General features: G+C 30.9%; 54 protein-coding genes, 2 tRNA genes, 1 other RNA gene, 1 pseudogene and 1 other annotated feature. Of the genes and pseudogenes, 15 read left to right on the top strand and 43 right to left on the bottom strand.

Annotated elements, in window-relative coordinates; genetic code table 11:
• Window positions 1-275, bottom strand: a pseudogene (locus J3477_RS10760) (collagen-like protein); the annotation flags it as partial.
• 404 nt (window positions 276-679) lie between these two features.
• Window positions 680-1,093, bottom strand: coding sequence for a GNAT family N-acetyltransferase (locus J3477_RS10765; protein ID WP_206869959.1), 414 nt, complete (start codon window positions 1,091-1,093; stop codon window positions 680-682).
• A gap of 180 nt (window positions 1,094-1,273) precedes the next feature.
• Between J3477_RS10765 and J3477_RS10770 the strand changes: the two genes are divergently transcribed.
• The 7 genes from J3477_RS10770 (at window position 1,274) to J3477_RS10800 (ending at window position 6,862) form a co-directional block, all read left to right on the top strand.
• A complete protein-coding gene (locus tag J3477_RS10770; protein WP_206869960.1) occupies window positions 1,274-1,975 on the top strand; it encodes a DUF421 domain-containing protein in 702 nt (233 codons plus the stop codon).
• 207 nt (window positions 1,976-2,182) lie between these two features.
• Window positions 2,183-2,977 (top strand): ABC transporter substrate-binding protein, encoded by a 795-nt coding sequence (locus J3477_RS10775; RefSeq protein ID WP_206869961.1) that lies wholly within the window; start codon window positions 2,183-2,185, stop codon window positions 2,975-2,977.
• A gap of 168 nt (window positions 2,978-3,145) precedes the next feature.
• Window positions 3,146-3,910, top strand: a complete 765-nt coding sequence (locus J3477_RS10780; protein ID WP_206869962.1) for an ABC transporter ATP-binding protein — start codon at window positions 3,146-3,148, stop codon at window positions 3,908-3,910.
• Window positions 3,900-4,697, top strand: a complete 798-nt coding sequence (locus J3477_RS10785; protein ID WP_206869963.1) for an ABC transporter permease — start codon at window positions 3,900-3,902, stop codon at window positions 4,695-4,697. Before J3477_RS10780 ends, J3477_RS10785 begins: the two co-directional genes overlap by 11 nt.
• Before the next feature lie 64 nt (window positions 4,698-4,761).
• Window positions 4,762-5,586: a tetratricopeptide repeat protein gene (locus J3477_RS10790; RefSeq protein WP_206869964.1), complete on the top strand. Its 825-nt coding sequence runs from the start codon at window positions 4,762-4,764 to the stop codon at window positions 5,584-5,586.
• Window positions 5,587-5,783: 197 nt separating this feature from the next.
• On the top strand, window positions 5,784-6,137 hold the full coding sequence (locus J3477_RS10795) for a CidA/LrgA family protein (RefSeq protein WP_206869965.1): 354 nt from the start codon (window positions 5,784-5,786) through the stop codon (window positions 6,135-6,137).
• A gap of 11 nt (window positions 6,138-6,148) precedes the next feature.
• Window positions 6,149-6,862: an LrgB family protein gene (locus tag J3477_RS10800; RefSeq protein WP_206869966.1), complete on the top strand. Its 714-nt coding sequence runs from the start codon at window positions 6,149-6,151 to the stop codon at window positions 6,860-6,862.
• A gap of 111 nt (window positions 6,863-6,973) precedes the next feature.
• Here the strand turns inward: J3477_RS10800 and J3477_RS10805 are convergent, their stop codons facing one another.
• The 13 genes from J3477_RS10805 to J3477_RS10865 form a co-directional block, all read right to left on the bottom strand.
• Window positions 6,974-8,947 (bottom strand): DNA topoisomerase, encoded by a 1,974-nt coding sequence (locus J3477_RS10805; RefSeq protein WP_206869967.1) that lies wholly within the window; start codon window positions 8,945-8,947, stop codon window positions 6,974-6,976.
• 248 nt (window positions 8,948-9,195) lie between these two features.
• Window positions 9,196-10,353, bottom strand: a complete 1,158-nt coding sequence (locus tag J3477_RS10810) for an amidohydrolase (RefSeq protein ID WP_206869968.1) — start codon at window positions 10,351-10,353, stop codon at window positions 9,196-9,198.
• A 275-nt stretch (window positions 10,354-10,628) separates the two neighbouring features.
• On the bottom strand, window positions 10,629-12,356 hold the full coding sequence (locus J3477_RS10815) for an ABC transporter substrate-binding protein (protein ID WP_206869969.1): 1,728 nt from the start codon (window positions 12,354-12,356) through the stop codon (window positions 10,629-10,631).
• A 334-nt stretch (window positions 12,357-12,690) separates the two neighbouring features.
• On the bottom strand, window positions 12,691-13,188 hold the full coding sequence (locus J3477_RS10820) for a TspO/MBR family protein (RefSeq protein ID WP_206869970.1): 498 nt from the start codon (window positions 13,186-13,188) through the stop codon (window positions 12,691-12,693).
• Between the two features lie 332 nt (window positions 13,189-13,520).
• Window positions 13,521-15,545, bottom strand: a complete 2,025-nt coding sequence (locus J3477_RS10825; RefSeq protein WP_206869971.1) for a sensor histidine kinase — start codon at window positions 15,543-15,545, stop codon at window positions 13,521-13,523.
• Window position 15,546: 1 nt separating this feature from the next.
• Window positions 15,547-17,478 carry a sensor histidine kinase gene (locus J3477_RS10830; RefSeq protein ID WP_206869972.1) on the bottom strand — a complete coding sequence of 644 codons (1,932 nt, stop codon included), beginning with the start codon at window positions 17,476-17,478 and terminating at the stop codon, window positions 15,547-15,549.
• 104 nt (window positions 17,479-17,582) lie between these two features.
• A complete protein-coding gene (locus tag J3477_RS10835; RefSeq protein WP_206869973.1) occupies window positions 17,583-18,479 on the bottom strand; it encodes a tetratricopeptide repeat protein in 897 nt (298 codons plus the stop codon).
• 45 nt (window positions 18,480-18,524) lie between these two features.
• Window positions 18,525-19,112 carry a protein kinase gene (locus J3477_RS10840; protein ID WP_206869974.1) on the bottom strand — a complete coding sequence of 196 codons (588 nt, stop codon included), beginning with the start codon at window positions 19,110-19,112 and terminating at the stop codon, window positions 18,525-18,527.
• A gap of 209 nt (window positions 19,113-19,321) precedes the next feature.
• Window positions 19,322-19,406 (bottom strand) — tRNA-Leu (locus J3477_RS10845).
• Window positions 19,407-19,882: 476 nt separating this feature from the next.
• A non-coding RNA gene (gene ssrS / locus J3477_RS10850) (6S RNA) lies at window positions 19,883-20,075 on the bottom strand.
• 278 nt (window positions 20,076-20,353) lie between these two features.
• On the bottom strand, window positions 20,354-20,662 hold the full coding sequence (locus J3477_RS10855) for a spore coat protein (RefSeq protein ID WP_206869975.1): 309 nt from the start codon (window positions 20,660-20,662) through the stop codon (window positions 20,354-20,356).
• A 16-nt stretch (window positions 20,663-20,678) separates the two neighbouring features.
• Window positions 20,679-20,882, bottom strand: coding sequence for a hypothetical protein (locus tag J3477_RS10860; protein WP_206869976.1), 204 nt, complete (start codon window positions 20,880-20,882; stop codon window positions 20,679-20,681).
• Window positions 20,883-21,092: 210 nt separating this feature from the next.
• Complete coding sequence (locus J3477_RS10865) at window positions 21,093-21,284, bottom strand: alpha/beta-type small acid-soluble spore protein (RefSeq protein WP_206869977.1); 192 nt, start codon at window positions 21,282-21,284, stop codon at window positions 21,093-21,095.
• Between the two features lie 337 nt (window positions 21,285-21,621).
• On the opposite strand from J3477_RS10865, the gene J3477_RS10870 reads away from it, so the two are divergent.
• Window positions 21,622-22,026, top strand: a complete 405-nt coding sequence (locus J3477_RS10870; RefSeq protein WP_206869978.1) for a hypothetical protein — start codon at window positions 21,622-21,624, stop codon at window positions 22,024-22,026.
• 163 nt (window positions 22,027-22,189) lie between these two features.
• Entirely contained in the window at window positions 22,190-22,516 is a 327-nt protein-coding gene (locus tag J3477_RS10875) for a hypothetical protein (protein WP_206869979.1), read from the top strand.
• A 207-nt stretch (window positions 22,517-22,723) separates the two neighbouring features.
• Here the strand turns inward: J3477_RS10875 and J3477_RS10880 are convergent.
• The 5 genes from J3477_RS10880 to polA all read right to left on the bottom strand — a co-directional run bounded on the left by J3477_RS10880 (window position 22,724) and on the right by polA (window position 28,291).
• Window positions 22,724-22,805 (bottom strand) — tRNA-Leu (locus J3477_RS10880).
• Window positions 22,806-22,978: 173 nt separating this feature from the next.
• The gene (locus J3477_RS10885) at window positions 22,979-24,091 is read right to left on the bottom strand and encodes a glycosyl hydrolase family 8 (RefSeq protein ID WP_206869980.1); all 1,113 of its coding nucleotides are present in this window, start codon (window positions 24,089-24,091) and stop codon (window positions 22,979-22,981) included.
• Between the two features lie 375 nt (window positions 24,092-24,466).
• Complete coding sequence (locus tag J3477_RS10890; protein WP_206869981.1) at window positions 24,467-25,009, bottom strand: lytic transglycosylase domain-containing protein; 543 nt, start codon at window positions 25,007-25,009, stop codon at window positions 24,467-24,469.
• Window positions 25,010-25,073: 64 nt separating this feature from the next.
• Entirely contained in the window at window positions 25,074-25,673 is a 600-nt protein-coding gene (gene coaE, locus J3477_RS10895; RefSeq protein WP_206869982.1) for a dephospho-CoA kinase, read from the bottom strand.
• An 11-nt stretch (window positions 25,674-25,684) separates the two neighbouring features.
• Entirely contained in the window at window positions 25,685-28,291 is a 2,607-nt protein-coding gene (gene polA, locus J3477_RS10900; RefSeq protein WP_206869983.1) for a DNA polymerase I, read from the bottom strand.
• Window positions 28,292-28,724: 433 nt separating this feature from the next.
• Between polA and J3477_RS10905 the strand changes: the two genes are divergently transcribed.
• On the top strand, window positions 28,725-29,954 hold the full coding sequence (locus J3477_RS10905) for an aminopeptidase (protein ID WP_206869984.1): 1,230 nt from the start codon (window positions 28,725-28,727) through the stop codon (window positions 29,952-29,954).
• Between the two features lie 201 nt (window positions 29,955-30,155).
• On the opposite strand, the gene J3477_RS10910 is transcribed toward J3477_RS10905, so the two are convergent.
• On the bottom strand, window positions 30,156-30,920 hold the full coding sequence (locus tag J3477_RS10910) for a DUF2087 domain-containing protein (RefSeq protein WP_206869985.1): 765 nt from the start codon (window positions 30,918-30,920) through the stop codon (window positions 30,156-30,158).
• A 318-nt stretch (window positions 30,921-31,238) separates the two neighbouring features.
• Here J3477_RS10910 and gloA2 point away from each other — a divergent pair, with 318 nt between their 5' ends.
• Window positions 31,239-31,625, top strand: a complete 387-nt coding sequence (gene gloA2 / locus J3477_RS10915) for an SMU1112c/YaeR family gloxylase I-like metalloprotein (RefSeq protein WP_206869986.1) — start codon at window positions 31,239-31,241, stop codon at window positions 31,623-31,625.
• 71 nt (window positions 31,626-31,696) lie between these two features.
• Here gloA2 and nagZ read toward each other — a convergent pair whose 3' ends face one another.
• The 15 genes from nagZ to trpE form a co-directional block, all read right to left on the bottom strand.
• A complete protein-coding gene (nagZ, locus tag J3477_RS10920) occupies window positions 31,697-32,962 on the bottom strand; it encodes a beta-N-acetylhexosaminidase (protein WP_206869987.1) in 1,266 nt (421 codons plus the stop codon).
• Between the two features lie 14 nt (window positions 32,963-32,976).
• On the bottom strand, window positions 32,977-33,810 hold the full coding sequence (locus J3477_RS10925; RefSeq protein WP_206869988.1) for a prephenate dehydrogenase: 834 nt from the start codon (window positions 33,808-33,810) through the stop codon (window positions 32,977-32,979).
• Window positions 33,811-33,846: 36 nt separating this feature from the next.
• Window positions 33,847-34,674, bottom strand: coding sequence for a shikimate dehydrogenase (gene aroE / locus J3477_RS10930; protein ID WP_206869989.1), 828 nt, complete (start codon window positions 34,672-34,674; stop codon window positions 33,847-33,849).
• 19 nt (window positions 34,675-34,693) lie between these two features.
• Entirely contained in the window at window positions 34,694-35,848 is a 1,155-nt protein-coding gene (locus J3477_RS10935) for a chorismate mutase (protein ID WP_206869990.1), read from the bottom strand.
• On the bottom strand, window positions 35,848-36,930 hold the full coding sequence (aroC, locus tag J3477_RS10940) for a chorismate synthase (protein ID WP_206869991.1): 1,083 nt from the start codon (window positions 36,928-36,930) through the stop codon (window positions 35,848-35,850). Before aroC ends, J3477_RS10935 begins: the two co-directional genes overlap by 1 nt.
• On the bottom strand, window positions 36,911-38,188 hold the full coding sequence (aroA, locus tag J3477_RS10945; protein WP_206869992.1) for a 3-phosphoshikimate 1-carboxyvinyltransferase: 1,278 nt from the start codon (window positions 38,186-38,188) through the stop codon (window positions 36,911-36,913). The genes aroC and aroA overlap by 20 nt, the downstream gene beginning before the upstream one ends.
• Window positions 38,188-39,258 (bottom strand): 3-dehydroquinate synthase, encoded by a 1,071-nt coding sequence (gene aroB, locus J3477_RS10950; protein ID WP_206869993.1) that lies wholly within the window; start codon window positions 39,256-39,258, stop codon window positions 38,188-38,190. Before aroB ends, aroA begins: the two co-directional genes overlap by 1 nt.
• Before the next feature lie 22 nt (window positions 39,259-39,280).
• Entirely contained in the window at window positions 39,281-40,297 is a 1,017-nt protein-coding gene (gene aroF, locus J3477_RS10955) for a 3-deoxy-7-phosphoheptulonate synthase (RefSeq protein WP_206869994.1), read from the bottom strand.
• A 559-nt stretch (window positions 40,298-40,856) separates the two neighbouring features.
• The gene (gene trpA, locus J3477_RS10960) at window positions 40,857-41,618 is read right to left on the bottom strand and encodes a tryptophan synthase subunit alpha (protein WP_206869995.1); all 762 of its coding nucleotides are present in this window, start codon (window positions 41,616-41,618) and stop codon (window positions 40,857-40,859) included.
• Window positions 41,611-42,801 (bottom strand): tryptophan synthase subunit beta, encoded by a 1,191-nt coding sequence (gene trpB / locus J3477_RS10965; RefSeq protein WP_206870726.1) that lies wholly within the window; start codon window positions 42,799-42,801, stop codon window positions 41,611-41,613. The genes trpA and trpB overlap by 8 nt, the downstream gene beginning before the upstream one ends.
• A gap of 10 nt (window positions 42,802-42,811) precedes the next feature.
• Window positions 42,812-43,432 carry a phosphoribosylanthranilate isomerase gene (locus tag J3477_RS10970; protein ID WP_206869996.1) on the bottom strand — a complete coding sequence of 207 codons (621 nt, stop codon included), beginning with the start codon at window positions 43,430-43,432 and terminating at the stop codon, window positions 42,812-42,814.
• A 1-nt stretch (window position 43,433) separates the two neighbouring features.
• Window positions 43,434-44,216, bottom strand: coding sequence for an indole-3-glycerol phosphate synthase TrpC (locus J3477_RS10975; RefSeq protein ID WP_206869997.1), 783 nt, complete (start codon window positions 44,214-44,216; stop codon window positions 43,434-43,436).
• Window positions 44,213-45,232, bottom strand: coding sequence for an anthranilate phosphoribosyltransferase (gene trpD, locus J3477_RS10980; RefSeq protein WP_206869998.1), 1,020 nt, complete (start codon window positions 45,230-45,232; stop codon window positions 44,213-44,215). Before trpD ends, J3477_RS10975 begins: the two co-directional genes overlap by 4 nt.
• Entirely contained in the window at window positions 45,229-45,822 is a 594-nt protein-coding gene (locus J3477_RS10985; RefSeq protein WP_206869999.1) for an anthranilate synthase component II, read from the bottom strand. The genes trpD and J3477_RS10985 overlap by 4 nt, the downstream gene beginning before the upstream one ends.
• Window positions 45,819-47,261: an anthranilate synthase component I gene (trpE, locus tag J3477_RS10990; protein WP_228731268.1), complete on the bottom strand. Its 1,443-nt coding sequence runs from the start codon at window positions 47,259-47,261 to the stop codon at window positions 45,819-45,821. Before trpE ends, J3477_RS10985 begins: the two co-directional genes overlap by 4 nt.
• Before the next feature lie 258 nt (window positions 47,262-47,519).
• Window positions 47,520-47,750, bottom strand: a binding site (T-box leader).
• A 321-nt stretch (window positions 47,751-48,071) separates the two neighbouring features.
• Here trpE and yjeM point away from each other — a divergent pair.
• Complete coding sequence (gene yjeM, locus J3477_RS10995; protein WP_206870000.1) at window positions 48,072-49,568, top strand: glutamate/gamma-aminobutyrate family transporter YjeM; 1,497 nt, start codon at window positions 48,072-48,074, stop codon at window positions 49,566-49,568.
• A 166-nt stretch (window positions 49,569-49,734) separates the two neighbouring features.
• Here the strand turns inward: yjeM and J3477_RS11000 are convergent, their stop codons facing one another.
• Both J3477_RS11000 and J3477_RS11005 read right to left on the bottom strand, forming a co-directional pair.
• Window positions 49,735-50,238, bottom strand: a complete 504-nt coding sequence (locus J3477_RS11000) for a GNAT family N-acetyltransferase (RefSeq protein ID WP_206870001.1) — start codon at window positions 50,236-50,238, stop codon at window positions 49,735-49,737.
• Between the two features lie 46 nt (window positions 50,239-50,284).
• Window positions 50,285-50,536, bottom strand: a complete 252-nt coding sequence (locus J3477_RS11005) for a TfoX/Sxy family protein (protein WP_206870002.1) — start codon at window positions 50,534-50,536, stop codon at window positions 50,285-50,287.
• A gap of 192 nt (window positions 50,537-50,728) precedes the next feature.
• Between J3477_RS11005 and ygiD the strand changes: the two genes are divergently transcribed.
• The gene (ygiD, locus tag J3477_RS11010; protein ID WP_206870003.1) at window positions 50,729-51,505 is read left to right on the top strand and encodes a 4,5-DOPA-extradiol-dioxygenase; all 777 of its coding nucleotides are present in this window, start codon (window positions 50,729-50,731) and stop codon (window positions 51,503-51,505) included.
• Between the two features lie 110 nt (window positions 51,506-51,615).
• Here the strand turns inward: ygiD and J3477_RS11015 are convergent, their stop codons facing one another.
• The gene (locus J3477_RS11015; RefSeq protein WP_206870004.1) at window positions 51,616-51,942 is read right to left on the bottom strand and encodes a hypothetical protein; all 327 of its coding nucleotides are present in this window, start codon (window positions 51,940-51,942) and stop codon (window positions 51,616-51,618) included.
• Between the two features lie 497 nt (window positions 51,943-52,439).
• Between J3477_RS11015 and trhA the strand changes: the two genes are divergently transcribed.
• Window positions 52,440-53,081: a PAQR family membrane homeostasis protein TrhA gene (gene trhA / locus J3477_RS11020; RefSeq protein WP_206870005.1), complete on the top strand. Its 642-nt coding sequence runs from the start codon at window positions 52,440-52,442 to the stop codon at window positions 53,079-53,081.
• A gap of 58 nt (window positions 53,082-53,139) precedes the next feature.
• Here the strand turns inward: trhA and J3477_RS11025 are convergent, their stop codons facing one another.
• Window positions 53,140-53,619, bottom strand: coding sequence for a GNAT family N-acetyltransferase (locus tag J3477_RS11025; protein WP_228731269.1), 480 nt, complete (start codon window positions 53,617-53,619; stop codon window positions 53,140-53,142).
• A gap of 321 nt (window positions 53,620-53,940) precedes the next feature.
• Complete coding sequence (locus J3477_RS11030; protein ID WP_206870006.1) at window positions 53,941-54,717, bottom strand: peptidoglycan-binding protein; 777 nt, start codon at window positions 54,715-54,717, stop codon at window positions 53,941-53,943.
• 291 nt (window positions 54,718-55,008) lie between these two features.
• On the opposite strand from J3477_RS11030, the gene J3477_RS11035 reads away from it, so the two are divergent.
• Window positions 55,009-55,749, top strand: a complete 741-nt coding sequence (locus J3477_RS11035) for a lipid II flippase Amj family protein (protein ID WP_206870007.1) — start codon at window positions 55,009-55,011, stop codon at window positions 55,747-55,749.
• Between the two features lie 97 nt (window positions 55,750-55,846).
• Here the strand turns inward: J3477_RS11035 and J3477_RS11040 are convergent, their stop codons facing one another.
• Both J3477_RS11040 and J3477_RS11045 read right to left on the bottom strand, forming a co-directional pair.
• Window positions 55,847-57,022, bottom strand: coding sequence for an aminotransferase class I/II-fold pyridoxal phosphate-dependent enzyme (locus J3477_RS11040; RefSeq protein ID WP_206870008.1), 1,176 nt, complete (start codon window positions 57,020-57,022; stop codon window positions 55,847-55,849).
• Complete coding sequence (locus J3477_RS11045) at window positions 57,019-57,498, bottom strand: Lrp/AsnC family transcriptional regulator (RefSeq protein ID WP_206870009.1); 480 nt, start codon at window positions 57,496-57,498, stop codon at window positions 57,019-57,021. The genes J3477_RS11040 and J3477_RS11045 overlap by 4 nt, the downstream gene beginning before the upstream one ends.
• Between the last annotated feature and the right edge of the window lie 173 nt (window positions 57,499-57,671).

Consider the following 57,671-nt stretch of genomic DNA (forward strand, 5'->3'; position numbering starts at 1 on the left):
CCTGAAGGTCCTCCAGATGGTCCTGTAGCACCAGTTGGACCTTGTGGTCCAGGAAATCCTCTTGGCCCTCTTGGTCCTGGAGGACCTCCAGATGGCCCTGTTGCGCCTGTCGGTCCTGCTGGCCCTCTTTGTCCCTGTGGTCCTCTTCTTCCGGGAACTCCTGGACATCCTTTCGGTCCAGGAGGACCTTGTGGCCCTGTAGGACCAGTAGGACATTCACAATGAGGTTTCTTTTCGTAACAATTGTAGTTATGATAACTTTCTCTAGTATTCATTTCTGCATCTTTCGCCCCTTTTCTGCATATTTTACCAAGTCTGAATATAATATGATTTATATATATATTCAGTTCTACTTTTCTGATAAAGCGGATTAAAGTTTTATCATTTTTTGTCGCAAATAATCATTTTTTAATATTCAATATCATCTATTTATGTAACAACAGGTCTAGCACGCCCAACTTCTTAAAATTGAGATTGATGTTTGGACTTGTACTAATAAATGGTTGTATTATTTAAGATCAAGCAAAAAATGCATTTAAAATTTACATAATATACCAACATTAGCTCCAAAAGGCAGAAACCTTAATTAATATAAGATTTCTGCCTTTTGGAGTTCTGTATATGTTATATGATAATAATCAATATTTTTAAAATATGACTTCTAATAAATAGAGGTAGCTTACTTTAATGCCTTTTTTACATAATACATATTGAAACCTTCAGGGGAGTTTTCTATAATACTAAAAGTTTCATACCCTAATTTTTTATAAAAATCTAATGTATGTACAGTTTGCAAGTATGCATTAGAAACTCCTCTTTTAATAGCTTCTTTCTCAACTTCAAGTATCATTTGCTTGCCGTAGCCTTTTCCTCTATGTAACCTATCTACCCAAAGAGCATTAATATATAACCAGTTTGAATTATGATTTCCTTGAAGCCCTCCGATGACCTTACCTTCATCATCCTTTATTAAAATGCTAATTGGTATATTCTTCTCTGAGCTTTTTGATAAGGCATACTCTGTTAATCCATTCTCAATTATTTTCATATCCTCGTCTTTTAATTCAGCTTCGATATATAATTTACTATTCACAATAAATCCTCCGCGTTCCCATTTTTCATTTAACCATGAAAATACTTATTTAAGTAATCTTTTGTGATACTATAGCTTAATATAATAGATTATATCATACTTCCTAGATATAATTTATTTCTACAATTGTGGCTATAATAACTTAGAAAATAATTATCAATCAAACCTGGAGGAATTAAAATGCTTATGATTTTATTTCATTTCCTATTTAAGCCTTTAGTAATATTCTTTGTACTTCTTATGCTAGTAAAGGTCACTGGTAAGAAGTCTTTATCTCAAATAACCTACTTTGATTACATATCGGGAATTACCATAGGTGCAATAGCTGGGGCCGCAAGCATTGATAAACATACAGATTTAATTAAAGGTATTATTGTACTTATGATCTGGATTTTCATCCCTATGATTATGTCCTATATAGAATATAGAAGCTTTAGTTTTGAAAGAAAAACCGTTGGAGAGCCTTTATTTCTTATAAAAAATGGAGTTGTGGCTACTTACAATTTGAAGAAAGCAAAATACAGTATAAATGACTTACTTATGCAGCTTAGAAAGAAGGATGTATTTGATCTAACTGAAGTAGAATTTGCAATACTTGAGGTTGATGGAACAGTGAGTGTTCTAAAAAAGGCTCCTTATTCTAAGGTAACTCCTCAGGATCTAAATATAAATCCTCCTTATAAAGGGCTAACCTTGAGTTTAATAATTAATGGAATTATTGTTGATTCAAACTTACACCTTGCAGAAAAAGATAAGGCTTGGTTAGAAGAAGAGATAAAGAAAAATAATATTACTAACATAGAAGATGTACTGTATGCTGGTTATACTTCAGTTGGAAAGTTAGAGCTTGTTACAAAAAACACTTCAAACACTGCAACTTAAAAGGTCCAATAGCTAAAATACTATTTAATTTCGATTCTAATAAAATACAACAGCTTATACAAATAATTACTCCCCCTCAAAATCTTATATATTATATTGAACTTTTATTAATCTACTGATAAAATTAACATTATGCTAAACGGCAGGAACCCTTGAAATCACAGGGTTCCTGCCGTTTGTGTTTCTGCACAGGTTGCAGACAAGACTATGCAGCAAGTATTATCCAAAAGCGTCGATATAGGTTTCAGTGGGCCTGAGCAAGTTGTATACATCTATAATCAAAAGAGAGAGGACTACCCAATTGTATTCGCTCAACTTACTCAAAAAGATGGCTCTTTCTTAGTTGGAAGAACTGAAGACAAAAACTTCACTTGGGAATCTGTGAAAGGTAAAACTATTATAGGTGGTCGTCCTGGCGGTGTTCCTGAAATGGCTTTAGAATATGTTTTAAGAAATCATGGTCTTCAACCTGGTAAAGACGTCAATGTTGTAACAAATATAGCTTACACTGCAACTGGTGGTGCCTTCAAAGGTGGAACTGGCGATTATGTTGCTCTTTTCGAGCCTACAGGTTCTATGCTTGAAAAAGAAAAAGCTGGTAGTATAGTTGCTTCTGTTGGAGCATCAGCTGGAACATTACCTTATACTTGCTTCTATGCAACTAAATCATATATAGAAAAAAATCCTGATATAATAGAGAAATTTACCCGTGCAATAGTAAAAGGTCAGCAATGGGTAGAAAAGAACAGTGACGCTGATGTTGCGAAATCAATCATATCTTTCTTCCCTGGAACAGATCAAGATATACTAACTAATGTTGTTAAAAATTATAGATCTATTGATGCTTTTGCAAAAGTTCCTACAATGAAAGAAGAAGACTATACTAGACTTTTAGACATAATTCAATCTTATCAAGCTAGTTTAGTTCCTTCAAGACCTGCATTTGATAAGATAATTGACAACTCCTTTGGAGAAAAGGCATTAAAAGATTTATCTAAATAGTATTTAATTTTTATTGTCACGGATATTTTATGCTTCAAGATGTATACTACTTCACTCTTTATGTCTTTTCAATATATCCTAAAATCTATAAGATGTATTGAAAAATATATAATATTATGAAGTATGCATCAGTATATCCGTGACAAATTTTTAATAGGTGGTGAAAATATGGCACTTCTTGAAATAAAAGATATCTATATGAATTTTCATACTCCTGAATCAGTTATAGAAGCACTAAATAATATAAATATAACTATAGAAAAAGGTGACTTTGTAAGTGTTATTGGTCCTTCTGGTTGCGGTAAATCAACTCTTCTTAATATAATTTCTGGTTTACTAAAGCCCTCTTCTGGAGAAATATTGTTCAATGGTACTAACTCTCGATCAAATCAAGACATTGTTGGTTATATGTTTCAAAAAGATAATTTATTCGAATGGCTTACACTTTGGGATAATGTTACTCTTGGTTTAAAGATAAAGAAACTCATTAATAAAGAAAATATTGAAAAGGTTGATTTATTATTATCTCAATATGGTTTATCTAAATTCAAAAAAAGCTATCCAAGTCAACTTTCTGGTGGTATGAGGCAAAGAGCTGCGCTGATTAGAACGCTTGCCTTGGAACCAGAAATTTTGTTACTGGATGAACCATTTTCTGCATTAGATTATCAAACAAGATTAAAGGTATGTGATGAAATTTTTCAAATAATTAAGAAAGAAAATAAAACTGCAATAATGGTTACTCACGATATTTCAGAAGCAATATCTACCTCTTCAAAAATAGTAGTACTATCAAAAAGACCTTCTGTAGTAAAGAGAGAACTATTTCTTGATTTTAACGAGAATCTTACTCCTCTTCAAAGACGTGATGAAAAACAATTTAGAGAGTATTTCAATATTACATGGAAGGAGTTAGATCTAAATGATGAATAAAGAACAAGAACATGAATTATATCTAAAGAAAATAAAATTTGCTAAAATAAAACTTGCTGTTGTACGAGTATTAGTTTTAGTCATCTTCTTAGCTCTATGGGAAATTGCAGGAGATTTAAAATGGATAGATCCCTTCCTGACTTCAACCCCCTCTAGAGTTGTAAAATCAATAATGCAATTTTACGGTGAAGGTACTCTTATAAAGCATATACTTGTTACCTGCTACGAAACCATTTTAGGTTTTGTTTTAGGCACAGTTTTAGGTACCATTATAGCTATTGCATTATGGTGGAGTGATTTTGCTTCTAAGGTAATGGAGCCTTACCTTGTAGTCCTTAACGCATTACCTAAAGTAGCACTTGCCCCTATAATAATATTCTGGGTAGGAAATGGTATTACTGCTATTATAGTAGTAGCACTTCTTATTTCAATAGTAGTAACAATAATGAGTGTTTTTTCTGGTTTCCAGGAAGTAGATGAAGAAAAGATAAAATTAATGAAGACTTTTGGTGCAAATAAAGTTCAAATGTTAACCCATTTAATAATGCCTGCATCTATTCCTACAATGATATCTGCTTTAAAAATAAATGTAGGTCTCTCTTGGGTAGGTGTTATCATGGGAGAATTCTTGGTTGCTAAAGATGGTTTAGGCTTCCTAATAGTATACGGTGGTCAAATCTCTCAATTAGATATGGTCATGATGAGTATAATAATTCTTTCAGTTATTGCTTATATAATGTATAAAATTGTATCAATAATAGAAAATATTGTTAGAGTTAAGTATTGATTGTTTGTATTCCCCCATAAAAATAGTATAATTAGCATATTACTATTTTTATGGGGGAATTATTATGGGTGAAAAAGTCAGCAAAAGTTTTCCTAAGGATTTAATCTTAATAGTTATCATATTAGGAATTATGTTCTTTGTAAATCCTGCAATCGGAAGTATTTTGTTTTGGATGTATATCATATACAAAGGCATCACAAACCGTGATATGTTATCTGCTTTTATGGCAAATAGAGCTTACCGTAATTACCAATATTCAAAGGCTATAGATTGGTATAAGAAAGCTGCATTATCAAAGGTATCAAAAGCAAAAATAATTGCTAATTACGTTTTTTTAGAGCTTAAGCATGGAGATGTAAATGAAGCAGATAGAGTCTTTATTAAAATAACCACTGAGAGACAGTTCAAGGAAAAAGATTTTCAAAATATTAAGATGGCTAAAGCATTAATTTATTGGAAGAAGAACGATGTTGACTCTGCTATAAAAACTCTGCAGGATCTATCTGAAACACATAAAACTTCTACGATTTTTGAGACCCTTGGGTACTTTCTAATCAATAAAGGTGATTTGAATAAAGCACTAGAATTTAATGAAACAGCTTTAATTACATATGGCAGTAGTTCAATCATAAAAGCAAATCTAGGTGAAATATACTATTCCCTTGATAACTTTGAAAAAGCTAAAGAATTATTTACTCCTTTAATAGATGATTATGTTAATTTTTCAGAGCCTTATTACTATTCTGGTTTGATTCTTGCAAAAGAAGGAAATAAAGAAGCTGCAACAGAACTTTTAAATAGAGCTTTATCACTAGAGGAATCTTTTTTAAGCAATTTGAATAAAGAAACAATCAAACAAAAGCTTGAAGAAATTTCTAAGGTTTATTAAAAGACAAGATTTCTTGTCTTTTTTTCATTATCAACCTGATTTTCAAAGTATTCAAGAGTAAGTGTCCAAATTGTATCTATAGTTATCTTTAACGGCAAATGAAATTGTTTACTATCTATTATTAAGTCACATTCCGCAGTTTACCTTCCTCTAAAAAAATGCTAAATTATAATAGTGTATTTAAGGAGGTGTAATCCGTGAAATTATTTAGAGAACTACTTATAATTCTAGTAATATTTTTTATAGGGGAATTTATCTCAAAAACCTTTAATCTTCCGGTGCCTGGCAATATAATCGGAATGCTCTTATTATTAGTTTTACTGTTAACAAAAGTTATTAAACTTTCATACATAGAAACCATATCTAACTTTTTTCTAGATCACTTGTCTTTTTTCTTCATTCCAGCTGGAGTGGGCTTACTCACTTCAATGGATGTTCTAAAAAGCTCTTGGGGAAGAATACTGATTGTTTGTATACTAAGTACAATAATTATGATAGCTGTTACTGGTTTCGTAATTCAGCTTGTGACAAAAATTATGAAAACTAATTAAGGAGTGTAATCATGAATATTTTCACTAACAATGCTCTATTTGGTATAGTTATATCTCTTATAGCTTTTGAAATAGGTTTACTTTTATACAAACGTACAAAATTCCCTTTATTTAATCCACTTTTAATAGCTATTGCTTTAGTAATAGGATTTTTACTACTTTTTAAGATTGATTTTAAAACTTATAATCAAGGTGGACAATTTATAAATATGTTTTTAGGACCAGCTACAGTAATTTTAGCTGTGCCACTTTATAAACAAATCAAGCTTCTAAAAGCTTATGGTCTTCCTATATTCATAGGTATATTTGTAGGAAGTGCTGTTGGAATAATAAGCATAATTTTATTATCTTATGCCTTTAAATTAGATCCAGTAATAATAAAATCCTTAGCCCCTAAAGCTGTTACAACTCCTATCGGTATGGAGATAAGCAATGAACTTCATGGCATTGTGCCTATTACAGTAGTTGCCATCGTTATTACAGGAATAATTGGTGCTATGATAGGTCCATTGATATGTAAAATCTTTGGAATAAAGCATAAGGTTGCAGTTGGTGTATCCTTAGGTACTGCCTCTCACGCAGTTGGAACCTCTAAGGCATTAGAAATTGGAGAAACTGAGGGTGCCATGAGCTCACTTTCCATTGGACTAGCAGGACTCATGACAGTTTTCCTAGCACCATTTATCTATAATATTCTTAGCGGCATATTACATTTTTACAAGTAGTTAATTATATACAACTTTAAATTCCTTACTAAAAAATATAAATCCTATGATACTTTCAAAACCTCTATTTAAAATAGAATTACTTTGAATTTATCATAGGATTTATTTACTTTATTTAGTTTCTGCTAAACCATATGTATTTTTAACATCCATTAGTTTTTTATATATTAGATTTATATTACTTTGTTTTTTTACTCTAAATATATTATTTTTTGTATAGTCCTCTAACTTGCCCATGAAATTTGATGGTTCTATCTCTTTTTCATATACCATTTTCAATCCTTTTTCCCAACTTGCAGTAAGTGTTGGATTAAGCAAAGATGGTATGGATGAGCTTATAACTTCATATATCATCTCACCTTTTATTGTTGGTGTAAGTATTTGTGTCTTAGAATTTACCATGAGATAATTAATATTTATTAGCTTTTTTATTATCTCCGCTCTAGTAGCTGAAGTCCCAATACCAGAACCTTTTATCTGTTCCCTTAATTCATCATCTTCTATTAGTTTACCAGCATTCTCCATGGCGATTATCATAGAACCTGACGTATATCTCTTTGGTGGGCTTGTTTCTCCTTCTTTAATAGAATACTGACCAATTTTAAGTTTGCTGCCCTTTCTTAATTCGTTAATCCAAACAAAGGAATTTTCTTCTTCTTCTTTGTTATCACTTTTTAATATTTCTAAGTATCCTTTTTCTATACAAACCTTAATACTTTTAAAAAACTTTTCTCCCAATATATCCGCTGTTATAGAAACCTTAGAATATTTTGCTGGAGGGAAGAATATGCTTAAAAATCTAATAACTACTAGTTCATATATCTCACGTTCAAGCTTACCTAGTGTTCTTATAGCTCCTTCGCCTTCACCAGTTGGGATGATTGCATAGTGATCTGTTATCTTTGAATCATCAACATATTTACTTTTACCAATGTCTTTAGTCCAATTGTTCTTCATTATCTTAACAGCATTATCTGCAATACCTGGATTATATCCAAACTTAGTAAGCTTATTTATTGTCTTTGATATTTCTTTAGCTACTGCTGATGATATAACTCTCGCATCTGTTCTAGGATACGTAAGCATCTTCTTTTCATATAGCTTTTGAACTACACCTAGAGTTTCATCTGGACTTATCTTAAATTTTTTCGTACATTCATTTTGTAGTTCTGCTAAGTTAAATAAAAGCGGTGCATATTTTGTCTCTTTAGTTTTTTTAACTTCATCAATCAAAGCTAACTCTGCTGGTTTCAGCATTTCTACAAGCTCTTCCGCAGTGTTCCTAGCTTTGAATCCACTATCATTATACAAAAGTGGTGATTCATAATACTTAGAGCCCTCTACAGCTTTCCATTCAGCATCAAAACTTTTTTCTTCTTTCGCAAGATCTACGCTTACTTTATAGAAACTAGTTTTTGTAAAGTTTCTTATTTCTCTTTCACGATTTACTACTATACCTAAAACACAGCTCATTACTCTTCCTACTGCAATTACAACTCGTTCCTCCGATAAAACTTCCGAGATCTTTCTACCATACATTAAAGTAAGTAATCTTGAAAAATTTATTCCTAAGAGAAAATCTTCCTTAGCTCTAAGATATGCTGAGGCAGCAAGAGAATCATATTCTTCAAGGGGTTTTGCCTCTTTAATCCCTCTTCTTATCTCTTCCTCAGTTTGTGAATCTATCCATACTCTTTTTTTTGTTTTACTAGGCGCACCAGCCATTTGATCAACTAATCTATATATGTATTCTCCTTCTCTTCCGGAGTCTGTACATACGTAAACTACGTCAACATCGTCTCTATTTAAAAGCGAAGATACAGTATCAAATTGCTTCTTTACATTAGGTATAACATCATATTTGTATTCTTTAGGTAAAAAAGGTAACTCCCCTAGATTCCATCTTTTAAATCTAATATCATATGCTTCTGGATAACACATTGTAACCATATGTCCAACACACCAGGTAAAAATAGAATCCTGGCCTTCTACATATCCGTCACCTTTTCTTCCATTAACTTTTAATAATTTTATAAATTCCATTGCTACAGATGGTTTTTCTGTAACGAATAAAGCTTTTCCCATAATCAAAATCCTTTCTAAGAAAACAACCTATGTTTTTTTAGGAAGTTCAATGTTCTACTAAGTTTTTTATATAGACATTAAAATATATATTTGCCAATTTAAAAATTATAGTTTCTTAAAAAACAAAAAATATAGCCTCCCACTTAAGAGAAGCTATATTAATTATATACTATTTCAACTATAATTTAAACCTTTATTCATATTTACCTTAGATGGGCAAAATTATAATTCAACTTATAATTTTAGTTTTAAAGTTGTTCATCTCTATACACAACCTTACCATCGACAATTGTATATAGAGTAGTTGTAGCAACTTCGAAAGGGCTTCCATCTAATATAACTATATCTGCATCTTTACCAGGTTCCAAACTACCAACCCTATCAGCTATACCTGCTATTTCTGCCGCATTTATAGTAATTGTGCTCAATGCTTCCTCGAAGGTTAGCCCTGCTTTCATCGCAAAAGCTGCACAAAGTGGTAGATGCTCTATTTGTATAACTGGGTGATCAGTTATAATAGCTACCTTTACACCAGCTTTTGTAAGTTCTAAAGGCGTCTTAAAACTTTTATTTGTCAATTCTATCTTTGTACTAAAAGTCATAGTTGGACCAACTAAAGCTGAAACCCCTGAGTTCTTAATTTGATCTACTATCAAATGCCCTTCTGTGCAATGATCCAAAGTTATTGGAACATTAAATTCCTTAGCAATTCTTATAGCTGTTAATATATCATCTGCTCTATGAGCATGTGCCTTAAGAGGAATCTTTCCTTCTATAACAGGCACCAATGCTTCATATTTTAAATTTATTTCAAAAAAGTCCCCTTTTTCTTCAGCCTTTTTCTTCTTTCCAATATAGTTTTTGGTTTCTGTTAGAGTCTGTCTAAGTAAAGCAGCTGTAGCCATCCTTGTCATTGGCGCTTTCCCTTTTGAATTATATACTCTTTTAGGGTTCTCTCCAAAAGCAATCTTCATAGCTACTGGTTCTTTAAGTATCATTTCATCGATACAATTGCCATGAGTTTTCATTGCTAAAAACTGCCCACCTATTACGTTAGCGCTTCCTGGTCCAGTAAGAACAGAAGTTACTCCAGCTTTAACTGCTTTTCTAAAAGCTCCATCTACTGGGTTTACACCGTCTAAAGCTCTTAGATGAGGAGTTATCGGATCAGTCATTTCGTTGATGTCATGACCTTCGAAGCCCATATTTTCTTCTTCTCCTCCAATATGAGTGTGCGCATCAATCATACCTGGTATTACATAACCACCTTTAGCATCAATAACCTCTTCCTCTAAGACAGCTATATTTTCCGCAACCTCTACTATCTTCCCATCCTTTATGAGAATGCTTCCACATTCCAAAGCTTGTCCAGCCATAGTGAAAATCTTACCATTTTTTATTAGCATATTACCAACTCCTTATATAATTTTATTTGAACTTATTTTTCAATAAATAACTATATTAAAGATAAGTGTTTAATCCTCCGAGGCTTTAATAAGCTTAACACTTATTTGCAACAATATTCTTAAACACAGCCTCAAATTATAATATAAATAATCCTTATAGAAAATTTTGTAAAGCATATAATAATATTTTACCATATATTAAAAATAATTAAACGTTAAAATAATTAATTTACTTTATACGCAAAAAAAGAGGAGCAAATGCTCCTCTTGATTTATTACTTAGCAGTAGGATCTGTTAACTCAACTTTGTAAAGATCATAAGTCCAGCTTCTGAAAGCTGAAATTTCCATTCCTTTTACTCTTGAACTTACTCCCCAAACTTGTTTTGGATTAACTATAAATAGATAAGGAACTTCATCATTTATAAGCTTAGCCCATTCTTGATAAGCAGTCTTTCTTTCATCTTGCTTAGTAGTTCCTAAACCTTTTTTAATCAATTCTTCAGATTTGTCTGGATGCCAACCAACTGAGTTGTATCCACCTAAAGTATCTTGTGATTTAGCAAATATTCCTGATGGATCTGGATCTATTGAAAGTGACCATCCCATTGCATACATCTGGAAGTCTTGTTTGTCATAAACTTTTTCTGAGATTGTGTTAAAGTCTAACATATCAGTAATAACATTTATTCCAAGTTTTTTCCAATCTTCTTTAACTACAGGAATAAGTGATTCAATCATCTTATTGTCAGATGTAGCTAACCAATGTATTTCAAATGGTTTTCCATCTTTTTCTCTTATCTTTGTACTATCATTCATCTTCCAGCCAGCTTCATCTAATAACTTATTAGCCTTGTCTACATCATATTTGTATTCATTTAGACCAGTTGGATCTACCCATGAAGTTGGTGCATTATGAGTGTTTGCAACACTTGCATATCCTTGATAGTAAGATTGAACGAATTCATCTCTTCTTAATCCGTACATAAGAGCTTGACGAACCTTCTTATCTGAGAACATAGGTAATCTTGTATTTAACCCTATATAGTTATAGTTATTTGCTGAGAATATTTGTTGATCTAAGAATCCAGCAGTTTGAACCATTTTTACAGTATTGGCATTTGCAGTAATTTGGTTTACATCAACTTGTCCTGCTGATAATTCTTGTACATTTGTCTTATCATTAGTAACCTTGTAAATAACCTTAGCTATCTTAGGTGTTCCTCTAAAATAAGTATCATTCTTCTCAAGAGTTACAGATTCACCTTGCTTAAATTCCACAAATTTATATTGCCCTACACCAACTGGCTTTAAGAAACTATCCTTAATTTTTTGTATATTTCCCTTTTCAAAACCATATACTGATTTTGGTAATATACCATAAGCAAAATCATAGATACCAGGACCCTTTACTTCAGTTAATGTAAAGGAAATAGTTTTCTTATCTATTACCTTTATACCTGAAACTGAAGTTGCTGAACCTTCTTTATATTCCTTGTAGCCTTGAAGCTTTTCTACTGCATCTGCTCTTGGTCCATCATATTTAGGATCGCAGAAAGAAGTATAAGTAAATGCAACGTCATCAGCAGTAACTGCATCTCCGTTACTGAACTTAGCTCCATCAACTAAAGTGAAAGTATAAGTCTTTCCATCATCAGAAATCTTCCATTCCTTAGCTAATAAAGGTATTGGGTTACCTGCAGCATCATTTGATATCAATCCATCAAATATAAGATCTGTTATATAGCTATCATAAACAGAATCTGAGTATAGTGGATTAAACTTGCCTTTTGGTGCAACACCACCAACTATAAGTGTATCCTTTCTGTCTTTAGCAACCTGTGGAAGCTTACTAACATCTGTAGCTTTCTTTACCTCGTTTGCCTTAACAGTTTTAGCAGCATCATTAGCTTGCTTAGTATCATCTTTCTTTGTACCACATCCAGTTAGAACTACTGCTCCAGCTAAGATTGTACTTAATAAAGCGACTGATTTTCTCTTCATTAAATTCCTATTCTAATACACATTTCGCGTACTAGAATAGATTCACCCCCTTTTACTTTATATATATATAATCTGAAAACAGATTTTTACTAGATCAAAGGTTGTACAAATAATATTTTTAAATATTATTCATCAAATATTTAAATTATTTAGAAAGTATTAACAAATTTTTAATTCATATATAATATATACCATATCTTCTCAAATAAAACAACTATCTTTATAGAAAGTTTTATTATTTTTTTATTTTTTTGCTTTTTTTACAATAAATTTCATATATGAAAGCGGTAATTTGTTATCGAATTGTCATTTTTATTATTTGTTTATTATTTTTTCACATCTCATTCATTATCCACACAAACAAATTTAGTACACATGCATATAAACACCAAAGTATGTAAGGTAACAAAAGAAAACCTGCAACTCTATCTACTTTAAAAAACTTTATAATTGTAATAAATATAAAAATTATTAGCATTACTAATTCAATAAAAGCAACTCCATACAATCGTAGTTTAAAAAATATTATTGGCCACAAGAAATTTAGTATTAATTGAATAGAATAATAAACCAATGCATTTTTTGTGTTTTTCCCTTGCTTTCCTAGCTCATATATTCTATATGCAGCAATTCCTATAAGAATATAGAGAACAGACCACACAAATGGAAACACACAGCCTGGCGGTGCAAAAATCGGCTTATTAAGATTTACATATAATTTGTCTGCATCCTTAGTAATAAAACCTATTATTAAACCACCTCCTAGTGTAATTAAAATACTTATTATGAGATCTCCAATATTAAATTTATTATTAACTTTAAAAAAATTCATTGCATCCCCCTTATTTCGTTTTTTTATACTATGAAAATTATCACGAAACTATTCCATAAATTTCAGTTCACTTTTTTGAGTAAGAAAGTAACATTTAAATCAAAAAACATTTTAAAAGCCTCCTCTTGTCTATAAGAGAAGGCTTTCAAAATATAAATTTTAATTATAATAAGTACATCTAAAGTTGTATCAGTTCCATATGAAATTTATTTTAAAAACTCCTCTAAGTTTTGAAGCAGAATTTTAAAATACAGTTTTAATTTATGAAGTGGTTCATCAATATGCTCTAGATACTTTAATATTATGTCAACAATTTATGATATTCATAGAGATTAAATATATATATCTGAAAACTCAATATCTACCTTTTCTTTCAACTCATTTATATTAGCATTTTTATATTCTTCATAATCTCCTATATAATCTTTTGTTCTCTTAAATTTTATATCGAATCTATTTCCATAATTAAATGAATTTAATTTGATTTCACCTTCTTGTAGTTCTATTAATGCTTTAGATATAAAGAGGCCTAAGCCGCTGCCTTCTTTCCTACTATTAAGTGAATATTGATTTTTAGAGAACTTATCAAATATATAATTTTGCTCCTCTTCTGATATTGAATCTGAATCATTAAGAATACATATATTCACAAAATCGCTATCACTGGTTATTGAAACAAAAATAAATCCACCAGATTCTCCATACTTTACACTATTAGAAAGTAGGTTTAATATAACTCTTTCAATTAACTCCTTGTCGCATTTCACATATATTTCTTCTTCATCCACATCAAAGGTAAGCTTCATATTAAATTTGTTAATATACTCTATTGTAGATTGTGCTACGTCTTCCACTAAATCTACTATGTTGTATATCTTCATATCTGGAGTTAAATAGCCTTCTGATAACTTATTTGTATCAATAAAATTATTTATAGTCCTTATAAGTCTCAGACAGTTTCTTTTTATATTATCTCCATTTTTACTCAGTCCATTTTTGTTTTTCTCTAATAGATATAGGTCATTTAACTGTAACGCAGAAAAAATAACATTTATAGGAGTTCTTAATTCGTGGGATATATTTGTGTAAAATTGTCTTTTTATTTCGTCATCTTTTATATACCCCTCCAACTCATTTTTCAAATTTTTAATTTTTCCTATATCTGTAACATCTCGTATTAAAACAACACATATCTTGTTATTAATACACTCAGTAGATAAGTCATACAACCTTACACTACCATCAATATTAATAGAAAAATTCATAATATTTTTTTCAAATGCCGTATAAGTACTACTTAAAGAACCTATGTAATCAATAAATTCTCCAAGCTTAAATCTCTCGATTTTCTTGTAATCGCCACAAATAAATTCTAATAGTTTTTTTGCAGACGAATTTATAAAATTTATTTTTTCGTATTCAAAAATTAATATGGAATCTGGTATAGAGTTAATCAATATATTATATTTACTTTTGCTCATCTCCATCATTTTTTGGAGTTCAATCTCTAAATTCATTCTCTTTTTTAATATACTACTATAATGTTTTTGGTCTTTTTCCATCTGCTTAAGTTCCTCATACATTTCACTATAAGTTCCTTGTATGAGGAACTTGCTTATTCCTTCAAAAAGAGTGTAATAGGCTAAATATTTCAAAATATGAATAGTTAAAATTACATTATAATTAATATTATCGTATCTTGTAAAAGTCATCTTAGCTATACTCTCATATATAATCACAAGAGAGAGGTATGCGAGAATATATTTTTTACTATTATTACTTATACTATTACTTCTAAGTATTCCTATAAAAACAAAGCTAAACATAAGAATAATAATAATCCAGTTTAAATTTATAAAAATAGCTCTACGATATGCAATTGAATTCGATTTTGTATAATAGTAAATAATTAAAAGCGACGCAAAAATAGCTATTCCACTGACTAAAAATATTATAACTGCTTTAAAATAGCTTATAGCTTTCTTATTAAAATAAAGGGATAAAATTATAACTAGATGTTCTAACCAACTAGTTATCAACCATATAGGCAAAGTAAAATTTAGCACTTCCTCATACTTTTTCCCATCATTAAATGATAAGATGTGTACTAAATTAACTATACATATAGCAGAAAAACCTAAACCTATATAAGTAAATAGATTATGTCTTCTTAAATTAAATCTATTTATAGACATCATAGTAAGTGAAGCTCCAAAAGTTGTACATAAGACTTCAACAAATTGATGAAAGAACATATAATCCCTATTCTTTTCGTACACCAATATTATAATCAAAAGTAAAGGAATAAACAGTTTAAGCACAATATTTTTATTTTTTATAATTGCATTATCATTCATCTTAAACTAACTCCCTCGTAAACTTTATTACCACTTTTGTTCCTTTATATTGGCCACTTTCAATCGAAACTTGTCCACCTTGCAATTCCACTAAATTTTTCACTACGTATAGCCCTAGTCCAGAGCTTTGATTTGTGGCTATTTTACTTCGGTCCTTTGAATTAAATTTTCCAAAAGCACTTTTCATATACTCACTGCTAATCCCTCTCCCTTGATCGGAGACTTCAATAGCTACTAAAAGTTCATAGCATCTTAAATAAACTTTTATTTCACCTTCATCAGAATATTTTATTGAATTAGATATTAAATTCAATATAATTCTTTCTATGAAATTCCTGTCACAAATTACAAAAATCTCTTCTTCTTCTGTATCGAAAATAAGTTCAAGATTTTTATCCTTAGCATATTCCACCAGGTGTTGTATTGTTTCTTCTATTATATCCACAATATTATATCTTGACATTTGAGGCTTTAAATAATCAAAATCTATCTTTGATGTATCAATTATGTTGTTAGCCAACCTAATCAGAGTCATGCAATTATCTTTATTTATAAGATTATATTTTCTTATCACTTCAAAATCATCATTTTCTAATAAATATTTATAAAGCTGTGTTGCACTATATATTACATTTATTGGAGTCTTCAAATCGTGGGATATAGTTGAGAGGAAAGTCCTTCTCATCTTCTCTTCCAATCTCTTTTGGTTAATGCTTTCCTTCATTGCTTCAAATTTTATCTTTTCTGACACATTACTCAATATTAAAATTGATTCATCTTCATTATTATTTATATAAAATTCCCTTATTTCAAAGTATGCCATTTCCTCATTAATCTCACTAATTCCATCATAATTTATACAATCATCTTTATAAACAACGGTACTTTCATTTTTATACACAATAGATTTTATGCTTTTATTTATAATATCTTTTAAATTTTCAATATTGAACATTTTTATAAATTGGTTGTTCACAAACATTATTCTATTAGTAGAATTGTTAATAATCACCATCGGTAATGGCATTCCATCAAAAAGCATTTTATAATCATTTTCTCTTCTTTCAATACTTTCTCTTATTTTTGCCATAGCCATGTTTTTTAAATAAATTCTTTTATTAAATTCTTCTAACTTAATATTGTGCCAATAAATATCATTGAATATGGTTTTATATGGCTTGTCTAAAAATTTATCTAACAAGCCAGCTCCTATAATTAAGTACGCTCCCAATCTGATTATATTAAATAAGAAAAGAAGAAGCTGCGCGTTTAAAATTAAATACAATAAGTGGATAATAAAAGAAAAGCTTATAGTATACACATAAATAATAAAAAAATTGAATTCATTATTATTTTTATAACTAAACTTTCTAAGCTTCACTATAGGAACTATCAATATTAATATACTTATTGCTTGTGTTATGTACTCAAAACTAGTTGTAAAAATTCCAATTGTAATAAACATATAAAAGAAAGATATTATTGCAAGTAGTGAAAATACATGAATACATATAAGTTTCTTATCGCTATATTTCTTATCTATAGTAGTAACAGCAAGATGTATATAGATACTTTCTGCCAAACTGCATATATCCATATTCTGCAGTACAATATTATAATACTGTTGAACTTTGCTACCACTTGATATTTGCAAAGTTATATTCATAACATTTAGCAATCCAATTATAAAGAATATAATGTATGAGAATAATAAAAACCTAGATTCTGCAAATTTAGTAGTTGTATATAAAATTATCATAAGTTCAAAACATATCATTATAATTATAATATTTATTAGGTATATTACTATGCTAGAGTTTATATTAAAAGAAATAAAGAAAAGAACAAAGAATATGCCAAATACAAGTATGGTTTTTACAAGCTTTTCATGATTTAAATATAGAAAATCTAATGGCCATTTATTTTCATTCATAATATAACCTCCTACAGAATTATTTTATATTAATTATTACAAAATAGGAATATAATTTCTATTTTAACACAAAAGAAATAAAAAAAAGACACAAGATATACTTATTATCTTGTGACATAAAAATCCATATATAATTTACTATTTCTTGTAGCTTCAAGTTCATCATCTTCATTTATATATTTAATAAACCCAGGGTAAAGCTCCACAGCTTTTATCAGGTCTTCAGCTGCTTCATCTATTCTATTTAAGCGTGATAAAAAGCAGCTTCTATTATAATAAAGAAACTCACATTCTTTATTGCTTTCAATTCCCTTTGATAAAACATCTATCCCTAATTCAATATCATTTCTATCCTTATAAAGAATGGCTAGGTTTAAATATCCGTAAGGGTATTCTCTGTTTATCTTAATAGACCTTCTATAATAATTTTCTGCTTTATCAATTATGTTGAGCCTTGTATAGATTACCCCCATATTAAATAAAGCCAAATAATTCTGACTTTCTAGTTCTAAAGCCCTACTAAACATTTTGAATGCTAAATCATATTTTCCTAGTTCCTCATAAGTTGATCCTAAATTAGTATATCCCCAGAAATCGTATGGATCTATTTCAATAAATCTTAGATAATATTGTATTGTACTTTCTTTATCTCCAAAGCTATCATATGCATTTGCTAAGAAAAAACAAGCTTTTCCATACAAAGGATTAATTTCTAGAGCTTTTTTGTAATATAAAATAGCTTTATCATATTCTTCTCTATCATCATAGATAACACCTAGTCCATAGTAAGCTCTTTCTTCTATTTTATCTTTTTCTATTATATCTTCATATATCTCTATAGCCTGGTCCTGCATGCCTAGCTCATCATATATTAATCCGATATTAATTAGGATTTCTATATTAGAATAATTTTCTTGTCTATCTGCTTCCATATAGTGATTTAAGGCTTTAAAAAGTTGCCCTTGGCTATATGCTTTCTCTGCTAAGTTTATGTAATCCATATAACTCCCTACTTCAAATATAATTTATCTTACTTATATTATAACTTATTTTATGCCTAATTTTATATACTTACCCATCTTATATTTCCATAATACATATTTTTCCCTATCTAACTGACTTATATTTTCAAAAAAAACGTCTAAAGCATCTAGATTAAAAAGTCCTTTCATTAAATGACGAGGATAGTTTACTTTTTTTGTATAATTATTTTTAGGATCTATTATAACCACTGACATGTCCTCTTGAACGTAAATGTCCTTACACCTTATATCTATTCTAGTAAAACCAAGCTTTATAAACTCGTTAGTCATATTAAGTAATGATTTACATATTTCTTTGTTAAGCCCGTTATCTTTTATATACTTATCCAATCTTTCTCCACCAACATAGTCTCTTACTATATACAATTCTCCACAATTATGTATGACAGGAAAAAACTTCGAGCCTTTTACTCTTAATAATATATCAGTTTCTTCATCACAAACCTTTTTTTCTCTAAAGATCTTTATTATCTTATTCTCAGGCAAGCTATATACTATCCCATTATGCCCTTCTCCTAGAAATTCTGCTTTCTTAAATTCACTCTCTATCTCATCAGTAAACTCAACACTGTAGTCAATATTTCTGGCCAAACAACTCACATCCTATGATGAATTTTACTAATTTATACGCTTCTATATCAATAAATATTCCATTTTCAAAAGATAAAGAGTCGCTGATGCCATAGAAATTTCTAGATTCAGTTAGTTTGAAAATATATAGTTTACTTTACAGTAAATAATAAAGCCAGCATACAACAAAATTGTAATACTGACTTTTTATAATTAATCTATATTTCCCCTGGTGCAGATGACGGGACTTGAACCCGTACGTAAAACTACACGCGCTTCTGAGACGCGCCTGTCTGCCAATTCCAGCACATCTGCAAATTCAATTGTTAATATATGTCATATTCAAAGTATATTTCATTTATTTTCTAATGTCAACTTTCTGATACCTTCATGTATAAACGCATGTTTATTATATATTTAAATAATTTTTTAATCTATATTATATGATCTTACTTTATTCATTTATACCTACACATTATCATATACGAATAACTCTATACTTGAAATTACATTGAGAAGTTTAGGGATATTTCTTCACTGTATTGGTATATTTATACACTTAAACGTAAAAAAAATCGTTGAAGCAACCTTCTTCAGTGAATTTTTTTGCGCATCTACATTTCCTAATTTATATGAGGAAAATTTGGCACGCGACACCTTCTTCTTTTTTATTCTTTGACTCATATTATGTTCCAGGTTTATTTAACATATTTATCCATAGATATAATTTAGTTATAAATTTCTAAAGAATAAAAAAGAGAAGTATCACTACTCCTCCTTAAAATTCATAAAGTTACTCCAAAATACCGTTGCCCTGATTTTGACACCTATCTCTCGATAGGTGGGTGTCCTCACAATTATATCAATCGCCTAAAATGCCGTCTAAGGGACTCACAGAAAGGTACATATCCACAATTAAATCTTGAACTCCCTTTGTTGTAATGTAGGTTCAAAATAAGAGCTTGACGCATATCCCAGAACATATGAATTATTATGCAAATTTTATGGATATTTTTAATATCCTGTTCTCTATAACTGAATTATAAACTATATGAAAATAAATTTCAATAGTAAATTTATCAAGTTTATATGAATTAATTTATTGATCCAATAGCAGTATTGTTGGTCCTTTTACTACTGGAACTATATTTTAAACTCTAAATTCAAGGATGTCAATTACTTTATTTCATTGAAAAAGCTTATGATTTTTAGGGCAGATATAACTCCTATAATTTCATAGGACAGTTTAATATTAAAAATATCTATTTTTTGTCTCTATCAATAACATCTTCTGACTTTTTAAAAGCATCAGAGAGCTGGTCAGTTGTAGGTGCGTATGGTTGTTCCCATCCACGTTTAACAGCTAATTCTGAAATTGCTGCATGCCCATTAAGAACTTGGCTTAGACTTGATGCGTACATCGCTCTTAACTCTGGTGTAGGACTTGTCAATGTAGCATTAAGATATGCATTAGCAGCCCCCTTTGCACCAGCTAACATATTGCTAACTATAACTTCATCATTCATAACTGTATCTTTCATACCTATTCCTTCTAAAATAGTTGATATCATCTTAGGTCACCTCTCCTTATCTTATTATTTGGTTTTCATTTATAAATTGTTGTATTCCTTTTATTCTGCCTTCTGCTGCTAATATACCAGCTTCAGCTTGTTTCTTTATTTCATCATCATTTATAAAGCCTTGCACAGCTCTTGATACAGCCAATCCATCTCTTTCCAATGTTAATAATGATGTTAATGACATAACTTCTACTTCTGAAAGTTTTCTCATGTTAATACCTCCCACTTAATTTATTTCTTATTTATTGTCTGTATTTTATAGTGTATTAATCATGTAAATGATGGAAAAATTTTATATCCCTATTTGGGATACAAAATTATTTGTATATTAAATACCAAACTTCTCTTTCTTATACATTAAAAAATACAAAATTGAAAAGGCTAGATATTAATATCTAGCCCTTTGATATACTACTTTTTTCTATAGGTTTTTTTCGTAAGATTCTATCATTTTCTTAACCATTTGTCCGCCTACAGATCCAGCTTCTCTACTTGTTAAGTCTCCATTGTAACCTTCCTTTAAGCTAACTCCAACTTCTCTAGAAGATTCCATCTTAAATTTATTTAATGCTTCCTTTGCTTCAGGTACTAATACTCTACTTCTATTTGACATTTTGTATTCCTCCTTTGTAATTGATTTGTTTAAGTATTAGTATTATTTGCGAATATTTCTTAATTAAACTGAAATATCATTGGAAGCTTATCCAACCAATCCCATACATTATCCTAAATTGGTAAACTACCCGTAAATAGATATACATAAATTTAAAACACCCCTCTTTTAAAGGAGGCGTGTTTATTAACGTAATAGGATAAGGTATATTAATTATAATACTTTCTAAAATACTGGAAGACTTACCTTCATAGCATATTTCCACCATAATAAAAATATGGTAATATATAACTATATCACAATCATATAAAAAAGGTTTATAAAAAAGGAGAATATTGTGAATAAGAAGCGTCTTTCAGCAATCCTTATTATACTAATATTAGCAACTGTTGCTATCCTAGGTTTAACCATGATTAACTCTAAAACTAATATATCTTATAAAAACAAATCCTATACTGGAGAGAATGAAAACTGGAGCGTTTCACTTGAAGTTCGTGATAAGCAGCTAGATATAAAAATTACGCCTAAAATTCCAATGGATAAGGACTCTAAAATACAATGCAAAATCAAGACTGGTCCTCATTATTCAAGCAGTGGTGTACTTTACTATGGAAGCACCTTTAAAAACTTCCGTGCATCATTACCTTTGAGTATAGATCCCATTAATTACAAAGATGAGCTTATTGTTATAGGCTATAATAATAATGAAGATAGAATAACCTTAAAGCCGATAAAAGAATAGTTCTTAGTTTTAATTTTATCTAGATAAAATTTCTTATAGTCATCACATGAATCTTTAGCAAAACACAATCTGCATTCATTTTTTCTATTTCATATCAAAAATCATCACATCTCATCAAAAAACAACATAAACTAGTAGTAAAACGATATGAAAGGAGTAAAAAATGTCAAACGATAATTTCAATTTCGATCAAAATGACCTAGATGATAAGAAGATTCCTGAAGAAGGAGTAACCATAAAACATGATAAAGATGGTATATCAATTTATATAAACATTTACAATGTAAATAATCTTGCAAATCAAGGCGGAAATGCTGGTGTTAAACAAGCAGCAGAAACCGGTGGTCAGATCAGTGGAAAAAGTGGACAAAACGCAAATCAAGGTGGTCAGATTGCTGAAGAATGTGGGCAGAATGCAAACCAAGATGGAGAAGTTGAATCTGAAGGCTGTGGCTGTAAGGCTTCTGAAGATTCTACTAGTGAAGAATAATTTTTGTCTGTTATTATCATATTAATCTGAAATGTAATTACTTTAGAGCGATTAAATAAACCTATTTATCAAATAATAAATAGATAAGATTATATCCTCTAAGTATTTGATATAAAAGCACTTCACATCTTCTATAAAAACGAAAAAATCGTACGACACAATCAATCGTACGATTTCTTCATTTTTATTGATTCACAGTATTTTCTTTGGTGCGAAAGACGGGACTTGAACCCGTACGGTCTCCCACACGCCCCTCAAACGTGCGCGTCTGCCATTCCGCCACTCTCGCATATTTTGTTAACAATAGAGGATCTTCAGCTTTTTTAGCTGACAAATACAATTTTACTACTGATCTTTTTGCTCGTCAATAGAAAAATGCCAAGTATTGATTAAGTAGAACAACCTAATAGATCATTAATAACTCCATCAGGTTGTTTTGTAAGTTGCTAAATATGTACAAAATTACTTTTGCATAGCTAAAACTGCATTTAAATTATCAAATGAGTATACTTCCTTTGTTTCAGCATTACCAAAAGCTCCATAAATCTCATTATTCTTATCTACAACTTGGAATTCCAGCAGTTTCTTAATAAGAAGATTATATAATTCTGTGTCTCCTGACTGCTTTGCAATCATAGCTGCAACAGAATATATAGCCGTTGATCTGATATCTGTGGATGGCTTTCCTGTGCTTATATCATACATAGCGTACAGAGCACCATCTGTAACTAATCTTTCTTTTACCCAATTAACAGTGGTTGTTATGTCTCCTCCATCTTGCTTAAGATATAAGGAAGTTATGAGTGATAAAAGCGTATCAGCATCCTTTTGTTCTACAAACCCTTGTTTGCTGACATCATAGGTATTTTTATAAAGTGGTAAATTATTTGATATATATGCTTTACCTATAAGCTGCCTAGACTCATTATATTTATCCTTCCATCTTCTATCTATACTTTTAAGTATATCCATGGTATTTACATCAAGATAACATATAGTAACAGATTTGCTTTTTCCATAACCATCTTTAAAATCTACAGGAAGGTTAGAAGTTATATTGTTCTTTAGGATTGAATCAGATATTTTTATTGCATATTTTCTATAGTTAAATTCTTTCCATCTGTCATACCCATATATTAACACTTTTATTATTCTAAAATCATCTATGGTAGCTGACGTTTCTGCTAGAGTTCCATTGTCTATTCTCCATGCAACAGAATTACTTGCAAGAAGCATTTGATTCATCACTATATTACAGTGTTTATCAAACAGTTCCTTATCGCCTTGCTCTACAGCATACAGCATTATAAGCCCTTCCGACTCAGAAAGCACTGCGTGTCCTTTTGTGATATCCTTGGAACTTGGTTGATCTATGTAATTAGTATATATACCGTTTTTAGAACCAGTCATTTTGCTATTTAGGAAGTTTAGCGTTAACTCTTCCTCTTTAGTAACTTGGGGAGTTGACCATTGTTTATTAAGCTTTATTGGAAGCAAGTATCTAATATTGATTACAGCAGTTATTCCAATAATTATAAAAACAATCAGAATAATTAATAGTATTTTCTTTTTCATCACTTTCTCCTCATTTGATAAGTTAAATAATCGCAAATTTATACCACTTTATTATTAAGCTATCTCTAAAAAGTTTTATTTAACTTCTTAACGTTAACTTATATATAAAGTGGTCTATTTTAAAATTTTGATATGTATAAGAATATTGTTGAAATTAAGTGGTTATGCAGGAGATGCTATATGAGTGAGCTACTAGAATTAAATGATTTTGGCAGATGTAGTGGCGTTAAAAAACTGTACTGTTCGAACGTAGTGAGTTTACAGTTTTAGCCATGGAATATGACAAAATCATATTAATTCTTTGCGTAAGCTCATTAAAGCATCGGATGACTAACCGCTTAATTTCCAACACGGTGCATTAGCAGCATTTAAAGGTTAGTTATATAAAAATTTGTAAATATTATAATTTACTTTAACTTTCTTTAAGTATTTATCTGTTTCCTTAAAGGGTATATATTTTAACGACTTTCCATCACTTGAGTATCTACTATCGTTAAGCCACTTATTTACATTTCCACGACCTCCATTGTAAGCCGCAATTACTAAATCCATATCCTGCAGTTCATCTCTTAAGTTTCTTAGATACCAAGATCCCATATTTATATTGTACTGAGGATCTAATAACTGTGAAGAATCTGAATAATTAATATTCATTTCTTTCGCAGCCCACTTAGCTGTACTGTCAGTTACTTGCATTAGTCCATGTGCATCTTTAAATGAATGTGCATTTGTATTAAAGTTACTTTCTGCCTTTATAACAGACAACACTAATAATGGATCCAAATTATATTCTACACTGTACTTCTTAATTATATCTTTATATTTATATGGATACATTAAATTATAAACACACCATCTAAAACCCAATAGTACTATGGCTATAACAACAAAAAATACAATGTATTTTCTTAATTTCATAACATTCTCCTAAACATATTAGGGCTTAATATCACCACAAAAATTAATTATATTCATTTATATTTTACTTATAAAGTTTTAATATTTCTATCATATCATCTACTTGTTCTTTAGTCTTTATCAAGCTGGCGCTATTATCTATTATAAAATTTGCATATTCCTTTTTTCTATCTAAAGGTAATTGTGCATTTATCCTATTTAAGGCTTCACTCTGACTTAATTTATCTCTTAGCTTTAATCTCGAAAGTTGTGCGTTACTATCAGACCAAACTAATATAACAAAGTCCATTTCTTCATGCATGTTATTTTCAATCAGTGTTGGAGCATCTAAAATCACAATCCCAACACCTTTTTTATTGTATGCATCAAATGAATCATTTATCTCTTTTATAATATAAGGCATTATTATATTTTCATATTTAATTCTTTGCTTAGGAAATCTGAATATATGATTGCCAAACTCTTTCCTTCTAAATTCACCTCTCCAATCAAAAAATCCATCTCCGAAGTCATCTCTTACCTTTATAAGTATTTCTGGATATTTTGAAAGTACATCCTTTGCAATTTTATCAGCATCTATAATGCAAAAACCTGATTCTAGAAGTATTTTAGAAACTGTACTCTTACCAGTACCAATTCCCCCAGTTAACCCAACCTTAATCATAATTTCCTCCTTTATTTAGCATCATACCAACTTTCACCTATATTAATATCAACTTCAAGTGGAACATTGAGACTTACTGCACTTTCCATCTCTTCTTTAATAATAGTTTTAATTTGCTCTAGCTCTTCTGGCACTACGTTTATAATAAGTTCATCGTGTACTTGAAGTATTAATTTACTTTTCATCTTTTTCTCTTTTAATTTATTATATACGCTCACCATGGCCATCTTTATTATATCAGCAGCGCTTCCTTGAATAGGTGCATTCATAGCCAATCTCTCACCTAAGGATTTTACTATCTTGTTAGAAGCAGTTATCTCAGGTATAAACCTTCTTCTGTTGAGTATAGTTGTAACATATCCATCTTTTCCTGCTTCTATAATTATGTTATCCATAAACTCTCTGATCTTTGGATATCTTTCAAAGTATATATCCATATATTCTTTAGCTTCTTTTTTTGTTATATGAAGATCTTGTGAGAGGCTAAAATCACTTATACCGTACACTATTCCAAAGTTTACAGCCTTAGCTCTACTTCTCATCAAAGATGAAACCTCATCTAGCGGAGTTTTAAATACCTCTGAAGCTGTTTTTGTATGAATATCGATATCATGTTTGAAAGCATCAATCATATTTTCATCATTTGCAATATGAGCTAAAACTCTAAGTTCAATTTGAGAATAATCCGCTGAAAGTATAACATCGTCTTTTTCTCTAGGAATAAAGACTTTTCTAATCTCTCTACCCATCTCATATTTTATAGGTATATTTTGAAGATTAGGTTCTGTGGATGAAAGTCTTCCAGTGGTAGTTACTGTCTGGTTAAAGTTAGAATGTATGCATCCATCTTCATCAATAACTGCCTTTAAGCCTTCTATATATGTTGAGTATATCTTTGTTAACTGTCTAAAATAAGTTATCTTATCAATTATAGGGTGTTTATCAGATAACTTTTCTAACACCTCTGCATTTGTTGAATATCCTGTCTTTGTCTTTTTAACTACTGGCAAATCAAGCTTTTCAAATAAAATCTTTCCTAATTGTTTAGGTGAATTTATATTGAATTCTTCCTCTGCAAGTTCATATATAGTCTTTTGACTTTCTTCAATTTCATTTTTAAACTTCACTGATAATTCATCTAATATTTTAGAGTTAACCTTAAAGCCATATTCCTCCATAGAAGAAAGTACTAAGGTTAATGGAAGTTCAACTTCATATAATAATTTTTCCATACCTGCTTCTTCAATTTTAGTCTTTAGATATGAATATAGTTTTTTCATATGAAAACATAGCTTCATATTCATTACAGTATCGTCACCTTTAGGGTCTTCTCCTACATACTCATTCACTAAGGTTAAAAGCGGATAAGTACCCTTGGATGAATCAATTAAATAAGCAGCTAAGGCCGTATCAAAGATAAGCCCCTTCATGTCTATATCTAACTTTCTAAGAGCAGTTAAGAAATTCTTTACGTCGTGACTTATTTTCTTTATACTATCATCTTCAAAGAATTTTCTTATAAGTCCAATTCCCTCTTCATTGTTTATACCTTCAAAAACTAACTCATAATTTTTGTTACTATCTGATATAAATATGTTTTTTATGTTAATCAACGAATATTTACTTATTCCATCTAAATTAAAAGTGAAGTAAACTTCTTTTCCTAAAGCTTCTAAGGCTAACTTTAACCCATCATTAGTAGTTATGCTCTCATATTCGATATCAGTATCAACCGAATCTCCATCTGCAATTGCAGCTTCTGGCAACTTATCAAGCAGGGTCTTCATTTGTAGTTTAAAGAATAGCTTTCTAAGACCTTCTTTATCATAGTTCTCATTAGATTTTATCTCATCTAAATCAAATTCTATTGGCACTTCAGTATTTATAGTAGCCAATCTCTTTGAGAATATTGCTTGTTCGCTATACTGTATTAGGTTTTCTTTTACCTTTTTACCACTTATCTCTTCTACATGTTCTAATACGCTCTCAACACTGCCGTAGGTTTGAATAAGCTTAAAGGCAGTCTTTTCACCTATACCTGGAACTCCTGGTATATTATCCGACTGATCCCCCATAAGCCCCTTAACATCAATAAACTGAGTTGGAGTAACCCCCATCTCTTCTATCATTCTAGTTCTTGTGTATATCTCTTTCTCTGTAACGCCCTTTTTAGTTATTACTACATTTATATTGTCTGACGCAAGCTGAAGAGCATCTTTATCTCCGGTTACTATATAAACTTCTATCTCATTCTTTTCTGCAAACTTAGCTAAACTCCCGATTAAATCATCTGCTTCATAACCATCCATTTCATAAATACTAATGCTAAATAGGTTAAGCATTTCTTTAACTATCGGAAACTGTGCTGCAAGCTCTGGAGGCATTTTCTTTCTTCCAGCTTTATAATCTTGGTATTCCACATGTCTAAAAGTTGGTGCCTTCCTATCAAAAGTAGATACTATGTAGTCTGGTTTAAGTTCTTCTTTCATCTTAATAAGCATATTTGTAAAACCATAAACCGCATTTGTATATATGCCTTCATTTGTAGACAAAAGAGGAATTGCATAAAATGCTCTATTAAGCAAACTATTACCGTCCAATATCAATAAACGTTTCATAATTAATCCTCCAAATTCTTCTTTTAAAAGTACAAAAACTATGGTAAAAATCTTTCTACCTTATATTCTTAAATGTATAACTAATACTCGTAATTCCTATAATAATTTTATTGACTAAAACCTATAAGTATATTCTTACAAAACAATTAACAAAATGTAAGTTCACTATCTTTATACATTATAATATAAACAGTATTTGTTTCCAACCATGTATATCCAATAAATAAGCATTTTGAAGCAAATGCCTATAAAAATGTGGTTATAATGTATCAATACTAATCATAAGGTCAAATAAAACTATATATATTGATTTTTCTCATAAAAATTAAATTAATTCATATCTAGCCATCTTATTATAATAAAAAAACATTTTAATTGTTGCTATGATTTGGTAAAATTCTATATAAAGAAATTTTACAAGAGAGGTGTCAAAATGAAAGAAGATTTTTTAAGAAAATATGCTGAACTTGCAGTAAAGACTGGTGTTAACATACAAAAGGGACAGCTTTTAGTTATTACTTCCCCTATTGAGTGTTCTCCTTTTACTAGATTAGCTACAGAAGTTGCTTACGAAGCTGGTGCAAGGGACGTTATCGTTCAATGGAATGACGAAATCTGTACTAAGATTAAATATTTAAAGGCTCCTGAAGAAGTATTCGATACAATTCCTCAATGGATAGTTGATTCTAGACTTTCATCTGCAAAAGAAGGCGCTGCTTTTTTAAGTATATCTGCTGCAGATCCTGAACTTTTAAAAGATGTTGATCCTAAAAGAATTGCAAGATCTCAAAAAACTTCTCAGTTAGCTTTAAAGGAATTTAGCGAAAGACTCATGAGCAATAAAAACTCTTGGGCTGTAGTTTCAATCCCAACTACAGGATGGGCTACTAAGGTATTTCCAAACAGCACACCTGAAGAAGCTGTTGAGCTACTATGGAATGAAATCTTTAAAGTTGTTAGAGTTGATAGTGAAGATCCAGTAGCAGCTTGGGATACTCATAAAAATACCCTAAGTGAAAAAATGAACTTCCTTAATTCTAAGAACTTTAAATCTCTAAATTATAAAAACGGAAAAGGAACTGATTTAACAATAGAGCTTCCAGAAGGCCATATCTGGGCTGGAGGAGCTGATTATACTGCTGATGGTGTTGAATTTATAGCCAATATGCCTACCGAAGAAGTATTCACTCTTCCAAAGAAAACAGGAGTAAATGGTATAGTATATAGTTCAAAACCTCTTAACTATGGCGGAAATCTAATAGATGAGTTCTCTATTACCTTTAAGGATGGAAGAATAGTTGATTTCGCTGCTGAAAAAGGTTATGACACTTTACAGAATATAGTTGAAACAGATGAAGGTTCTCACTACCTAGGAGAAGTTGCTCTTGTACCTTTCGATTCACCAATATCTAACTCAGGTATAATATTCTTTAATACTTTATATGATGAAAATGCATCCTGCCACCTTGCAATTGGAGCTTCATATCCTATATGTATAAAAGATGGAGAAAATCTTAGTGAAGAAGATTTAGAAAAGAAAGGTGCTAATCAATCCATAACTCATATCGACTTTATGGTTGGAACTGAAGATCTAGAAATAGTTGGAACTACTCACGAAGGTGAAGAAATTCAAGTATTCAAAGCTGGCAACTGGGCTTTTTAATTCATTTGATTTATTAAGATTTATATCACCGTAAAAATTAAATTTTAGTTTTCATAAACCTTAAATTTTATCTCAAACCTAGAAAAAAGCACTGCAGTAATCAAAATTATTGCAGTGCTTTTAGTATTAATTCTTTGTGACTTTATTTAAAATATTAGATTTGGTGACACCTTAGTTGCACCACAGTATTTAAACACAACCTTATTCTTTAATCCAGTAATAACTACAATCCTTTGTTCTATCTAAGAAACCATATTCAATAAGGTATCTTCTAAGGGTTGCATAATCATCGAATATTCTCATTAGTACTCTATTAACTTCTTTCTCAGTGTATTTCTTATCTCTTGAAAAATTAGTTATTATCTCAGAAAGTATTGCTAGCTTTTTCTTCTCCTTCGAAGGAAAAACCTTCAATGCACCGTTTTCATCAAAATAATTTTTTCTTATATCATTTCTCTCTTGTTCACTTATATTATATCTTTCATCTAATGTAGTTGCTGAAAGATGTGCATTAACAAGCTTAGAACCATCCATTTCTTCGTCCTCCTTTGAATTATTTTTCATAAGGTCCAGAATTGCAAGAAGAGATTTTGCTTGAAGTTCTTTTTCTTTTAACTTAAATCTATAACTCCTAACTGTCGATAAAGATAATCCCATACTCACTCCGATTTCTTTATCACTTAACCCCTGATAAGTAAGCTTTATAAAATCCCTCATATTCTCACTTAACCCTGTTATCTTCTTATTTCTTTCTATAAGAAAATCAAACATATCACCATGCGCTTCTTCAATATGCTTCTCACAGCATTTTTCTGCATCATAGAATTCTTCATTAAGCTTATAAATTCTTCCTTGTTCAAAGATATCTCCACAAATCAAGCATTTAAAGTGCTTTTTTGTATAATCGTAAAAATATCCTTTCTCTATTTCTTCTAATTCGTAATCAAACAAGTAATCTTTTCCCATATTATCACCTCAATACTATTATATGTATTATCACAATTTTTATCAACATAATTAGATTAAATTTATATATTAATAAACAATATATTTATAAGTTTATAAACTACAGAACAATTTTACGTTAATTATATAAACCACTTGCAATTATATAGATAAACCACTTCATAATTAAATTCATATTTCCAAATTCTCCTCTCAGAAGCCGAATGAGTTTTGAAAATAGCTTTCAGATTGAAGTGTCTCATCTTTATTTTGTATTTACATTGATTTGTTATATAATATATTGAAGCAAAAAACATTTTTAAAGGAGGCAAAGATATTATGAAAATTAATGCTGTTCATCATATAGCAATAATCTGCTCAGACTATGAAAAATCTAAAGATTTTTATGTTAATAAGTTAGGTTTTACTGTAGAAAGAGAAGTGTATAGAAAAGAAAGAGATTCCTATAAGCTAGATCTCAATGTTAACGGAGTATATCAAATCGAGCTTTTTTCTTTTCCAAATTGCCCACCAAGACCTAGTTATCCTGAAGCAAGAGGCTTAAGACATCTATCTTTTGAGGTAGATAATATAGACGAAGTTGTTCTCGAATTGAACGAGAAAGGTATAGTTACAGAGCCTATAAGAATTGATGAATTCACTAACAAACGTTTTACTTTCTTCGAAGATCCAGACAACCTTCCGTTAGAAATATATGAAAAATAGCCTTTGAGGAATTCAAAGGCTATTTTTCATATACTTTAATGTTATGGATAATTAATTTTAACTATATATGGTTATTTCAAAACCGATGTAATCTTATTGTTTATATCTTGTATGTTATACTGCTCTTGCTTTTCCTCACCTAGCTTATACTTATCCTTTAGCTTCAATATCCTATATACCTTATCATCAATTTCCTGCTCTGTTATTTCTTTATTGTTAACCGCTGTCTTTATTGATTCAATAACAGTTTTTTCTTTATTGTAATCATGGCATACAAGAACTATATCACTTCCGGCTTTTAGAGAGGTTACCGCAGCTTTATTTATATCATAGTTTAAGGTTATTGCTCCCATGGTCATGTCATCAGTTATTATAACTCCATTAAAACCAAGTTCTTTTCTAAGTAGATCTGATATAACTACTTTTGAAAGAGATGCTGGATATGTCTTATCTATGTTTGGCAATAAGATATGTGCAACCATAACCATGTCAGCTCCATTATCTATTGCTTTTTTAAAAGGTATAAGCTCAAAGCTTCTCAATCTGTTGATATCATTATTTACTGTTGGAAGCCCTTTGTGAGAATCCACTGAGGTATCTCCATGACCAGGAAAGTGTTTAACTGCTGATATTATGTTTTTAGATTGAATTCCTTTCATTGTGGCCACTCCGAGTTTTGATACTAACTCAGCATTATTGCCAAAAGATCTATCTCCTATTATTGGGTTTTTAGGATTACTATTTATATCTAATACAGGTGCAAAATCCAGATTGAATCCTACTGAACTAACCTCTTCTCCTAAAATTTCCCCAACCTTTTTTGACAGCCCCTCATTATCCTTCTTACCTATAGTTCCACTACTAGGGAGCTTTCTGTATTCGGTAGGCATTCTTGAAACTCTTCCACCTTCTTCATCTACTCCCAAAAATAGAGGAATACCTGTTCCATTTATGTTTTTTAGCGATTTAACTAGAGTCAATGCTTGATTTCTACTACTTATATTTTCTTTAAAAAAGATTACTCCACCGACGTGGTAATTCTGTATAAGTTCCTTAGTATTATCATTTATCTCAGTACCTTCAATACCTACAATTGTAAGCTGGCCTATTTTTTCATCCAAAGTTAAAGATTTTATTTTTTCTTTAATAGGATCTTTCTCTTCTATTGGTGTATTGATATTTGAACTATTATTACTAGATCCTTTATTTGAATCAGTTGCATTATTTCTCGATAAAAACTTATCTATATACAGCTTTCCTCCACCAATATAGTAACCACCTACAAAAGCTATTAAGATAATAAATATAATTGTTAATATCACTAGGAACTTACGCATATTACACCCCCATTCTAAAGTTTTTCTCTTCTCCTTGAAGACTCTTTAAATATTTCTATAAGTTTCTCTTTATCATTATTGACCAAGGATTTTTTTATATCCTCAAGTTTTACCTGAAAAACTTCAATGGTGCTTATTAAATTCTCTCTATTTGATAAAAAAAGTTCACTCCATAATTCTTCATTTATATTAGCTATTCTAGTAAGATCTCTGTAACTATCACCAATAAGTTCACCAGTTGGATATTTATCATCATCACTGTTTACTAATGCTACTGCCATAGCATGTGGAAGTTGAGAAGTATATGCAACTATCTTGTCATGTTCATACGGATTTACTTTTTTTACGTTAGAAAATCCTATAGAATGAACTAAATCTTCAACAATTTTAAGATTCTCAGCTTTATTATTATGATGAGGTGTTAATATATAGTTAGCCCCTCTAAACACCTCTGCTGATGCAAAATCAATTCCTTTTTTCTCTCTTCCTGCCATGGGATGACCAAATACAAAATCCACGTTTTCTCCAACAGAATCTAGTATATCATCTACCATTATTCCTTTAACCCCAGTAGCATCAGTAATGATTGCTCCCTTTTTAAAATACTGCTTATTGCTTTCGATAAATTTAAGTACAGACATTGGATATATACATAAAATTACTAAATCAGATATTTCTAAAGGTTCTTTTCCCTCTAAAAATCCTTTTTTTATTATCCCAAGACTTTCAGCCTTATTTAATGTAGATATATCACTATCTATACCATAGACTTCATGTTCCTCAAGTGGCTTTAAAGCCTTAGCAAAGGAACCGCCTATAACACCTAGCCCCACTATAGTTATATTCATTTTCATCCCCCGATGTTCGAATTTAAATTAATATATTTATTTATGCTTGTCTTGATGTAGAATCTCACTTAATTCTTTATAAAGCTCATCACCTATTTCATAGGATAACTTTTTATCAAGCCAAATCTCCTCTGCTTTAATTCCTTGTGCTATAAGCATGTAGAGTCCATCAACAGTTTTTTTCCCTAAGCTTTGAGCTCTTTTTAACAATTCCGTTTCTAAAGGATTATATACTATATCTACAACCGTATGACATTTTTCAATTACTTCATCCTTTATAGGTGAATATCCAACCTTAGGAAACATACCAACAGGAGTGGTATTAATTATGATATCTATATCATTTCTCTCCTCAAGCTCAGAATAGCTTATACAATTATTATTAGGATATTTTCCAGCAGCTAAAATCTTATCTCTTGAAACCAAATATATTTCTCCCGCTTTTTGATCAGTTATATACTGAACCACTGCCTTAGAAGCTCCACCAGTTCCAAGTACTGCAACAACTTTATTCTTCACATCAACATCATTTCTTAGCAGCAATTCTCCAAAACCAAAATAATCAGTGTTATATCCTATTGTCCTATCTTCTTCTATTTTTATGGTATTAATAGCCCCTATATTCCTAGCTTCTTCTGAAATATGATCTATTTGCTCCATAAGTATCTCTTTGTACGGTATTGTTACGTTAACACCATTTATGCCTAGAACCTTTAAAGCTTCTACAGTCTTACTTATGTTTTTCTGCTTTATCTCATACAAGGAAAAACTAGCGTTTAAATTAAGTTTTTCAAAGACTTTTTTATGAATTTGAGGAGAAAGACTATGTGATAGTTTTTCCCCAATTAAACCATATGCATTCATTTCCCCACACCATAGACTCTTAATTACAGACGTCTAATTCCCTTCTATATACTCCTAAAAGTTTGAAATACGAACTACTTTTTTCAAAGGTTTCTAATAAGTCTTTTACTACTATATCTTTTATATTCCCTTCAAAATCTATATAAAAGAAATACTTCCAAGGTTCTTTTGCTATAGGTCTAGATTCTATTTTGATCATATTAAGATTATTTACTGAGAACCATTTTAGTGCATTAAAAAGCGCTCCTGCTTTATTTTCCACTGCAAAAACCACTGATATTTTATTGTTAGAAGCATTGTTTATTATGTTTTTTCCAACAATAATAAATCTTGTAAAGTTGTCTTCTTCATTACTTATTTCTTCTTTAATTATAGAAAGATTAAAGATATCTGCTGCTCTTTTTGATGCTATTGCTCCCTTTTCTTTTATACCTTCTTTACTTATATGTTCTGCACTTATTGCCGTATTAAAATAAGGTATAGACTTTACATCCTTAAGATTATTTAGGTACACACTACATTGTTCAAAGCCTTGAGGGTGTGAATATATCTCCCTTAGCTCTTCTTCCTTTGCACCTTCTATTCCTAAAAGATGGTGTTCTATTTTTATACACTTTTCAGCAACAATGAAGAATCCATATTTCCTTAAAAGATCATACACTTCCTTAACTGCACCAGTAGATGAGTTTTCAATTGGAAGTACTCCAAAATCAATTTCATCCTTATCCAAAGCCTTAAATACATCATCAAATCTTTCGTAATTCGATGTCTTATGCTTATTTCCAAAGAAGCCCAAAAGAGCTTCTTCTGAGTAAGATCCATTTACCCCTTGATACCCGAGTCTTAAATCTTTTTCTACATAAAAAGGTTTTTCTTCATTGATGTATTCGCTACTTACCTCATCCTTCGAAAGCTCAACTGACTGATATTTTTTACTTATATCCATCATCGATAATATAAACTCTCTTGCAAAAGGCTTTAAAGAATCATCTTCAATACGAGAAACATTTTTCTCAATTACTTGCTCTTCTCTATTTCCATTATATATTGGAAGCTTATTTTCTTTCTTATATCTTGCTACCTTAGTTACAACTTCCATACGCTCTTGAAATAGTTCTATTATCTTCTTATCTATATCATCTATGGATCTTCTGTATTGTTCAATATCACTCATTAAAATTCTCCTTCCATAAGGTCAAGTAATGCCAGAGCTGCAATAGCTTCGATAACCACTACAGCTCTAGGAACTATACATGGGTCATGCCTTCCTTCTATCTGTAGTTTAGCATCTTCTTTATTTTCAATATCTACTGTATCTTGGTATTTTATTATAGAAGCAGTTGGCTTTATTGCAACATTAAATAATATTGGCATTCCATTAGTTAGCCCACCTAAAATCCCACCATTATTATTTGTCTTTGTAGCAATCTTTTCTCCTTCATAATAATATGAATCATTTGCTTCAGAACCTTTGAGCTTGGTAAGCTCAAAACCTTTTCCAAACTCAATTCCTTTCACAGCAGGTACTGAAAAGGCAAGATGGGCAATTGTGCTTTCAACTGAGTCGAAGAACGGATCTCCAACTCCTACATTTATCCCTGTTATAGCACATTGTACTATTCCTCCAACGGAATCTCCCTCCATTTTTGCTGATAGAATCCTATGCTCCATCAGTGCTTTTTTACCATCATCTATTATAGGAAGATCTTTTTCTTTAATAGATTCTAAAATGCTGCTATCAATATTTAAAGGATTAAACTCAGCATCTTCAATATCAGCAATTGACTTTATATGAGCTCCTATATTTATACCTTTTTCTTTTAAAATGGATTTTGCTATAGCTCCTGCAAATACTAAAGGTGCAGTTATTCTACCTGAGAAGTGTCCTCCACCTCTATAGTCATTGAAACCTTTATATTTTATTGAGGCTGGATAATCAGAATGGCTTGGTCTCATTACACTTTTTAACTTACTATAGTCTTTAGATCTGGTGTCATTATTTCTTATTATTCCACATAGTGGTGCTCCAGTAGTTTTTCCGTTGAATATACCACTTAGTATTTCAACCTTATCTTCTTCTTTTCTTGCTGTAGCTAAATTGCTATTGCCTGGAGCTCTTCTTTTCATATCTTTATAAATTTCTTCTTCATTTATATCTTTTCCAACCGGAAGCCCACTGATATTAATACCAATAGCTCCTCCATGAGATTCTCCAAATATGGATACTTTTATATTATTACCCCATACTCCACTCATCAATTTCGCCCCCTAAAGCTTTATAATCCTTCCAAAAACCTGGGTATGACTTTCTTACACATTCTGGATCTTTAATTATAACTGGCTTTTCACATCTAGTTGCTGCTATTGCTAAGCTCATAGCAATTCGATGATCTTTGAAAGAACTAACTTCTCCTCCAGCTAGCTTTTCAACGCCTTTTATAACCATATAATCAGTACCTTCTTCTACTTTAGCCCCTAATTTATTTAATTCAGAAGATATGGCACTTAATCTATCGCATTCTTTTATTCTTAATCGACCTGCATTAATTATCTTAGTAGTTCCCTTTGCCAAAGCTGCTGCTACTGTTATTACAGGAATAATATCTGGACATTGTGCTGCATCTATTGTAGTCCCAACTAACTTTTCAACTGACAAAGAAACTTTTTTATCTGAAGTACTTATATTAGCTCCCATTCTGCTAAGTATATCTAATACTTCTTTATCACCTTGAAGACTTTGTAGATTCAACTTAGAAAGCTCTACTGAATTTCCTAAGGCACTGGCAACAAGATAAAAGGCAGCTTGAGAGAAATCACCTTCAACTTCATAATTTGTAGCTTTATACGATTGATTTCCTTCTATTATAAATTCTTTATAATCATTATTTATGATTTCTATACCGAATCTTTTCATCATGTCTAAAGTTAGATCAATATATCCCTTTGATTCTAATTTTGTTGTAATAATAATCCTTGAAGTTCCTTTTAGAAGTGGAAGAGTAAATAGTAAGCCACTGATAAATTGAGAACTTATATCGCCTTTAATATAAAATTCACCACTTTCCAGTTCTCCTTTTACAGATAAGCAAAGCTCTCCTTCTTTATTACTCCACTTTATTCCTTGTTCGTCAAATATTTCATAATAAGGCTTAAGTGGCCTTTTCCCTAGATTACCTTTACCTACAAAAGTTATACTATTTTCTTTTATAAGGAATATAGGTACAATAAATCTTAAAGTAGAGCCTGATTCATTACAATCAATTATGGCATCTGTTTCAGCTTCAAGCGCTCCTCCTTTAACTTTAACCCAGTTGTCGCCTTTTTCAAACTTAGCTCCTAGCTTTTCTATAGCACTTAAAGTTGCCACAATGTCGTCTGAAAAATCAACATTAGTTATTAAACTTTCTTCTTTACTTAAAGCCGCACATATTATAGCTCTATGAGCCATGCTCTTAGATGGCGGAATGTTTATATTCCCACTTATTGGCTTGGGCTTTATCTGTATTTTATTCATTATCTTTCCTCCAAGTCTAAGTCTTCAAATATATTTAAAGTCGTTTTATGAATCTTACTTTTACCAATTACATCCAATAAAATTATATTTAAGTTACCATTTAAATTTTTCTTATCACGGTTTATTGTAGTTAGTAAATCTCCGATGTTTAGGTTATCTACTTTCCACGGAATATTATACTTTATTAAGATATCCTTTATCAGTTTTGAAGTACCAGCCTCTGTTAAGCCTTTCTTTTCGCCTAGTTTACATATATAATACATCCCTATAGCTACTGCTTCACCATGAGTATAAACATCAAAATCAAAATATTTTTCTATTGCGTGTCCTAAAGTATGACCGAAGTTTAAAAGCATTCTATCACCTTTATCCTTCTCATCTCTTTCAACAAAATCTCTTTTTATATCAACGCATCTATAGATTATCTGTTCTATGTGTTCTAAAAGCTCAGCCTTATCTTCAAATTCTGAAAGCTCTAAAAATAATTTTTTATCTTTAATTGCTCCATATTTTATAACCTCAGCTAGACCATCATAGAAAAACTTATCTGATAAGGTATTTAACACCGTAGGGTCTATAAGCACTTTTAATGGGTGATAAAAGCTTCCTACTAAGTTCTTTCCGCCTTCCAAATCAACTGCAACCTTACCACCGACTGAAGAATCAACCTGTGCTAAAAGTGAGGTAGGAATTTGAACAAATTCAATTCCTCTAAGGTAGGTGGAGGCTATAAAGCCTGCCAAATCTCCTATTACGCCTCCACCTAATGCAATGATAAGATCACTTCTTGTTATGCTAAAATCAGAAAGCTTGTTATAAATTCCTAAAAGACTTGAAAATCCTTTTGTTTTTTCACCTGGTTCAAGCACTATATTTTCTACTAAAAAACTACTGTCTTCTAAGGATATTTTTAGTAATTCACCATAATACTTAAATACATTTTCATCGGTTATAATTACAATTTTTCTCCCTTTGAACACTTTACTAATCTGTTCTCCAGCCTTAGTTATAATACCTTTTTCTATTACTATTTCATATGAATTATTGGTTAAATTAACTGTTAAATTCATAGTGATCTCCCTTAAAAGCTTTCTATTTAATTTCTCTGCCTACAGCAGTTGCTATATTTCTAAGATCCTTTACTAAGCTTTCGAATAATTCTGGCTTAATTGATTGTTGTCCATCACATAATGCATTAGCAGGATCATTATGAACTTCTATTATTAAACCATCCGCACCTACTGCAACAGCAGCCTTTGATAGAGGTTCAACCATCCACCACATTCCTGCAGCATGACTTGGATCAACTATTACTGGAAGATGACTTAATTTCTTTATTGCTGGAATAGCACTTAAATCTAAAGTATTTCTTGTATAAGTTTCAAAGGTTCTTATACCTCTTTCGCATAATATAACTTTTTCATTTCCTCCAGCCATTATATATTCAGCTGACATTAGAAGCTCTTCTATAGTAGCTGATAATCCTCTTTTTAATAATATTGGTTTATCTAATTTTCCAAGTTCTTTTAGCAAGTCGAAGTTTTGCATATTTCTTGCTCCAACTTGAATTACATCTACATCACTTGCAAATCTATCAAGTTGGCTTGTTGACATTATTTCAGTTACTATTGGAAGTCCTGTGTTTTTTCTTGCTACTTGTAATAAATCCAGTCCATCCATTCCAAGTCCTTGGAAGCTGTATGGTGAGGTTCTTGGTTTGAAAGCACCGCCCCTTAGCATTTTAGCACCACTTTCTTTCACATTCTTAGCTATTTCAGTTATTTGATCTTCACTCTCTACAGAACATGGTCCTGCTATTAAACATATATTTTTTCCACCTATTTCTGCATCCCCGATCTTTATTACTGTATCTTCTGGATGGAATAGTCTATTAGCTTTTTTGTAAGGTTCTTGTACATGCATAACTTTCTCCACATTTCTATTAGCTTCTATTTTTCTAGGATCAATCTTTGTAGTATCTCCTATAAGTCCTATGATGCTCTTTTCTGATCCTTCTGATAAGTGAACATTAACCCCAAGTTTTTCAATCTCACTTATTAATTTTTGTACCTCTTCTTTTGGTGTTTTGTGTTTTAAAATAATAATCATAATATATAGCCCCTTTCAAAATTAATTTATATAAAATCTCTAAGTTAAAAACTTAGAATTTTTCAACATTTTCCAATACAGTAAAAAAAAATAAGACTCAACCTAATGAGCCTTATTTTTTACCGATTTATAACATTTCCAACATTGGATTTATTAAGCTAACTCATTAGAGAAACTTTTATTCGATTGCAGAACAAGTAACCAGCGTTATAAAAATAACCCCAGCTAAAAAAGTAAAAAAAGCTATTTACTTGTTCTAATCTTTCTCTAATTTTGCTATTCATAATTACCTCCATCGGAATTTTAATCTATCAATTTATAAAAGCATAATCCTTTATTTTCTATTTGTCAACCTCAGAAAACATTTTCACTATATATTTTTAGAAAATTTTTAATATATTTTTTATTATGCAATATTTGTGTATTATAGTTGAAGTTAAAATGTCACACCATCAGCTACTTTAACTTCAACAATAATATTAATTATATACTTTCACTTTATTTTCAAAATAAAAAACATTGTTTACCATATATTATTTAAAGCTCTATAACTAATTAATCAACCTAAGGCTGTTACAATTTTTTCGATACTTTCGTAATCTTCAGCATTAACTAATTCCATAACCTTGCTTCCAATTACAACTCCATCACAAAATTCAGAGATTTGTTTTGCTTGCTCAGGAGTAGATATTCCAAAACCAGCTAGTACAGGAAGTTTTGATATTTTTTTTGCTTGCTTTAGGAATCTCATAGTATCATCGTTAAAACTTTTTCGAGCACCAGTTACCCCTGCTACAGTAACTGCATACAAAAATCCGCTTCCTGCTGTAGAAAGCTTTTCTATTCTATCTTCACCACTAGTTATAGCGCATAGTGGTATTAAACTTATATTTTTACCCTCTAAATGGGGAAGTAGAAAATCAAATTCTTCTAATGGAAGATCAGGAACTATAAGTCCATCAGCCATTACATTTCCCATATCCCTAAAGAAGTTCTCAATACCATAATTTATTATTGGATTAAGATAAGTCATTAGAATTAGTGGCACTGAAGTCTTTTCCCTAACCTCACTTATCATACTAAAAATTACTTTTAAGTTAACTCCATTTGCAATAGCACTGTTGCCAGCTTCTTGTATCCTTTCTCCATCAGCTACTGCGTCAGAAAAAGGAACACCTATCTCTATTGCCGCTGCACCTATCTCAGCGAGCATTAATATAGTTTTCTTAGTATACTCAATAGACTTATCTCCACACATTATATAAGGCACAAAAGCTTTTTTATTTTGTTCTTTAAGGCTGTCTATTACTTCTCTAATCAACTAAGTTCACCCCCAAAATCTCACTTACTCTTTCTACATCTTTGTCCCCTCTACCAGATAAGCACACTACAATAATTTTATCCTTGTCATAATCTTTGGCAATCTTAACAGTATGAGCTATAGCATGGGCGCTTTCCATAGCAGGAATAATTCCTTCTAACTTTGTTAGGAGCTTGAAACCTTCCAAAGCCTCGTTGTCATCAATATAAGAATATTTTGCTCTTTCAATATCCTTAAGATAGCAATGTTCTGGACCAACTCCAGGATAGTCTAGGCCCGCAGATATTGAATAAGCTTCTTGTATTTGACCACTTCTATTTTGAAGAATATACATCATACTTCCGTGAAGCACTCCTACTTCCCCTTTTGTTATAGTGGCAGCATGTCTTTCAGTATCAACGCCTTCTCCAGCAGCCTCAACTCCTATGAGTTCTACCGACTCATCCTTTATTAAAGGATAAAACATCCCCATCGAATTGCTTCCTCCACCAACACATGCAATAACTGCATCAGGTAGTTTTCCTTCTATATCCATAATTTGCTTTTTGGTTTCACTTCCGATAACACTTTGAAAATCCCTTACTATCATTGGAAAAGGATGCGGACCAAGTACCGATCCCATTACATAATGGGTATCAAATACATTACTGACCCAGTACTTAAGCGCTTCGTTCACTGCATCCTTTAAGGTTTTAGTCCCACTTTTTGCCGGTATTACCTCTGCACCAAGCATTTTCATTCTAAAGACATTAAGTTTTTGTCTCTCGATATCTTCTTCTCCCATAAAAATCTTACATTCAAGGCCAAACAGTGCTGCAGCAGTAGCAGTGGCAACACCATGCTGACCAGCACCAGTCTCTGCAACAACCTTTTTCTTTCCCATCCTTTTTGCCAGTATTACTTGTCCTATAGTATTATTAATCTTATGAGCACCAGTATGATTTAAATCTTCTCTTTTCAAATAAATTCTTGCTCCACCACAATAATCTGTAAGATTTTTTGCAAAATACAATGGTGTTTCTCTTCCAACATAATCTTTTAAATAGTACTCAACTTCTTTTTTGAATTCCTCATCATCTTTATATCTTAAATAAGCCTCTTCTAATTCAATTACTGAATTCATAAGGGTTTCAGGGATAAACCTCCCACCATATATTCCAAAGTGTCCTCTTCCATCTGGCATAACATAATCTTTAATTTTCTTCAAAATCTCTCACCTTCCTTATAAATGCTTCAATTTTATCAAAATCTTTTACTCTATTGGTTTCAACTCCGCTACTAACATCCACCATAAATGGCGCTACAGCTTTGATACCTTCAACTACATTTACTGGATTTAGTCCACCAGCCAATATAAGCTTATTTCTTATATCTTCAGGGACATTTTTTAGTAACTTCCAATCAAAGACCTTCCCTATCATATCTCCTGCAAAGTCTTTTGGTGAATCTACTAAATACCCAAAACAATCATATTCTTTCATTCTATTAAAATCATTTTCGTTAGATTTAAAGGCTTTTATATATGGGGATTTAATTTGTTTACAATAATCTATCTCTTCATCGCCGTGTAATTGAACCACGTCTAAGCTGCAAAAATCTCTGATTTGTCGCACTTCTTCAATGGCATTATCCATAAAAACACCTATCTTCAACATATTTTTAGGCAGTGAAGTTATTATTCTCTTTGCTTCCTCAGCCGTTATCTTTCTAATGCTTTTACAAAAAACAAAGCCTAAAGCATCTGCACCTAGCTCACTACAAAATCTTGCAGTTTTTAAGTCTCTTATTCCACATACTTTTATTAGTGTTGACATACTAATCTCCACCACCTTTAAAGCTTGATATCAGTTCCTTAAAATTATTTGAGGTAACAAAAGCTTCCCCTACGAGAATACCTCTTATCCCATATGTCTTTACCTTTTTTATTTTTTCTATGTTATCAAAGCCACTTTCAGAAATAACATAACTATTAGGAAAATTCATTTTTGCTTTTAATGTGATAGTTGTATTTATATCAACTTTAAAACTTTTTAAGTTTCTATTATTAATCCCTATAAGCTTTGGCTTTAGTTCTAAAATCTTTTCCAAATCTTCTTCATCATGAATTTCAACAAGAGGTTCAAGACCAAGCTTCACAGCTTCATAATATAATTCTTTAAGTTTTTCCTTTGAATTTATAGCTGCAATTAAGAGAACTAAGTCAGCGCCAAGGCTTAAGGTTTGCTGTAATTGCACTGAATCTATTATAAAATCCTTTCTAAGTAAAGGAATATCAACAGCTTCACCTACGTCAACGATGTCCTGTTCTTTTCCCTTAAAGAAATGCCTTTCTGTCAAAACTGAGATACAATCCGCCCCAGCTTCTACATACTCTAAGGCTCTAAGCTTTGGATTAAGCAGAGTATTTAAATCGCCCTTGGAGGGTGAGGCTTTTTTTATTTCACTTATGACTTTAAAATCATCACTTTTATTTAATTCCATTACAAAGGAATGAAAAGCTCGCTTTCTTTCAGGAAAATCATGATCCTTGTACTGAAGCTTCAAAGTTTCAACTTCAAGCTCTTTTAGACGAAGTATTTCTTCTAAGAAATTTTTCATATCCTATTACTCTCCTTTACAAGCTTTTCAAGCTTTTCTTTTGCTTTTCCCGAATCTATTATTTCTTTTGCCAGCTCAATGCCTAACGCAATATCATTGCTTGCTCCACTGGCCATTAGCCCAAGCGCTGAATTAAAGACCACAGCCTCTCGATAATGACTTTTTTCACCATTTAATATAGACATGGTTATCTTACTGTTTTCTTTTGCATCTCCACCGGTTAACTTGTCTAAAGTTACTGTAGCAAACCCGAAGCTGCCGCTATTTATAACCATTTCTTTAACTTGCCCATCAGCCAAAAATGCACAATAATTATCTCCATCTAAAGTTCCTTCATCCAGTCTATTATCACCATTCACAACCAAAGCCCTATTCTTACCTAAGAGTTTTAATGCTTCACAAAGATCTTTAACCAAATCTTTCTTATATACACCTATAAGTTGATTGTTTGGATTTAGAGGATTTGTCAGAGGCCCAAGTATGTTATAAATGGTGGGAATTCCAAGAGTTCGTCTTACTTTCATAACATACTTCATTCTTGGGTGCATTGCTGGTGCATATAAAAATGCCATCCCAACTTCCTCCATAAGTCTTTTTACATTTTCTTTTGATAGTTCTATATTCACTCCAAGCTCAGCAAGGAGATCAGCACTCCCGCATTTACTAGAAATCGATCTATTTCCATGCTTAGCAACTCTTACACCTGCTCCAGCTAATATAAAAGCTGAGGTTGTGCTTATATTGAAGCTATTTGAAAAATCCCCTCCTGTACCGCAATTATCAAAGGAATCTTTAAAATCAAAATCTATGCTTGAAAGTTCTCTCATTGCTTTAGCCATACCTGCTATCTCCTCCGGCTTTTCACCCTTTGTTTTTAGTGCAGCAAGAAAAGCTCCAATCTCGCTTTCTTCTGCATCTCCACTTAATATATATTTGTTAGCATCAAAAGCTTCTTCCATAGTCAATTCTTCATTCAAAGTTATCTTTTTAAGAGCGGCTTGAAATTCTGATTTCATATTGCTTTCCTCCTCAAACTATTTTTTATTTCAATAAAATTTTCTAGTAGTTTTTTCCCCATAGGTGTGAAAATGGATTCTGGATGAAACTGTATACCATAAACAGGATATCTAACATGCTTTACTGCCATTATTTCTTCATCATCAAGAGAAGTAGCTATAACTTTTAGTTCTTCACTAAGAGAAGCTTTATCTATAACCAATGAATGGTACCTCATGACTTTAGTTGGACATTGTATATCTTTAAACAAATCATTGTCTTCATGATAAATTTCTGAACTTTTCCCATGCATTACTTTTTTTGCTTTAATAATTGTTCCTCCGAAAACCTGGCCTATACTTTGATGTCCAAGGCATATGCCTAACATAGGTATATCCTTATAATTTCCACTAATTATATCTAAAGAGTTTCCTGAGTCCTTTGGATAACCTGGTCCAGGAGAAATTATAATAGCCTCTGGAGACAGCTGCCTAATCTCATCCGATGTTATCTTATCGTTTCTATAAACTTCAACTTCTTCACCTAGCTCGCTTAAATATTGATAAACGTTATAAGTAAAGGAATCATAATTATCAATTAAAATAATCATTGTATAACCTCCAAAACACCAAGTGCTTTATTGTAGCTTTCTTCGTATTCTAGTTCTGGAATAGAATCATAAACTATACCTGCACCAGCTTGAACATATCCCTTTCCATCTTTTAGCACCACTGTTCTAATTGCTATACAGGTGTCCATATCTCCGTTAAAAGAAAAGTATCCTATTGCACCTGCATAAACTGTTCTTTTTTCTTTTTCCAACTCCTCTATTATCTCCATTGCCCTTATTTTAGGAGCTCCTGATAAAGTTCCTGCCGGTAAACAAAACTTCAAGGCATCAAAAGATTTATTAGTCTCCTTCAATATTCCTGTTACCTTCGAGACAATGTGCATAATCTTTGAATACATTTCAATATCCATTAGCCTTTCTACTTTAACAGTTCCAATTTTGCTTATTCTGCCTATGTCATTTCTTGCTAAATCCACTAGCATCAAATGCTCTGCTACTTCTTTTTCATCTCTAAGAAGTTCTTCTTTTATCTTTTCATCCTCCTGTATATTAGCTCCTCTCTTTCTAGTTCCAGCTATAGGCATAGTGGTAACCACCTCTCCCTTTACTGTAACTAAACTTTCTGGAGATGAACCTACTATTTGAAAGCTATCGTAATCTATAAAAAACATATAAGGTGAAGGATTCTTACTTCTTAGCTTTCTATATATCTTAAATGGGTCTTCACTAAACTCACAGCTAAATCTCTGAGAAACAACTATTTGAAAAGCATCTCCATTTTCTATATATTTTTTTGCATCACTAACCATCTTTACAAACTCTTCCTTTGAAGTGTTTGAATTTATTTCTTTGCTAGAAGCTTCAGTTTTAATTGCATTAGTTTTGTTATAAGAACATATTCTTTCTTTCATCTGCAATAGATTATCTTCTACCTCTTGGTAATCTACACTTTCGTTATTTAAAACTATTTGATGTATAGAAACTGTTTTATCATAGTGGTCGTATACTACAAACCTTTTATAGAACATTAGATAAGCTTCAGGTAAATTTAATGAATCTCTATTTGAGTTTGATATACATTCATATTGTTTTATAACATCATATCCAACATAGCCTACTGCACCACCTTGGAATGGTATTGTACTCTCCTTTTTATAATTCACCTTCTCAATAAACTGTTGCACTTGGTCAAGTATTCTACCATTAATCCTTGTAGTAATCCCATCTTGTAACATTTCTATTTCTAATCCCCTACTACTAATCTCAGCATAAGGTTCAATACCTATAAAGCTATATCTTCCCTTTTCTTCATCGAAAACCGAACTTTCTAGAAGGAACATCTTCTCTCTTCTCAAGGAATAAAATATGGAAATTGGTGTAGTCTCATCACCATGAAATTTTAGATTTAGATCTATGGAATATCCTCTTTGTCTTAGAAAATCGAACTCATTTTTTGTATAATTAAAAATAATAACCACCTCACTCCTAAAATTAAGCGTACTCTAATTTTCTGAATATTGAAAAATCTATTTTTGATATTATTTATTAAAGGTATAAGAATTAGTTATATTTGACTTTTATACCCTTTTAATGATATTTAGTTTTTTAATTATGAAAGATATCTTTATCCTGGAATTAAAATATTGACTGGACAGCTGCTATCCAAAGAAATGAAAATTAACTGATTTAATATATATTAAAAAAACAAAAAGTCCTCTACATGCAAATAAATGCATATAGAGGACGATATAATCGCGGTGCCACCTCAATTTACTTAATTAAAAGTAATCTCTTAATCAGATACATAATAATATCCTATCCCTGTAACGTGAGAACACGTGTCACCTACTATAATTTTCGGTTCCCTCTCGTAAGTCCATTCAGCTTATATCCAAATACTGCATTTCACCACCGCAGCTCTCTGTAATTCTTTCTATACGCTTACTACTCTTACTCATCGATTTAATACTTTATGAATTTATTATAGTAAAGCGCCCTTATTTTGTAAATAGTTTTTTTAATTTTTTTCTATTTTTTTAATAAAATTTATGTCTTTTGCTAAAAATAATGTAATTATTTAATACAATATTATTTTTATTATTTCCTTGTTAAATCTTTAATAATTTTATTGTAACTTAATAAGCATTTAATCAGTTGTTCTGGTTATTGATTTTGTTACACCAAGATATATAATGTTATGTGCAATATATACAAATATGAATCACTATCTTTAAAATAAGTTTACTAAAAACTAATACTTATTTAAAATGTTTCACGGAGGGAGAAAAATGGAAACTAATAAAAAGAAAAAATTAACACTGGTATCATTAGTATTAATGATTTTTACATCAGTATTCGGCTTTGCAAATATGCCAAGATCTTTTTATCTTATGGGATATAGCGCAATTCCTTGGTACATAGTATCTGCAATAGCTTTCTTTATACCATTCGCTTTTATGATGGCAGAATATGGTGCTGCATTCAAAAATGAAAAAGGCGGAATATATTCTTGGATGGAGAAATCAGTTGGTCCTAGATATGCGTTCATAGGAACCTTTATGTGGTATGCATCTTACGTGGTTTGGATGGTTAACATATGTTCCGTAATATGGATTCCACTTTCAAACATGATTTTCGGCAAAGATACTACAGCCACTTGGTCAATATTAGGACTTAGCTCTACTCAAACCTTAGGATTAATGGGAGTAGCATGGATTTTAGTGGTTACCTTTACAGCTTCAAAAGGGCTAGAAAAAATAACTAAGATAACTTCAATCGGAGGAACTGCAGTAGCTCTATTAAATATAGTATTGCTTATAGGCGCAGTTATAGTTCTAATTGTCAACGGAGGACATGTAGCTGAATCTGTTAAATCTGGTTCTGCGTTCTTCGCATCACCAAATCCTTCATATCAATCATCTATATCTATATTATCATTCTTGGTATTTGCAATATTTGCATATGGTGGTATAGAAGTAGTAGGTGGATTAGTTGATGAAACTGAAAATGCTGAGGTTACTTTCCCTAAGGGTATAACAATTGCAGCTATAATCATCGCTATTGGTTATTCTTTAGGGATATTCTTATGTGGAATCTTTACAAATTGGCAAGATGTGCTTTCAGTAAAAGGTGTTCATATGGGAAATGTAGCTTATGTTGTTATGAGAAACTTAGGTTATCAACTAGGTGTTGGCTTCCATTTAAGCGAAGCAGCTTCATTACAACTAGGTGCTTGGGTTGCTAGATTTGTTGGATTCTCTATGTTCCTTGCTTTAACTGGTGCATTCTTCACATTATCATACGCTCCACTAAAACAAATCATAGAAGGAACTCCTGCAAAATTATGGCCAGGAAAAATGAGTAAGGTTGAAAATGGTATACCTAAAAATGCAATGTGGGTTCAATGTGTTATAGTTATTGTCTTCATTTTATTAGTATCTTTCGGTGGAGAAGGCGCAGCTAAATTCTTTACAAAGCTTGTATTAATGACAAATGTAGCTATGACTCTACCATACTTATTTATATCAGGAGCTTTTGCTTCCTTTAAGAAGAAAACTGAAATTAAAAAGCCATTTGAAGTTTTCAAAAGTAATACAACTGCATTAATAGCTACGATATTAGTTACTTTCACAGTTGGATTTGCTAACTTCTTTACAATAATAGAACCTGCTACAAACGGCGATTGGTCATCTACTCTTTGGATGATTGGCGGACCTGTTTTCTTTACACTAGTAGCAATTGTTATGTATTGGAGATATGAGCAAAAGGTTAAAAACGATAGATAATTCATATAATTTATTTTCGTAGTAAAAACTCTCTGAAGAAGTGCCTTTCTTCAGAGAGTTTTTTTATACATATGTTTTCCCTAATATATATGCGGAAATTTACTAGCGAATAAGTTTTGTTTTTTATTGTATTTGTCATTAAATTCAAAAAAATAAACTGACAATATCATTCTGATAATTTTATCCAATATTTGCAGTGTCCTTCTTTTATCTCTTCTAATTTTCCACTGTTTGCTTCTATAATGTTCCTAGATCCCAAATTATCCTCATTACAGGTAATCAAAGCCTCTTTTATTCCAGCATTTTTAGCTTTGCTTAGCACTTCCTTCAATAGCATTTTTCCATATCCCTTATTTCTCTCACTAGGTCTTATACTATATCCTATATGTCCCCCTGATTCTCTAAGTGCCGTGTTCAAATAACTTCTCAGTTTAGCTATTCCTATAGGTTGTCCATCTATAATCAGCCAAAATGTTGTTTGAGGCACATGACCTATTTTTAATCCTATTCCTTTTGAGGCATTATAGTTTTCTAATAGATATTTACCAAAACTATCAAATGGATACTTATATCCATCATTAAAAAATCCATTCTCTCCTGGACCAATTTCTTGAAGCATATTATAAATTTCTATATCATCTTCAAGTGACAGCTCTCTCAATTCAATCATACTGGTTCTCCTTGCTAAATAAATTTTTACAGATAAACTTAATAACTTACAAAGAATTTATAAACATTTTTAGATCATCCTTTTTTTCTTGACTTAAAGAATGCCATCTTATTCCTTGAATCGCACCCTCTAATGCACAAAGCATATTAAGACATGCACCTGGGTCTATTTCCCTTATTCTCTTATATGCTTCCTTGCTTCCAATATCTTTTAGTTCTTGGTACGTATCTATATGTACCTCTTTTAATCTTTGTTCTAATACTTTCCCTATATTAGGAGTTTTACTTAAATCACTCATTTCCACAATTCCTCTATCATTATTTTTATTCTACAGACATAATTATAACCATATCTAGTAAACTTTCACAATAATTTTGCTAAGCACAGTATTATTTTTTATAAAACTATTGCAATTCCCTTCAATTAAGTATATTGTATATAAAAAAGTAACTAACTAATTTAAAATAACAATTTGATCGGAGATATATTTATGAATAAAAGATTACCAGTTCTTTTTATAGGACATGGAAGTCCTATGAATGCTATAGAAAATAACGATTATACTGAAATGCTTAAAAAACTTGGAGAAACAATTGAAAAACCAAAAGCTATATTAATAGTATCAGCCCATTGGCTTACTGATGGAAGTTATATAGATATACAGGATGAGCCTAGACAAATATATGATTTTTACGGATTTCCAGATGAGCTTTATCAATTACAATACAAACCTACTGGTGTGAAGAAATACGCTCAAATTGCCTATGAAAGCTTAAAAGATTTCGGAGTTAAGTCTACTAATCAGTGGGGATTAGACCATGGTGCTTGGGCCATTTTAAAACACTTATATCCAAACGCAGATATTCCAGCCTTTCAATTAAGTTTAAATCACAATTTCACTCCAGAAGAGCATTATAAATTAGGGTTAAAGCTAAAAAGCCTCAGGGAACAAGGTTTCTTAATTTTAGGCAGTGGAAACATAGTCCACAACTTAAGAAAAATCAACTTTGATTCTGATGCTACCCCTTTTGACTGGGCTATAGAATTCGATAGATTTATAGCAAAGGCATTAACTGATAATGATCAAGAAGCTCTACTAAATTATAAAAATCAGGGTCTTATAGAAAAGTTATCACTACCAACAGATGAACACTTTCTTCCACTACTATATATAGCGGCTCTTAAAGAAGCTGATGAAAAGGTAAGCTTTTTGTATGAAGGGATAGAATTAGGTTCATTATCTATGAGGAGCTTTATGATTTCATAAAAAATAAAAATAGATGTACCACTTAGTTTATTTACAATAATCAAGTCCATCGTTTTATATCAATAGGTTCAAATTATTATAAAAAATAATAAAGCTGGTACATCTATAAATTACTTTATTCCACTTATTTTTCCTTTTAATGCTTTCATACGTCCATTAACGTAATTAAGAAGTTCATTCTTATTTTCCTTTATTTCAGCAGGAGCATTAGAAACTATTGTTATTATATCTAGCTTATTTGCTTTAACCTTTTGAGCAATTTCATATGCTAAATATCTATTTTTTACACTCCAGTAAGCGTTATTAAATTCGTCTACCTGTCTTCTATTATAGTAACCTTTCTCTATACCAAACTGGAACAAATCTGCAGCTGCTTCCAATTCTTCTAAATCTTCAGCATCTAAAGTTTCATTAATTAGCGATTGAAATGATTTCATTCTAGCACCCCTCTTTAGTGAGATATTCTTATTTTAAACCTATATAAATTTTATATACTGGATTTTATTATATTCTCAGTAAAAAATATTTAGATAGGATAAGACTCTACTATTTCACTTATAATATAAAATTTTTACCACCTCTATAATACATTATAATGGTATATTAAATCAAATAAAGTTATTAAAAAATTACTATAAAATTATTATTCCCATTTCAAAATTAATATTTATATATATTTTGTGATATAATTTTTAAATATAAGTTTCAATAAATATATTACATTAATACGAAATATAATAAAAAACCCTCAATATTTTGAAATACAAATTATAAATTAGGGGTAAAATTGTATTATTGATATAGTATGTATCTTTTAACAACTATTCATTTAATTGATTAATGTTTATATTTATATTATTATCTATTTATTTAGTGAATATTATAACTTATAAAGTTTTTAACATATCATTAATCTCAAAGAAAAGGAGTAATTATGGAAGACAACTTTTACACAAAAAAAGAAGAAATAATGAATTCTGTAACTCACGGAATTGGAACAGCCTTAGCAATAGCTGCTTTAGTAATTGCTGTGGTTTTTGCAGCAATATATGGAACAGTGTGGCATGTAGTTAGCTTTTCTATTTATGGTTCAACCTTAGTCCTATTATACCTAGAGTCAACCTTATATCATAGTTTGCCAGGAAAAAATATAAAGAGACTCTTTAGAAAATTTGATCATATGTCAATATTTATTCTAATAGCAGGAAGCTATACCCCTTTCTGTCTTACTGCATTAAGAGGGGTTATTGGTTGGACAATTTTCGGTATTGTGTGGGGATGTACTGTGCTAGGAATAACTCTTAAGGCGTTTTATACTGGAAAACGTGAAGTGCTTTCTACTGTTCTCTACGTTGTCATGGGCTGGCTTATCATGTTTGCGATAAAACCACTTTACATGACTATGCCATTTTACGGATTCCTATTTCTAGTTTTAGGCGGGGTATCATACACCGTTGGAGCGTTCTTCTTCATAAAGGATTCGATAAAGTATAATCATGCTATCTGGCACCTTTTTGTAATAGCAGGAAGTGTATTCCACTTCTTCTCTATAATGAGTTTATTACATTTAAGATAAATCTTGCAAAAACAAGGTGAATCATAACTTAACTAAGTTATCAAATTCACCTTGTTTTTTATTCCTCAACATATTCTAAAATAATCCTTCTTTTCTTAAACCCATATTTATTATAAAAGTTAATTACATCTTCATTTCCAGCCGCAACAGTAATGATTTTTTTCCTTACATTATTATTTTCCATCCAACTTAAAGATCTTTTTAAAAGTTCATCACCTAAGCCTAATTTTCTAGCATCTTCTTTTATAAACAACGAGTCAACTTCACCTACTAATTCACTGTCTATTGTGCTTATACAATATGCAATATATTTATTACTAGAGTCAGCAATAATATCTATGTGCATATGTTTCGAAACCATTAATTTTTTCTTTCTTTCCTCAAAGGTAAAACTTATATATTGATTTTGAAAATCCTTGGACTTTTCCTTATGTAATTCATTCAGCATCTGCCATAAAGGTCTTACTAAATCTAGTAATTCTATTCCACCAGTTATAAATCTAAATTCATTCATTTTTTCCATATCAAAAGATTTCATTTTTCAATTTCATCTTTTCGATGATCTCCTTATAATTATTATTTCCTTCACTTAAAAGTACAACAGTAATAATTATAATTATACCAATAATTGTCTTCTTTACAATATTAGCAAATAGCTTAAATCTTTATTTTACTTAGTCTATGTTTAAGAATCTTGTTGAAATTAATTGGTTATACAGGAGATGCTATATGAGCGAGCAATTAGAATTAAATGATTTTTTCAGATGGAATGGCGCAAAAAATAACTGGCTAAGACTTAAAATAAAAAATAAATCATAGCCAGTTATAATAAATAGTTGCTTATTTAATCTCTTTCACTCTATTTAATAACTGCAGCACAAAGCTTATAATATATTTTTCTTTGTTCTACTCCATTATAACCTCCGTTTACTCTTACAGTTATCTCTTCTACCGTAGCTCCTCTATCACAAAGTTCATTCATATAATTTGAAGACCACCAAAATCCTGCACTTGTCCATGGATAATTTTTAGCAACATAGTCTACGCCTTCCATTACTCTAGGGTCATGAATATCTTCTGAAAATCTCCTATAGTTATCAAATCCGGTAAGCTGAATATAACCTGCTCCTTTATACTTTGGCCCATCACCAGCATATCGATTCCCTAAACTTTCTCTATATTCATATGCTAATCCACTTCCTATTTCTTTTGTATATAACCCCAAGCCAGACTCATAACTACATTGAGTTATAAAATGTCTTATTCTTTGTAGCGTAGTAATCTCATATCTTTCTAAACATCTATTTAAGTCTTCTACCATGGAATCTGTAACGTTCTTCCACCCTATTTCTCTTAACTGTTGCCCAGTTACGTATATCTGCAAATCACCTAACTGTGATTTATTACTGTATTCAGTGTTATGAGTTAATATAGCTTTATCTATTGCATATTCTGTATTAACTCCTACAACTCCGTCTACTTTCAGTTTATAGTCCGTTTGAAACTGCAGGACAGCATTATAAGTAGCTTTTCCAAAATTGCCATCTGCACCTGAAGTACCTAGATTATAGCCCAAGGCCATAAGATTTTCTTGTAGTTTAGTTACCTCTTCTCCAGTGCTACCAAGCTTAATCATACTTTCATAACTCCTTATAAAAAGCTTTGTAGTATATCTTATTTTTTATTATATAATTTGATACTATTATACAAAAACTTTCTATTCTATCATTTATAAATTTCAAATGAACTTTTTGTAAATAAAGCAAATAAAAATAATCAAATCTTACCAAATGGTTAATATACTGTAAATATTACAAATTATTTAAGTAAATCTTTTACACTATGCTATAATGTCTAAATGATGTACGCTAAAAAGCAACAAACAATTATATATAACAATTGATTTTTCTATAAGGAGTATCTTACTATGCTCAATAAATACATTATATTAATAGCTGCAACATTAATAATTCACTTTATTGATACGCTATCATATTCAGTACGACTGAATTCAGTAAAGAGTGGAAACTTCGCTTTATCAACTTCTTTATTTAATTTAATTGTATTAATTTCTAGAACAGCAAATACCTTTCAAGGTCCACTTATCGGTTACATAATTGATGATAGTTTAAGAAGTAAATATGATCCTATTAATAATATCAGAGGTGTAATATTTGCAGCTACAGGTGGTACTATTCTTGCTATTATACTAATCCCTACTTTTCTAAAACTATTTGAGATTGGTATGAAAAAACTTGAAGTTACTGGTTCTGTGCCAAGTTTAGTTATTCAATCACTAAGCATAAGTAATATAAAAAGGATAGCTAGAAATACCATAAAGCCTAAGAAATCCATGATTAAAAATCTTAGATATAAAAATATACCGAAGAGACTACTACTGCTAAATGCTTTGATAACTGGAGTATACACAGTTGGTGTACTTGCTGCTAACTACGCTTCCTTTATGGTACCTGGTAAGGCCAATGCTATAGTTCAATCATCAGGCCTTATAAATGGTATTGCATCCATACTTCTAACATTATTTATTGATCCAAGATCAGCTATAATAACAGACGAGGCTTACAGAGGAAAAAGAGAATATGGTGATGTAAAGGCTCTAGTGATAATGCTAATAGGCACAAAGCTTATCGGTACTCTTTTAGGTTAACTTCTTCTTGTGCCATCTGCTAAATTATTAGCTTTTATATACCGATAAAAATAAAAACCATATGTCTAAAGCTATCTCAAGACACATGGTTTTTATTCTATTCTGTTTCTTTAATCCTAGAAACAAATCTCTTTATCCTCTTCATTGCTTCCATTATCTCATCCATTGAAGTTGCATAACATGCTCTTATAAAGCCTGCACCACAATCACCAAAGGCATTTCCTGGTACCACAAGAATCTTTTCCTCTAAAAGTAGTTTTTCACAGAATTCATCCGATGTAAGTCCTGTGGATTTAATGCATGGGAATACATAAAAAGCTCCTAGTGGTTCAAAACATTCAAGTCCCATCTCATTGAAAGCATTTAGCATTACTCTTCTTCTTCTATTGTACTCTCTTACCATTTCTTGAACATCATCATCACAATTTCTAAGGCCTTCAATTGCTCCATATTGAGCTGTTGTAGGTGAACTCATTATTGCATATTGATGTATTTTCTTCATAGCATCTATTAATATCGGATGGCCACAAACATAGCCTAGTCTCCAACCAGTCATAGCAAAAGCCTTAGAAAATCCATTTATAACTAAGGTTTTATCTTTTATTTCTGGAAAGCTTGCTATAGAAACATGTTTTTCTCCATAAGATAACTCCGAGTATATCTCATCAGATAATATTATTATATTTTTATCTTCTAGGAACTTCACAATAGGTTCAAGTTCTTCCCTTGTCATAATAGCTCCCGTTGGATTATTTGGAAAAGGAACTATAAGAACCTTAGTCTTCTCAGTAATTGCTTCTTCTAAAAGTTCAACAGTAAGCTTGAATTGATCCTCAGCTCTCAAATTTATAACTACTGGAGTTGCTCCGGTAAAAGTAGTACATCCTTTATATGCTACAAAGCTTGGTTCCGGAATAATAACTTCATCTCCTGGTCCAACTAAAGCTCTAAGCGCTATATCGATACCTTCACTTCCACCAACAGTTACAATTATTTGATCTTTAGGATCATATTTCAAGCTATACTTTCTATCTAGATAAGCTGATATTTCCTCTCTTAGCTCTAAAAATCCTGCATTGGATGAGTAATGTGTATGCCCTTTTTCTAGTGAATATATTCCTGCTTCTCTTATATTCCAAGGTGTTACAAAGTCTGGCTCTCCAACACCTAAGGATATAACATCATCCATTTCATTTATAAGATCGAAATACTTTCTTATACCAGAAGGAGGCATATCTCTTACATTTGATTTAATCATATCTTCAAGCATCATATAAATATATCCTCCCTATCATCCCTAGTCTTTTCTTCAAATATAGTTCCATTATCCTTATATTTTTTTAATACAAAATGAGTAGCTGTACTCAACACATTTTCTTGAACAGCAAGCTTTTCAGATACAAAAAGCGAAACTTCCTTAAGACTCTTTCCTTCTACTATGACAGTTAAGTCAAATCCACCTGACATAAGATAGCAAGCCTTTACTTCTGGAAACTTATATATCCTTTCAGCAACCTTATCAAAGCCTTCTCCTCTTTGAGGTGTTACTCTTACCTCAATTAGAGCTGTAACACTATCTTTATTCGTCTTTTCCCAATTTATCAAAGTTGTATATCCAACAATTACACTGTCATCTTCATACTTCTTTATTGTTTGCTTGACTTCTTCTAGTGGTTTTCCCGTCATCACCGCTATTTCCTCAGCAGTGTATTTACTGTTCTTTTCTAAGATTTCTAATATTTCATCCATATATAAAACCTCCCCAAAATATAATAAAAATAAAGTAAAATAGAATGAAAAAAATCGCTGAAGCGGCTTTCTTCAGTGGTTTTTTTTGCGCATCTGCCTTTCCGAATGCATATGAGGAAAATTTGGCAGGCGACATAAATCTTATTTTTTATTCTTTCTCTGATATATGCATT

The organism is Clostridium zeae (genome assembly GCF_017312485.1).
GTDB classification, from domain to species: domain Bacteria; phylum Bacillota; class Clostridia; order Clostridiales; family Clostridiaceae; genus Clostridium_AR; species Clostridium_AR zeae.

Bases quoted from the DNA above. Each gene is read 5' to 3' on its own strand.
- J3477_RS10925 (WP_206869988.1), bottom strand. From the start codon at position 33,810: ATGAATATAACTATAGTGGGGCTAGGTGTTATAGGCGGTTCCTTTGCT.
- J3477_RS10775 (WP_206869961.1), top strand. From the start codon at position 2,183: ATGCAGCAAGTATTATCCAAAAGCGTCGATATAGGTTTCAGTGGGCCT.
- J3477_RS11045 (WP_206870009.1), bottom strand. From the start codon at position 57,498: ATGGATGAAATATTAGAAATCTTAGAAAAGAACAGTAAATACACTGCT.
- trhA (WP_206870005.1), top strand. From the start codon at position 52,440: ATGGAAGACAACTTTTACACAAAAAAAGAAGAAATAATGAATTCTGTA.
- J3477_RS10935 (WP_206869990.1), bottom strand. From the start codon at position 35,848: ATGAGTGATATTGAACAATACAGAAGATCCATAGATGATATAGATAAG.
- J3477_RS10790 (WP_206869964.1), top strand. From the start codon at position 4,762: ATGGGTGAAAAAGTCAGCAAAAGTTTTCCTAAGGATTTAATCTTAATA.
- J3477_RS10830 (WP_206869972.1), bottom strand. From the start codon at position 17,478: ATGAATGAAAATAAATGGCCATTAGATTTTCTATATTTAAATCATGAA.
- J3477_RS10885 (WP_206869980.1), bottom strand. From the start codon at position 24,091: ATGAAAAAGAAAATACTATTAATTATTCTGATTGTTTTTATAATTATT.
- yjeM (WP_206870000.1), top strand. From the start codon at position 48,072: ATGGAAACTAATAAAAAGAAAAAATTAACACTGGTATCATTAGTATTA.
- aroB (WP_206869993.1), bottom strand. From the start codon at position 39,258: ATGAATTTAACAGTTAATTTAACCAATAATTCATATGAAATAGTAATA.
- J3477_RS10855 (WP_206869975.1), bottom strand. From the start codon at position 20,662: ATGATATCAACTATTTTAGAAGGAATAGGTATGAAAGATACAGTTATG.
- gloA2 (WP_206869986.1), top strand. From the start codon at position 31,239: ATGAAAATTAATGCTGTTCATCATATAGCAATAATCTGCTCAGACTAT.
- J3477_RS10975 (WP_206869997.1), bottom strand. From the start codon at position 44,216: ATGAAAAATTTCTTAGAAGAAATACTTCGTCTAAAAGAGCTTGAAGTT.
- J3477_RS10800 (WP_206869966.1), top strand. From the start codon at position 6,149: ATGAATATTTTCACTAACAATGCTCTATTTGGTATAGTTATATCTCTT.
- J3477_RS11025 (WP_228731269.1), bottom strand. From the start codon at position 53,619: ATGAAATCTTTTGATATGGAAAAAATGAATGAATTTAGATTTATAACT.
- J3477_RS10785 (WP_206869963.1), top strand. From the start codon at position 3,900: ATGATGAATAAAGAACAAGAACATGAATTATATCTAAAGAAAATAAAA.
- J3477_RS10860 (WP_206869976.1), bottom strand. From the start codon at position 20,882: ATGAGAAAACTTTCAGAAGTAGAAGTTATGTCATTAACATCATTATTA.
- J3477_RS11035 (WP_206870007.1), top strand. From the start codon at position 55,009: ATGCTCAATAAATACATTATATTAATAGCTGCAACATTAATAATTCAC.
- ygiD (WP_206870003.1), top strand. From the start codon at position 50,729: ATGAATAAAAGATTACCAGTTCTTTTTATAGGACATGGAAGTCCTATG.
- aroE (WP_206869989.1), bottom strand. From the start codon at position 34,674: ATGAATGCATATGGTTTAATTGGGGAAAAACTATCACATAGTCTTTCT.
- aroC (WP_206869991.1), bottom strand. From the start codon at position 36,930: ATGAGTGGAGTATGGGGTAATAATATAAAAGTATCCATATTTGGAGAA.
- J3477_RS11005 (WP_206870002.1), bottom strand. From the start codon at position 50,536: ATGAGTGATTTAAGTAAAACTCCTAATATAGGGAAAGTATTAGAACAA.
- J3477_RS10905 (WP_206869984.1), top strand. From the start codon at position 28,725: ATGAAAGAAGATTTTTTAAGAAAATATGCTGAACTTGCAGTAAAGACT.
- J3477_RS10835 (WP_206869973.1), bottom strand. From the start codon at position 18,479: ATGGATTACATAAACTTAGCAGAGAAAGCATATAGCCAAGGGCAACTT.
- J3477_RS10770 (WP_206869960.1), top strand. From the start codon at position 1,274: ATGCTTATGATTTTATTTCATTTCCTATTTAAGCCTTTAGTAATATTC.
- J3477_RS10875 (WP_206869979.1), top strand. From the start codon at position 22,190: ATGTCAAACGATAATTTCAATTTCGATCAAAATGACCTAGATGATAAG.
- J3477_RS11015 (WP_206870004.1), bottom strand. From the start codon at position 51,942: ATGAAATCATTTCAATCGCTAATTAATGAAACTTTAGATGCTGAAGAT.
- J3477_RS10970 (WP_206869996.1), bottom strand. From the start codon at position 43,432: ATGTCAACACTAATAAAAGTATGTGGAATAAGAGACTTAAAAACTGCA.
- coaE (WP_206869982.1), bottom strand. From the start codon at position 25,673: ATGATTAAGGTTGGGTTAACTGGGGGAATTGGTACTGGTAAGAGTACA.
- J3477_RS10890 (WP_206869981.1), bottom strand. From the start codon at position 25,009: ATGAAATTAAGAAAATACATTGTATTTTTTGTTGTTATAGCCATAGTA.
- J3477_RS10810 (WP_206869968.1), bottom strand. From the start codon at position 10,353: ATGCTAATAAAAAATGGTAAGATTTTCACTATGGCTGGACAAGCTTTG.
- J3477_RS10985 (WP_206869999.1), bottom strand. From the start codon at position 45,822: ATGATTATTTTAATTGATAATTATGATTCCTTTACTTATAACGTTTAT.
- J3477_RS10780 (WP_206869962.1), top strand. From the start codon at position 3,146: ATGGCACTTCTTGAAATAAAAGATATCTATATGAATTTTCATACTCCT.
- aroA (WP_206869992.1), bottom strand. From the start codon at position 38,188: ATGAATAAAATACAGATAAAGCCCAAGCCAATAAGTGGGAATATAAAC.
- J3477_RS11000 (WP_206870001.1), bottom strand. From the start codon at position 50,238: ATGATTGAATTGAGAGAGCTGTCACTTGAAGATGATATAGAAATTTAT.
- polA (WP_206869983.1), bottom strand. From the start codon at position 28,291: ATGAAACGTTTATTGATATTGGACGGTAATAGTTTGCTTAATAGAGCA.
- J3477_RS10910 (WP_206869985.1), bottom strand. From the start codon at position 30,920: ATGGGAAAAGATTACTTGTTTGATTACGAATTAGAAGAAATAGAGAAA.
- aroF (WP_206869994.1), bottom strand. From the start codon at position 40,297: ATGATTATTATTTTAAAACACAAAACACCAAAAGAAGAGGTACAAAAA.
- nagZ (WP_206869987.1), bottom strand. From the start codon at position 32,962: ATGCGTAAGTTCCTAGTGATATTAACAATTATATTTATTATCTTAATA.
- J3477_RS10815 (WP_206869969.1), bottom strand. From the start codon at position 12,356: ATGAAGAGAAAATCAGTCGCTTTATTAAGTACAATCTTAGCTGGAGCA.
- J3477_RS10805 (WP_206869967.1), bottom strand. From the start codon at position 8,947: ATGGGAAAAGCTTTATTCGTTACAGAAAAACCATCTGTAGCAATGGAA.
- J3477_RS11030 (WP_206870006.1), bottom strand. From the start codon at position 54,717: ATGATTAAGCTTGGTAGCACTGGAGAAGAGGTAACTAAACTACAAGAA.
- trpD (WP_206869998.1), bottom strand. From the start codon at position 45,232: ATGAAATCAGAATTTCAAGCCGCTCTTAAAAAGATAACTTTGAATGAA.
- J3477_RS10825 (WP_206869971.1), bottom strand. From the start codon at position 15,545: ATGAATGATAATGCAATTATAAAAAATAAAAATATTGTGCTTAAACTG.
- trpB (WP_206870726.1), bottom strand. From the start codon at position 42,801: ATGCCAGATGGAAGAGGACACTTTGGAATATATGGTGGGAGGTTTATC.
- J3477_RS10865 (WP_206869977.1), bottom strand. From the start codon at position 21,284: ATGTCAAATAGAAGTAGAGTATTAGTACCTGAAGCAAAGGAAGCATTA.
- J3477_RS10820 (WP_206869970.1), bottom strand. From the start codon at position 13,188: ATGAATTTTTTTAAAGTTAATAATAAATTTAATATTGGAGATCTCATA.
- J3477_RS11040 (WP_206870008.1), bottom strand. From the start codon at position 57,022: ATGATGCTTGAAGATATGATTAAATCAAATGTAAGAGATATGCCTCCT.